The organism is Pseudoalteromonas sp. (assembly GCF_041613455.1).
Lineage (GTDB): Bacteria > Pseudomonadota > Gammaproteobacteria > Enterobacterales > Alteromonadaceae > Pseudoalteromonas.
Window position 1 is genome coordinate 1 of record NZ_JBFJHD010000005.1, and the last position, 51,714, is coordinate 51,714.

At 42.8% G+C, this 51,714-nt stretch carries 49 protein-coding genes; 35 read left to right on the top strand and 14 right to left on the bottom strand.

All coding sequences use genetic code 11. The annotated features are described in order from the left end of the window. Positions 1 to 459 precede the first annotated feature (459 nt). A complete protein-coding gene (gene glsB / locus ABYB02_RS01010; protein ID WP_372760155.1) occupies positions 460 to 1,383 on the top strand; it encodes a glutaminase B in 924 nt (307 codons plus the stop codon). A 7-nt stretch (positions 1,384 to 1,390) separates the two neighbouring features. Here glsB and ABYB02_RS01015 read toward each other — a convergent pair whose 3' ends face one another. Then, complete coding sequence (locus tag ABYB02_RS01015; protein WP_372760157.1) at positions 1,391 to 2,695, bottom strand: inosine/guanosine kinase; 1,305 nt, start codon at positions 2,693 to 2,695, stop codon at positions 1,391 to 1,393. 178 nt (positions 2,696 to 2,873) lie between these two features. On the opposite strand from ABYB02_RS01015, the gene tadA reads away from it, so the two are divergent. Beyond that, positions 2,874 to 3,380 carry a tRNA adenosine(34) deaminase TadA gene (tadA, locus tag ABYB02_RS01020; protein ID WP_372760159.1) on the top strand — a complete coding sequence of 169 codons (507 nt, stop codon included), beginning with the start codon at positions 2,874 to 2,876 and terminating at the stop codon, positions 3,378 to 3,380. Here the strand turns inward: tadA and ABYB02_RS01025 are convergent. Both ABYB02_RS01025 and mltF read right to left on the bottom strand, forming a co-directional pair. Then, positions 3,377 to 3,544, bottom strand: a complete 168-nt coding sequence (locus tag ABYB02_RS01025; RefSeq protein WP_372760161.1) for a hypothetical protein — start codon at positions 3,542 to 3,544, stop codon at positions 3,377 to 3,379. The two genes, tadA and ABYB02_RS01025, sit on opposite strands and share 4 nt — an antisense overlap. A gap of 144 nt (positions 3,545 to 3,688) precedes the next feature. Further along, positions 3,689 to 5,197 (bottom strand): membrane-bound lytic murein transglycosylase MltF, encoded by a 1,509-nt coding sequence (gene mltF / locus ABYB02_RS01030; protein WP_372760163.1) that lies wholly within the window; start codon positions 5,195 to 5,197, stop codon positions 3,689 to 3,691. A 417-nt stretch (positions 5,198 to 5,614) separates the two neighbouring features. Between mltF and purL the strand changes: the two genes are divergently transcribed. From purL to ABYB02_RS01050, 4 genes are all read left to right on the top strand, one after another. Continuing rightward, a complete protein-coding gene (gene purL, locus ABYB02_RS01035; protein WP_372760165.1) occupies positions 5,615 to 9,505 on the top strand; it encodes a phosphoribosylformylglycinamidine synthase in 3,891 nt (1,296 codons plus the stop codon). 114 nt (positions 9,506 to 9,619) lie between these two features. Next, complete coding sequence (locus tag ABYB02_RS01040) at positions 9,620 to 12,073, top strand: YdbH domain-containing protein (RefSeq protein ID WP_372760167.1); 2,454 nt, start codon at positions 9,620 to 9,622, stop codon at positions 12,071 to 12,073. Beyond that, positions 12,073 to 12,270 carry a YnbE family lipoprotein gene (locus tag ABYB02_RS01045; protein ID WP_372760250.1) on the top strand — a complete coding sequence of 66 codons (198 nt, stop codon included), beginning with the start codon at positions 12,073 to 12,075 and terminating at the stop codon, positions 12,268 to 12,270. Before ABYB02_RS01040 ends, ABYB02_RS01045 begins: the two co-directional genes overlap by 1 nt. 10 nt (positions 12,271 to 12,280) lie before the next feature. Then, the gene (locus ABYB02_RS01050; protein WP_372760169.1) at positions 12,281 to 12,610 is read left to right on the top strand and encodes a YdbL family protein; all 330 of its coding nucleotides are present in this window, start codon (positions 12,281 to 12,283) and stop codon (positions 12,608 to 12,610) included. Between the two features lie 46 nt (positions 12,611 to 12,656). On the opposite strand, the gene ABYB02_RS01055 is transcribed toward ABYB02_RS01050, so the two are convergent. Together ABYB02_RS01055 and waaA are read right to left on the bottom strand one after the other, a co-directional pair. Beyond that, positions 12,657 to 13,205 (bottom strand): DUF1415 domain-containing protein, encoded by a 549-nt coding sequence (locus ABYB02_RS01055; protein ID WP_372760171.1) that lies wholly within the window; start codon positions 13,203 to 13,205, stop codon positions 12,657 to 12,659. Further along, the gene (waaA, locus tag ABYB02_RS01060; protein ID WP_372760173.1) at positions 13,195 to 14,484 is read right to left on the bottom strand and encodes a lipid IV(A) 3-deoxy-D-manno-octulosonic acid transferase; all 1,290 of its coding nucleotides are present in this window, start codon (positions 14,482 to 14,484) and stop codon (positions 13,195 to 13,197) included. Before waaA ends, ABYB02_RS01055 begins: the two co-directional genes overlap by 11 nt. Before the next feature lie 228 nt (positions 14,485 to 14,712). Between waaA and ABYB02_RS01065 the strand changes: the two genes are divergently transcribed. Both ABYB02_RS01065 and hldE read left to right on the top strand, forming a co-directional pair. Continuing rightward, complete coding sequence (locus ABYB02_RS01065; RefSeq protein ID WP_372760175.1) at positions 14,713 to 15,303, top strand: SIS domain-containing protein; 591 nt, start codon at positions 14,713 to 14,715, stop codon at positions 15,301 to 15,303. Next, positions 15,303 to 16,742 carry a bifunctional D-glycero-beta-D-manno-heptose-7-phosphate kinase/D-glycero-beta-D-manno-heptose 1-phosphate adenylyltransferase HldE gene (gene hldE, locus ABYB02_RS01070; RefSeq protein ID WP_372760177.1) on the top strand — a complete coding sequence of 480 codons (1,440 nt, stop codon included), beginning with the start codon at positions 15,303 to 15,305 and terminating at the stop codon, positions 16,740 to 16,742. Before ABYB02_RS01065 ends, hldE begins: the two co-directional genes overlap by 1 nt. A 97-nt stretch (positions 16,743 to 16,839) precedes the next feature. On the opposite strand, the gene ABYB02_RS01075 is transcribed toward hldE, so the two are convergent. After that, complete coding sequence (locus ABYB02_RS01075) at positions 16,840 to 18,345, bottom strand: capsule assembly Wzi family protein (protein WP_372760179.1); 1,506 nt, start codon at positions 18,343 to 18,345, stop codon at positions 16,840 to 16,842. A gap of 211 nt (positions 18,346 to 18,556) precedes the next feature. Here ABYB02_RS01075 and ABYB02_RS01080 point away from each other — a divergent pair, with 211 nt between their 5' ends. Next, positions 18,557 to 19,630: a glycosyltransferase family 1 protein gene (locus tag ABYB02_RS01080; RefSeq protein WP_372760181.1), complete on the top strand. Its 1,074-nt coding sequence runs from the start codon at positions 18,557 to 18,559 to the stop codon at positions 19,628 to 19,630. Then, positions 19,627 to 20,709, top strand: a complete 1,083-nt coding sequence (locus ABYB02_RS01085; RefSeq protein ID WP_372760183.1) for a glycosyltransferase — start codon at positions 19,627 to 19,629, stop codon at positions 20,707 to 20,709. The genes ABYB02_RS01080 and ABYB02_RS01085 overlap by 4 nt, the downstream gene beginning before the upstream one ends. Positions 20,710 to 20,711: 2 nt before the next feature. Here ABYB02_RS01085 and ABYB02_RS01090 read toward each other — a convergent pair whose 3' ends face one another. Further along, on the bottom strand, positions 20,712 to 21,434 hold the full coding sequence (locus ABYB02_RS01090) for a 3-deoxy-D-manno-octulosonic acid kinase (protein ID WP_372760185.1): 723 nt from the start codon (positions 21,432 to 21,434) through the stop codon (positions 20,712 to 20,714). Positions 21,435 to 21,556: 122 nt separating this feature from the next. Between ABYB02_RS01090 and ABYB02_RS01095 the strand changes: the two genes are divergently transcribed. From ABYB02_RS01095 to glpG, 6 genes are all read left to right on the top strand, one after another. After that, entirely contained in the window at positions 21,557 to 22,615 is a 1,059-nt protein-coding gene (locus ABYB02_RS01095) for a glycosyltransferase family 9 protein (protein ID WP_372760187.1), read from the top strand. Then, positions 22,615 to 23,178 (top strand): D-glycero-beta-D-manno-heptose 1,7-bisphosphate 7-phosphatase, encoded by a 564-nt coding sequence (gene gmhB, locus ABYB02_RS01100; RefSeq protein WP_372760189.1) that lies wholly within the window; start codon positions 22,615 to 22,617, stop codon positions 23,176 to 23,178. Before ABYB02_RS01095 ends, gmhB begins: the two co-directional genes overlap by 1 nt. 172 nt (positions 23,179 to 23,350) lie before the next feature. Continuing rightward, positions 23,351 to 24,544: a glycine C-acetyltransferase gene (locus tag ABYB02_RS01105; RefSeq protein ID WP_372760191.1), complete on the top strand. Its 1,194-nt coding sequence runs from the start codon at positions 23,351 to 23,353 to the stop codon at positions 24,542 to 24,544. Positions 24,545 to 24,595: 51 nt separating this feature from the next. Next, on the top strand, positions 24,596 to 25,621 hold the full coding sequence (gene tdh / locus ABYB02_RS01110) for an L-threonine 3-dehydrogenase (protein WP_372760193.1): 1,026 nt from the start codon (positions 24,596 to 24,598) through the stop codon (positions 25,619 to 25,621). A 90-nt stretch (positions 25,622 to 25,711) separates the two neighbouring features. Next, positions 25,712 to 26,029, top strand: coding sequence for a thiosulfate sulfurtransferase GlpE (glpE, locus tag ABYB02_RS01115; protein WP_372760195.1), 318 nt, complete (start codon positions 25,712 to 25,714; stop codon positions 26,027 to 26,029). Beyond that, positions 26,026 to 26,850: a rhomboid family intramembrane serine protease GlpG gene (gene glpG, locus ABYB02_RS01120; RefSeq protein ID WP_372760197.1), complete on the top strand. Its 825-nt coding sequence runs from the start codon at positions 26,026 to 26,028 to the stop codon at positions 26,848 to 26,850. The genes glpE and glpG overlap by 4 nt, the downstream gene beginning before the upstream one ends. On the opposite strand, the gene ABYB02_RS01125 is transcribed toward glpG, so the two are convergent. After that, positions 26,847 to 27,245: a flagellar basal body-associated protein FliL gene (locus ABYB02_RS01125; RefSeq protein ID WP_372760198.1), complete on the bottom strand. Its 399-nt coding sequence runs from the start codon at positions 27,243 to 27,245 to the stop codon at positions 26,847 to 26,849. The genes glpG and ABYB02_RS01125 overlap by 4 nt on opposite strands. Positions 27,246 to 27,397: 152 nt before the next feature. Here ABYB02_RS01125 and ABYB02_RS01130 point away from each other — a divergent pair, with 152 nt between their 5' ends. Together ABYB02_RS01130 and ubiA are read left to right on the top strand one after the other, a co-directional pair. Further along, positions 27,398 to 27,943, top strand: a complete 546-nt coding sequence (locus ABYB02_RS01130) for a chorismate lyase (RefSeq protein ID WP_372760200.1) — start codon at positions 27,398 to 27,400, stop codon at positions 27,941 to 27,943. Then, the gene (ubiA, locus tag ABYB02_RS01135) at positions 27,940 to 28,818 is read left to right on the top strand and encodes a 4-hydroxybenzoate octaprenyltransferase (RefSeq protein WP_372760202.1); all 879 of its coding nucleotides are present in this window, start codon (positions 27,940 to 27,942) and stop codon (positions 28,816 to 28,818) included. Before ABYB02_RS01130 ends, ubiA begins: the two co-directional genes overlap by 4 nt. A gap of 6 nt (positions 28,819 to 28,824) precedes the next feature. On the opposite strand, the gene ABYB02_RS01140 is transcribed toward ubiA, so the two are convergent. The 3 genes from ABYB02_RS01140 to ABYB02_RS01150 all read right to left on the bottom strand — a co-directional run bounded on the left by ABYB02_RS01140 (position 28,825) and on the right by ABYB02_RS01150 (position 31,359). After that, positions 28,825 to 29,448, bottom strand: coding sequence for a 2OG-Fe(II) oxygenase (locus ABYB02_RS01140; RefSeq protein WP_372760204.1), 624 nt, complete (start codon positions 29,446 to 29,448; stop codon positions 28,825 to 28,827). Between the two features lie 93 nt (positions 29,449 to 29,541). Beyond that, positions 29,542 to 30,426 (bottom strand): LysR family transcriptional regulator, encoded by an 885-nt coding sequence (locus ABYB02_RS01145; RefSeq protein WP_372760206.1) that lies wholly within the window; start codon positions 30,424 to 30,426, stop codon positions 29,542 to 29,544. A gap of 483 nt (positions 30,427 to 30,909) precedes the next feature. Beyond that, the gene (locus ABYB02_RS01150) at positions 30,910 to 31,359 is read right to left on the bottom strand and encodes a DUF2721 domain-containing protein (RefSeq protein ID WP_372760208.1); all 450 of its coding nucleotides are present in this window, start codon (positions 31,357 to 31,359) and stop codon (positions 30,910 to 30,912) included. 81 nt (positions 31,360 to 31,440) lie between these two features. Here ABYB02_RS01150 and ABYB02_RS01155 point away from each other — a divergent pair, with 81 nt between their 5' ends. Genes ABYB02_RS01155 through tsaD form a run of 3 tightly spaced genes read left to right on the top strand, consistent with a single transcriptional unit; the run spans position 31,441 to position 33,442 of the window. Then, positions 31,441 to 31,803 carry a DUF2007 domain-containing protein gene (locus ABYB02_RS01155; RefSeq protein ID WP_372760210.1) on the top strand — a complete coding sequence of 121 codons (363 nt, stop codon included), beginning with the start codon at positions 31,441 to 31,443 and terminating at the stop codon, positions 31,801 to 31,803. Next, positions 31,787 to 32,377: a YjaG family protein gene (locus ABYB02_RS01160; protein WP_372760212.1), complete on the top strand. Its 591-nt coding sequence runs from the start codon at positions 31,787 to 31,789 to the stop codon at positions 32,375 to 32,377. Before ABYB02_RS01155 ends, ABYB02_RS01160 begins: the two co-directional genes overlap by 17 nt. Before the next feature lie 51 nt (positions 32,378 to 32,428). Further along, entirely contained in the window at positions 32,429 to 33,442 is a 1,014-nt protein-coding gene (tsaD, locus tag ABYB02_RS01165; RefSeq protein ID WP_372760214.1) for a tRNA (adenosine(37)-N6)-threonylcarbamoyltransferase complex transferase subunit TsaD, read from the top strand. Between the two features lie 9 nt (positions 33,443 to 33,451). On the opposite strand, the gene plsY is transcribed toward tsaD, so the two are convergent. Then, entirely contained in the window at positions 33,452 to 34,063 is a 612-nt protein-coding gene (plsY, locus tag ABYB02_RS01170) for a glycerol-3-phosphate 1-O-acyltransferase PlsY (RefSeq protein WP_372760216.1), read from the bottom strand. 208 nt (positions 34,064 to 34,271) lie between these two features. Between plsY and folB the strand changes: the two genes are divergently transcribed. From folB to ABYB02_RS01210, 8 genes are all read left to right on the top strand, one after another. Continuing rightward, positions 34,272 to 34,631 carry a dihydroneopterin aldolase gene (gene folB, locus ABYB02_RS01175; protein WP_372760218.1) on the top strand — a complete coding sequence of 120 codons (360 nt, stop codon included), beginning with the start codon at positions 34,272 to 34,274 and terminating at the stop codon, positions 34,629 to 34,631. Beyond that, complete coding sequence (folK, locus tag ABYB02_RS01180; protein ID WP_372760220.1) at positions 34,632 to 35,120, top strand: 2-amino-4-hydroxy-6-hydroxymethyldihydropteridine diphosphokinase; 489 nt, start codon at positions 34,632 to 34,634, stop codon at positions 35,118 to 35,120. Beyond that, positions 35,117 to 35,917 (top strand): undecaprenyl-diphosphate phosphatase, encoded by an 801-nt coding sequence (locus ABYB02_RS01185; RefSeq protein WP_372760222.1) that lies wholly within the window; start codon positions 35,117 to 35,119, stop codon positions 35,915 to 35,917. The genes folK and ABYB02_RS01185 overlap by 4 nt, the downstream gene beginning before the upstream one ends. A gap of 181 nt (positions 35,918 to 36,098) precedes the next feature. After that, complete coding sequence (gene mpl, locus ABYB02_RS01190; protein WP_372760224.1) at positions 36,099 to 37,454, top strand: UDP-N-acetylmuramate:L-alanyl-gamma-D-glutamyl-meso-diaminopimelate ligase; 1,356 nt, start codon at positions 36,099 to 36,101, stop codon at positions 37,452 to 37,454. Between the two features lies 1 nt (position 37,455). Then, positions 37,456 to 38,076, top strand: coding sequence for a flavin prenyltransferase UbiX (locus ABYB02_RS01195; RefSeq protein WP_372760226.1), 621 nt, complete (start codon positions 37,456 to 37,458; stop codon positions 38,074 to 38,076). Next, positions 38,076 to 39,005: an ABC transporter ATP-binding protein gene (locus tag ABYB02_RS01200; RefSeq protein ID WP_372760228.1), complete on the top strand. Its 930-nt coding sequence runs from the start codon at positions 38,076 to 38,078 to the stop codon at positions 39,003 to 39,005. The genes ABYB02_RS01195 and ABYB02_RS01200 overlap by 1 nt, the downstream gene beginning before the upstream one ends. After that, a complete protein-coding gene (locus ABYB02_RS01205; protein ID WP_372760230.1) occupies positions 39,006 to 39,773 on the top strand; it encodes an ABC transporter permease in 768 nt (255 codons plus the stop codon). After that, positions 39,773 to 40,456 carry a tRNA (guanosine(46)-N(7))-methyltransferase TrmB gene (locus ABYB02_RS01210; protein ID WP_372760232.1) on the top strand — a complete coding sequence of 228 codons (684 nt, stop codon included), beginning with the start codon at positions 39,773 to 39,775 and terminating at the stop codon, positions 40,454 to 40,456. Before ABYB02_RS01205 ends, ABYB02_RS01210 begins: the two co-directional genes overlap by 1 nt. On the opposite strand, the gene ABYB02_RS01215 is transcribed toward ABYB02_RS01210, so the two are convergent. Further along, positions 40,433 to 42,310, bottom strand: coding sequence for a GGDEF domain-containing protein (locus ABYB02_RS01215; protein ID WP_372760234.1), 1,878 nt, complete (start codon positions 42,308 to 42,310; stop codon positions 40,433 to 40,435). The two genes, ABYB02_RS01210 and ABYB02_RS01215, sit on opposite strands and share 24 nt — an antisense overlap. A gap of 271 nt (positions 42,311 to 42,581) precedes the next feature. On the opposite strand from ABYB02_RS01215, the gene panP reads away from it, so the two are divergent. Next, on the top strand, positions 42,582 to 44,207 hold the full coding sequence (gene panP, locus ABYB02_RS01220; RefSeq protein ID WP_372760236.1) for a pyridoxal-dependent aspartate 1-decarboxylase PanP: 1,626 nt from the start codon (positions 42,582 to 42,584) through the stop codon (positions 44,205 to 44,207). A gap of 77 nt (positions 44,208 to 44,284) precedes the next feature. Here the strand turns inward: panP and argE are convergent, their stop codons facing one another. After that, on the bottom strand, positions 44,285 to 45,439 hold the full coding sequence (argE, locus tag ABYB02_RS01225; RefSeq protein WP_372760238.1) for an acetylornithine deacetylase: 1,155 nt from the start codon (positions 45,437 to 45,439) through the stop codon (positions 44,285 to 44,287). Positions 45,440 to 45,659: 220 nt separating this feature from the next. On the opposite strand from argE, the gene argC reads away from it, so the two are divergent. The 5 genes from argC to argH are packed head-to-tail and all read left to right on the top strand — an operon-like array spanning position 45,660 to position 51,492. Continuing rightward, a complete protein-coding gene (gene argC / locus ABYB02_RS01230) occupies positions 45,660 to 46,670 on the top strand; it encodes an N-acetyl-gamma-glutamyl-phosphate reductase (RefSeq protein WP_372760240.1) in 1,011 nt (336 codons plus the stop codon). Continuing rightward, on the top strand, positions 46,670 to 47,437 hold the full coding sequence (gene argB, locus ABYB02_RS01235; RefSeq protein WP_372760242.1) for an acetylglutamate kinase: 768 nt from the start codon (positions 46,670 to 46,672) through the stop codon (positions 47,435 to 47,437). The genes argC and argB overlap by 1 nt, the downstream gene beginning before the upstream one ends. A gap of 7 nt (positions 47,438 to 47,444) precedes the next feature. Further along, the gene (locus ABYB02_RS01240; protein ID WP_372760244.1) at positions 47,445 to 48,377 is read left to right on the top strand and encodes an ornithine carbamoyltransferase; all 933 of its coding nucleotides are present in this window, start codon (positions 47,445 to 47,447) and stop codon (positions 48,375 to 48,377) included. Next, positions 48,374 to 49,576 carry an argininosuccinate synthase gene (locus ABYB02_RS01245; protein WP_372760246.1) on the top strand — a complete coding sequence of 401 codons (1,203 nt, stop codon included), beginning with the start codon at positions 48,374 to 48,376 and terminating at the stop codon, positions 49,574 to 49,576. Before ABYB02_RS01240 ends, ABYB02_RS01245 begins: the two co-directional genes overlap by 4 nt. A gap of 50 nt (positions 49,577 to 49,626) precedes the next feature. After that, positions 49,627 to 51,492: an argininosuccinate lyase gene (gene argH, locus ABYB02_RS01250; RefSeq protein WP_372760248.1), complete on the top strand. Its 1,866-nt coding sequence runs from the start codon at positions 49,627 to 49,629 to the stop codon at positions 51,490 to 51,492. The last annotated feature ends 222 nt before the right edge of the window (positions 51,493 to 51,714 follow it).

The window sequence follows — 51,714 nt, forward strand, 5'->3', positions numbered from 1 at the left end:
CCATGCCGAACTCAGTAGTGAAACGAAACAGCGCCGATGATAGTGTAGCATTTGCTATGTGAAAGTAGGACATTACCAGGATCTAAATAAAGGAAACCCGTTACAGCAATGTAACGGGTTTTTTGCTGTTTGTAGAAAAGTGAAATGCAAGGAACTAGGTGGGAGGCGATAGGTGCTAGGAAACACGCAATAGTCGCGACTCTCAGCGAGTGATAGTGTACTGTGACTCCTTATTGATGGTATCGAATTTGCACTGTGGCTCTCCACCGCTGTGGCACCACGACATTACCAGGATCTAAGTTAAAGAAAGCCCGATTTGAAAGGATCGGGCTTTTTTGCGTGTGCTAGATAATAATAACTAAGCTCGCTTTGTTTATGTAATTTAAGCGTAATACTATGCGCTTAAAGATCTGACGTGTTAAAATTAATGCTCTATACCCGCTTTTATTGAGGTTTCTATTGCCTACTACAGATTACCAACAAGTCTTAAATGAAATTACCGCAGAGGTGGCACCGTTATTATCGCAAGGGGCTGTGGCTGATTATATTCCTGCGCTTGCTGAGGTTGATTTAGAGCAGTTTTCTATTGCTATTTATACCACTGACGGAAAAACATATTGTGCCGGTGATTGTACGCAACGCTTCACGATTCAATCTGTATCTAAAGTGATGACATTAACGTTAGCGTTACAGCGTTATGGTGATGAGTTATGGCATAGGGTGGGAAAAGAGCCCTCAGGTACGGCTTTTAATTCGTTGACTCAGCTTGAGTTTGAAAAAGGTATTCCGCGTAACCCTTTTATTAATGCCGGTGCGATTGTCACCTGTGATGCGTTATATAGCCGTTTATCGGCACCGATGCATTCAATGCTAGAAACCTTTAGAACTTTGTCTGGTAATCGTTGCATCAAGATTGATAAAACAGTCGCTAATTCAGAGTACGAATTTAGACATCGAAATGCCGCAATGGCGTATTTAATGAAGTCGTTTGGTAACTTTGAAAACGAAGTAAATGATGTGCTTTGGGCTTATTTTAATTTTTGCGCCATTGAGCTTAATTGTATTGAGCTGGCTAAAGCGTATAACTTCTTAGCTAACAATGGCGTCGATCACACGTCAGGTAAACGGGTGTTACCGAGTCGCCAAACTAGGCAGCTTAACTCGCTGTTATTTACCAGTGGTTTATATGATGCTGCCGGTGATTTTGGCTATAGAGTAGGCATGCCAGGTAAATCAGGTGTGTCGGGGACAATTTTAGCGGTATTACCAAATAAGTTTACCGTTGCGGTGTTTTCGCCTGGACTGAATTCGTATGGTAATTCGGTGGCGGGAATAGCAGCCTTAGAGCTGCTATCCAAAAAGCTCGATATCTCTATTTTTTAAGGAGCAATTATTGCTCCCAATAGACTTGCTCTAAACAATCTTCACGCTCGGGTAAACCGCGAGATAGGCGAGGAGAGTGTTGTACTAATACTTCAAAACTCGCCCTATTGGCATATTTACTGATCTGTGACAATGATGAATAGGTAATGGCGTTTTGCTTATGCTTAGCGGAATTACTGACGTTGAGCTTATGATAAACATTGGCCGATAAGTCATGGAGCACAGCGGCAAGTGCACAGTCACCAGCCCCATTGGTGTTTTTAATAGAGTCGGGCCCCCCCATAAATGGCGCTGTGTGGCTATAGGCTCTAATAGGGTTATCGCAGTCCACTTTGCGCATAGCGCGGGAAAACTCATAGCGATTAAAATCGGGGATCGCACCGGGTAGTAATGTATATTCAGTTTCGCGTTTTAAGTGCTCGTCAACGTAGCCGGCCATAAATAAGCCTTTTTCGCCAGCGGTACAGATAACTAAATCAACCCAATCCAGTGCTTTATCAGCAGCTAACAGCGGATCTTCAAAGCCGGTGATAGCGAGTCCCTCTTCTTCGTTCATCGCCAGAATATCAACATGGTTTGCGACAAAGTCAGCCCACCAGGCGGGATCTTGTTCGATTAAGAACTTAGTGCCTAGGGTCAGTACTACCGGGACACCTGCATCATTGGCATATTTAACCGCTTGTAAGGTGGCTTCTGTCATTGTTTCAGCCCCTTGCGTGCGCATTAAGTAGGCACTGATCACCAGCGCTGATGAGTTTTCGATAAGCTCTTTATCGATAGACTCAGGGCGCAGGTGATTCATTAAGCCAGCACTAATAGCAAAGGTACGCTCACCGGTTTCATCAATCAAGGTGAAGCAGCGGCCTATCGGCCCGTCTACTGGTTGTAGGTAATCTAAATCGACACGGCTTGAGGTGTTACATAAAAAGCGGTAGGCATAACTACCTATCTTTATGTTTTCACTCATGACCCCTAATAACACTGAGCGATCATCGGCTAATACAGAGTAGTTGTGCATGGTATTACCCACGGTGCCACCTGCATACTCGTAATCAACCATGTCATTTAATTTTAAGCGGTCATATAAGGCATTAGTAATATCACTATCAATGACTTGCGACATGCCTCGTTGGAGTTGAAACTCATCAAGGAAAGCTTGGTCAACCTTGGCTTCGATATCAACAACGATCTGATCGATCCCGGTAATATAACTGCGGTGTAACCGTTCTGTGGCGTTAAGTTGATTAGTTAGTGGATCTTTGGCTTCCACTGGAAAATAATGTTTATGCCTGCGGCGTCCAGGAAATTTCATTTGCTACCCGTGTTGTGAGCTAAATAAAAAAAGCGTGAGATTATAGCGTAAATCCCCCCTAATGAGCCACGACAAACCAGTTAAATTTGTTTTATTTTTACAAAAAAAGCGGCAACAGCGCACTTTAATACGCTAACTTGATATAATTAGTGCATAAAAATTAATTGAAGTCGTAATAATGAAGCAACCACTTGATGATAATTACTGGATGGAGCAGGCGCTTTTGTACGCTAAGCAAGCAGAGCAGCTGAACGAAATTCCGGTGGGGGCCGTTTTGGTGAAAGATAATCAATTAATTGCAGCAGGTTACAATCGTTCCATTACTGATAATGATCCCTCTGCGCATGCTGAAATGATAGCAGTACGTGAGGCGGGTAAAGTACTAAACAATTATCGCTTAATTGATTGCACCCTGTATGTGACTTTAGAGCCGTGCTCTATGTGTGCAGGGTTACTGGTACACAGTAGAATAGCGCGTCTTGTTTATGGTGCTGCTGATGCTAAAACAGGTTCGGCGGGGTCAATAATGAATTTGCTACAAGAGCCTAGATTAAATCATCAGGTCGAGGTGTCAGGTGGAGTGCTAGCAGAGCCGTGTGCGAGTATAATTTCACAGTTTTTTAAACGCAGACGCGCCGAAATAAAGGCAGCCAAAAAGGCTGCACGTCAGCTACTCGAACCTTAACTTGCTTCATTTAATGCTTCCATTTCTGCCATTTTTTGCATCGCAAACATACGACGACGCCAAATTATTTTTTTATGTAATTTGCGTAACATAACACGTCGGCGAGTAGTCGTTGAGTTAATTGCTCTATGTTTGAATCGTGTAGTTCGTCTTCGTTTTAGCATATTTTTCCCTAGTGCAGATTTGTCATGCACGCGTTATATCCATTAAAGCGGATAACTATCATCAATCTATAATTAACACACATTATTGAACATTTGATGACAAGTAAACAGCTTTTTAACTCGCTTAAGCTCGTTTTTTAGCAGTTAAATAGCATGCTGTTGCTCATTTTTTTGCGGCTGCTGACTTTCTTCAGTAGTTGCTGTGCTTGACTTTGCTGCGGGCGAACGCTGTTTTTGTTCGACATTAGTAGAGCGTGCCTCTGTGTTGTTTTCGGTTTCTTTCACGGGTGTGGGTTGTGGCTCTATTGCATTGTTTTCATCAAGCCAGACAAGTGCATCATAATAGCGGCGTATATTGTCAACATAGTTAACGGCCACATCGCCACGTGAGTAACCATAACGGGTTTTTCGGTAATAACGTTTTTTAATTAATAGCGGTAAACGCTTTTTCACATCGGCCCACTTATCAGGGCTACCCCCTTGTTGTTTGGTGATAATACGGGCATCGTTTACATGGCCCCAGCCGATGTTATAAGCCGCAAGTGCCAGCCAAGTTCTGTCGGGTTGTGGAATGCGATCGGGGATGCGCTTTATTAATTGTCTTAAGTACTTAGCGCCGCCACGAATATTTTGCTCTGGCTCTAGGCGGTTAGTGACGCCAACTTGCCGCCCTGTAGCGCGAGTAAGCATCATAATGCCGCGCACACCAGTAGGAGATTTGGCGCGCGGGTTCCACATTGATTCTTGATAACTCAATGCGGCTAATAAGCGCCAATCCAGCTCGCCGGCATATTGTTCAAACCAAGGTTGGTATTTCGGTAAGGTGTCTTTTATTGCCTCAATATAGGCCAACGTATTCACATAATTAAATTGCCTGACATGACCAAAGTATTTTTCTTCAAGCACATACAATTGGTTATTTTGTTTTGCTTCACCAAAAAAAGGCACTAATAACGCATACAGTGAGTCGTCGTTTGATTGACGTAGCATCCAGGCAATGGGGTCGTTATGTGAAACTGAAAAACCAATACTTAAATTAGGGTGGTAGCGACGAAATAACGACAAAGTATGGGTATCGGCTAAGGTATAATCTATATTGCCATCAATTACCGCTTGCAGTAACTCTTCTTCGTCGAATTCTTCGGTTTCGCTCCAGCTTAATTCGGGGTTATTCTTTTGTACTTTTTGTAATGTAAGTGAGTGGCTACTTTTAGCAATTACCATGAAGCTACCCGTTAAGTCGTCAAAATCACGGGGGCGCTCTCGACCTTGTTTATAGACTAATTTTTGGCTAATAGTGCGGTAGGTCGGACCAAAACGGTACTGCTGTGCACGGGTTTTATTGTAGGTCAGGCCTGAGGCGATTAAATCTAAGTCACCGTTATCGAGGCGAGCAAACATGTCGGATAAGTTGAAAAAGGGCACAATTTCAAGCTCTACACCTAAGTAATCAGCAAAGGCTTGCGAAAGCTCATATTCAAAGCCTTGCTCGCCTTGAGCTCCCTGATAATAATTACTGGCGCTGGCAAGCGTACCTACACGTATTTTATTTTGTGCTTTTATTTGCGCTAGCTGAGTTGGCTGTTCTTGAATATCACATGCGCACAACACCATAACCAACGTAATGATTATTATTAGTTTTTCTTTCAACATCAATTGCCCCATAAACGCCTTAAGCTTCCGTTATAACAAATGTTAGCCATTGCGTCACGGCACGTTTAATTATATTGCTTTAAATAGCGACTAAATAAACTACAACGTTATTTAATTCACGGTGTAATAGTAGGTTGTAGCTTAATGGCGAAGGCTATGACAAGGCTAATTAAGTAAAGCAGGCACTCAGGTTATACACAGCAGGCAGCCGTTTATTAATTACAGAATTTAATAGATTGCTTTAAAAGCGATTTATATTAGCTAAGTGATATTTAATAAGGCTAGGGTGATAATTTGCAATGAAGGCCTTGGTTAAATTGTTTTTAATTCCAACTGAAACTTACATTCTGGGCTGGTTTGGGTATATAATGTTGCCCTAAAATATCGTTCAATCCCTAACCCCGGATGAAATTATCTATGTTGATCCTTCGTGGTGCACCAGCACTTTCAGAGTTCAGAGTTAATAAAATTTTAGCGCGTTGCCAACAATTGCAACTTCCTGTCACCAACGTATACGCCGAGTATGCTCACTTTGCCGATTTAACATCACCATTAAGCAGTGCCGAGCAAACCAAGCTTGAAAAACTATTAACTTACGGTCCGACTATTGCTGAACATACCCCAGCGGGTAGTTTAGTCTTAGTGACGCCTCGTCCAGGTACTATTTCACCTTGGGCTTCAAAAGCAACCGATATTGCCCATAACTGTGGCTTAAAACAGGTTCATCGAGTAGAGCGTGGTATTGCTTATTATGTGGAAGGTGAGTTAACTGCCGAGCAATTAGCTGCCGTTACCGCGTTATTACACGACCGCATGACTGAAGCCACTCTTAGTCAGTTTGAAGATGCTGCACAATTATTTCGCAGTGACGCACCGCGTGAAATGTCATCAGTTGATATTATCGGTGGTGGACGAGAAGCGCTGGCAACAGCGAACGTAGAGCAGGGCTTTGCCCTTGCCGATGACGAAATCGATTACTTAGTAGAAAACTTTAAAAAGTTAGGCCGTAACCCTAACGACATCGAATTGTTTATGTTTGCACAAGCAAACTCAGAGCATTGCCGTCATAAAATATTTAATGCAGACTGGACCATCGATGGCATTGAACAGCCAAAATCGCTGTTTAAAATGATTAAAAATACCTTTGAGAAAAACCCTGAAAATGTATTGTCGGCGTACAAAGATAACGCGGCAGTCATGAAAGGCTCAAAAGCGGGTCGCTTCTTTCCAAATAGCGAAGGTGAATACGCGTATCATCAAGAAGACATTGAAATCTTAATGAAAGTTGAAACGCACAATCACCCCACCGCAATTGCCCCATTCTCTGGTGCTGCCACGGGCTCTGGCGGCGAAATCCGCGATGAAGGAGCTACGGGCCGTGGTTCGAAACCAAAAGCCGGTTTAGTGGGCTTTACCGTTTCTAACTTACGTATTCCAGGTTACGAACAACCGTGGGAAAGCGACTTTGGTAAGCCTGGGCGTATTGTAAATGCGCTTGATATTATGACCGAAGGCCCATTAGGTGGCGCGGCATTTAATAATGAGTTTGGTCGCCCTAATTTGTTAGGGTATTTCCGTACTTACGAAGAAAAAGTAACCAGCCATAATGGCGAAGAAGTACGTGGTTATCACAAACCGATTATGCTGGCCGGTGGTTTAGGTAATATTCGCGCCGATCATGTGCAAAAAGGTGAGATCCCTGTTGGCGCTAAACTTATTGCGCTGGGTGGCCCGGCAATGAACATAGGTTTAGGCGGTGGCGCGGCATCAAGCATGGCGTCAGGCCAATCTAATGAAGATTTAGATTTTGCTTCAGTGCAACGCGAAAACCCAGAAATGGAACGTCGCTGCCAAGAAGTTATCGATAAATGTTGGCAGTTAGGCGACGCTAATCCGATTGCGTTTATTCACGATGTAGGGGCAGGTGGATTATCAAATGCATTCCCTGAACTGGTAAACGACGGTGGCCGTGGTGGTAAATTCCAACTACGTGATATCCCTAACGATGAGCCAGGCATGGCACCACACGAAATTTGGTGTAATGAATCGCAAGAGCGTTATGTGCTGGCTGTTGCCGTAGAAGACTTTGCCCGTTTTGAAGCTATTTGTCAGCGCGAACGCGCCCAGTACGCAGTGATAGGCGAAGCCACAGAAGAAGCACATTTGACTGTGGCCGATAGCCACTTTGATAATAAACCCGTTGATTTACCATTAGATGTATTACTCGGAAAAGCGCCTAAAATGCACCGCGAAGTAACATCAGAGCAAGTAATTGGCAAACAGTTGGATGTCAGTGCTATTGATGCAGCAGATGCGGCACAGCGTTTATTACGTTTACCAACGATTGCAGAAAAAACTTTCTTAATCACCATTGGTGACCGCTCGGTAACAGGGTTAGTTGCTCGCGATCAAATGGTTGGCCCTTGGCAAGTGCCGGTGGCAAACTGTGCGGTAACCGCAGCAAGCTACGATACGTACCATGGTGAAGCAATGTCACTGGGTGAACGTACTCCAGCAGCCCTATTGAATTATGGTGCTTCTGCACGTTTGGCTGTGGCTGAAGCCTTAACAAATATTGCCTGTGCAAATATTGGTAACCTTGAAAATATTAAGCTGTCGGCTAACTGGATGGCCGCTGCTGGCCACCCAGGTGAAGATGCGGGTCTTTACGAAGCGGTTAAAGCTGTGGGTGAAGAGTTGTGTCCTGCGCTTGGTTTAACTATTCCGGTAGGTAAAGATTCGATGTCGATGAAAACGACATGGAAAAATGAAGGTGATTCACAAGAACAGGCGGTTACATCGCCGCTGTCATTAATCATTACTGCTTTTGGCCGTGTTGATGATGTACGTAAAACGGTGACTCCACAGCTACGCACCGATAAAGGGGATAGCTCGCTTATTTTAGTTGATTTAGGTGCGGGTAAAAATCGCATGGGTGCATCAAGCCTTGCACAAGTTTACAAGCAATTAGGCGATGTAACCCCAGATGTTGATAGCCCTGAGCTATTAAAAGGCTTTTATAATGCGATGCAAGCACTCGTCGCTGAGAATAAATTACTGGCCTACCATGACCGCTCAGACGGTGGTTTATTTACTACCGTGGCCGAAATGGCGTTTGCAGGTCATACTGGCGTAACGGTTGATCTTGCCGGTTTAACTGGCTCTGATATCGAGGCGCTTTATAACGAAGAGCTAGGTGCTGTAATTCAAGTAGCGAATAGCGATTTAGATGCTGTGAATGCGGTATTCGCAGAGCATGGTGTTGCCGCAATTAGTCATGTTATTGGTACGCTTAATAACGACGATAGCATAGTGTTTAATCGTGGTGAGCAAGCAGTACTTAATCATACACGTACTGAACTGCGTACTATTTGGGCTGAAACCACTTACCAAATGCAAGCGCGCCGTGATAACCCAGAGTGTGCTAAGCAAGAGTTCGATGCTAAATTTGACGCTAAAGATCCGGGTCTTAACGTTAAGCTTAACTTTGACTTAAACGAAGATGTTGCAGCACCGTACATTGCCACTGGCGCTAAGCCACAAATGGCGATATTGCGTGAGCAGGGTGTAAACTCGCACCTTGAAATGGCAGCGGCATTTAACCGTGCAGGCTTTGCGGCAATTGATGTGCACATGAGCGACATTCTTGAAGGACGCTTAACGCTAGAACAGTTTAAAGGCTTAGTGGCGTGTGGTGGCTTCTCTTACGGTGACGTACTAGGTGCAGGTGAAGGCTGGGCTAAGTCGATATTATTTAACGATATGGCGCGTGAGCAATTCCAAAACTTCTTCCACCGTGAAGATAGCTTCAGTTTAGGTGTGTGTAACGGTTGCCAAATGTTATCAACCTTAAAAGAGCTGATCCCCGGTACTGAACATTGGCCACGCTTTGTTACCAATAAGTCAGAGCGTTTTGAAGCACGCTTTAGCTTAGTTGAAATACAAGAGAATCCATCGGTATTCTTTAATGGCATGGCAGGCTCGCGCATGCCAATTGCGGTTTCTCATGGTGAAGGTCATGCAGAGTTTGCAAACGATGCAGCAACACAAGCCGCCCTTGATAGCGGTACTGTGGCAGTTAAGTTTGTTGATAACTACGGCAATCCAACGACACAATACCCGGCCAATCCAAATGGGTCGCCAGCAGGTATTACCGGTATAACCTCAACCGATGGCCGTGCAACGGTAATGATGCCTCATCCAGAGCGCGTGTTCCGCACGGTTGCTAACTCGTGGCACCCAGATGAGTGGCAAGAAGATAGCCCATGGATGCGTATGTTCCGCAATGCCCGCAAAAATGTAGGCTAAACTCGAGTTGTTGAGTTAGCTTTATAATCTAGCGATAAAAGAAAAGGCTGCATTGTGCAGCCTTTTTTGTTTACTATGGGCAAGACAGCAAAGCAACAGGCATGTAAGGATAATATGTTGAAGCGGATGGGATTAAGTGTTGTATTCTTTTTACTAAGTATACTGTTACTTGGTTATATTTTTCGTTTGCCATTAATACAGTGGGCAATAGCGCCGCAGCTAGTTAAGTCAGGCATTACACTCAGTTGCTTAGACGTTTCACTTACTACAAAATTAGATCTACACGCTGAAAAGCTTTGCTTAAGCTATCAAAATCAACATCTAGAACTGCGTGGTATTACCGCAAATACGCAACAGCTCATTATTGAGCAGGCGCAACTAACCAGCAACCCACTGCCAGATACGGGTAGTGAAAACTCTGCAGCGAAGATACTTGATTTAGCTCTTCCCGATAAGCGGCCATTAGTGCGTATAAATCAGTTAACTATAAGCAATGATAATTTACGCAAGCCGATAACTGTTCGCGTAGTTGAAGGGGCGTTAAATCAATTTACTGTGACTGGCGATATTAATGCAAAGCTATCCGTGTCTAATCATCAAATCACAGGGCAATTATTGCTAGATGATAAGCTATTATCGCAGCTGCTTAATACTGCAACTACGCCGTTGAGCGACTTACAATTTAGCAGTAAACATAACGTTAATTTTGATGGCGTAGAGCTCAGTGTAACAAGCGATATAAATGCGCAATTTGTTCAGCAACATCAGCAATGCACGCTTACAGTTAAAAGCGCCGGAGTGGCGAACACATTAGTGAATTTAAATAGCCAAGCTGTTTCGCTTGATTTAAGCCCGTTAGCGAGCGAAATTGAGCTAGCGCCTAGTTGCAGTGAGCTGCTTCCTGAAAGTGAGTATAAGGCGTTTTTAGTTAAACAGATGCCGCTACAAATGCAAGTGAAGTTAACTGAAGTTGTCACTATATTAAATGATCGGCTAAAGGTACCCATGCTGGTGTTTGATACCGCTGCAGATGCGCAGTTTTCGTTAACCCTCACGCAAGCCGAGCTTGATTTGGCAGAGCCCTTAAGCAGTTTTAGTAGCGCGTTAAACGCTCAGTTAGCAAGCGCGAATATTGAGCGTTTAACGCTCAATGCAAGCATTGCAGATAGCCATATAGCGGGTAGCTATTCAATCATACTGGCCTCATTGCCTGAGTTTATTGAGGTAAGTGCCAGTGGCGTACAGGCAAGCGGTGAATTTAATATTGCAAACATAATCAGCACCAAGCCAAGCGGTGCGATAAGTAGTCGCATTACGGCTGACAATGTGGCGCTAGAGCCATTGTATGCTAAAGACTACCAAGGTAATTTAACCGCGAAAATTGACGAAAACTTAAATGCCAAGGTCAGCCTCGACAGTAAGCTTAAAGCGCTTAATTATAATGAGTTCACACTGAGCGAAATAACCAATAAGGTCACGGCAGCAGCCAATTTAGCTGCGGGTGAGTTATTTGCCGATATCACCGCACAAAGTCATATTAAAGCACTTAAAAGCCCTAACATAAAACTTAACAATATTACTGTAGACTCTACCGCGCTGCAGAGTCGTGCGCTTAGCGCCACTCATCATGCAGTCGTGAATAACCTCGAGTTACTGATAACACATAATATGTCAGCGGTAGCACATCCTTTTGAAGTGGTTATTCCACAACAAAGTGCTTTACGCTTAAACCCTGTGATCCATCAGTTTGTACCACTGGGGCAATTAACCGCTGGCGTTTTTGATGGGCGTATTACGGGGGATGTGGGCTTACAAAGTGCTGCGTTTGAGGTCAACATAAAAAATGTCAGTGCACTGTATAATGACTACTTAGCCAGTGATTTAAGCAGCCGCTTTAGTGGTAATTATTATTCAGGGCTGCTTAATGTAAAAGCGACTACCTTTAACTTAAGTGAGCTCAGAGCGGGCGCCGTAGTAAATAATATCAGTGGCGTTTGGCAAGTTAATGATAATAAAGCCAGTGCTAAAGATATTCGAGGGCAGATTTTTGGCGGTCGTTTTAGTGTGGATCAATACGCGTTGCTGAAAGCAGAGCAAGTTGCTAATGTGCATTTTACGGATGTTGATGCCAGTAAACTAATTAGCTTAGATGATAAGTCAGAGATTTTTTTAACCGGTCGAGTAGGTGGAGTGTTACCCGTTCATTTTAATGATACCGGCATTGAAATTGCGAATGGCAGTTTAACTAATCAAGGCGATGGTAAGTTAATTATTAGTAATAATGCAGCGTTCGATGCGGTGATGCAGCAGCAACAAGAGTTGCAGCCAGTGTTAGGGTTGCTGACTAATTTAGAGATTAAAAAGCTCAATAGTAAGGTGGCGTTAAAGAACGATGGTTGGTTAAAGTTAGGGGTTAATTTACAAGGTTATAATGAAAAAGAGCAACAGCAGGTTAATTTTAATTATAACCATGAAGAAAATATATTTACGTTATTGCGGGCACTGCGTTTAAGTGACGAAATTACACAGAAAGTTGAGCAGCAATACTCAAAACGAGGAAACGAATGATGAGAGAGTCGTTAAGCACAAAAATAGTTATTGTCTTTGCTGCCATCACAGCCCTCAGTGCCTGTACGCACCGAGTAGAGGTGGCCGCTAAAGAACCTATTACAATTAATTTAAATGTGAAAGTTGATCACGAAATTCGAGTTAAAGTAGACAAAGAACTTGATAACTTATTTAGTGATGACAGCGAATTATTTTAAGGGGTAAAGTATGAAGGTTATTAATAAATTAAATATCATGACATTAATTAGTGCGCTCTGTATGTCGTTTTCGGTTTGGGCTATTAGTCTTGATGACGCTAAAAGCCAAGGTTTAGTGGGTGAAGATAGCTCTGGCTATTTAGGGTTAGTGGTGCAAAACGCAGAAGCGAAAGCCGTGGTTGATGAAGTGAACGCTAAGCGTAAAGCACAGTATTTAAAGCTGGCGCAGAAGAATAATTTATCGTTAGCACAAGTTGAAGCGTTGGCAGCGGCGAAAACCATTGAGAAAACCCAAGCAGGTCATTATATTGAAGTAAATGGTAGTTGGGTTAAAAAATAAATAGCAGTGCTACTTTATTGCCTGATTAATAGCAAAAGCCGAGCGTTTAGCTGCTCGGCTTTTTACAGTTTTCAAGTAATTGCTGCCAAAAGTCGATCCCTTTACGCCGCGCTAACTTAATATTGTGCTCAGGAATCGATTCAGGCTCGTTGTAGCTCTGCAGTGCATCGCTCATACTCGCCTCCCGAATTAGGTGCAAAGTAGGAAACGGCGAGCGATTGGTATAGTTTGCGGCATCTTGCTCATCGCTGTCGGCAAATACATAGTCGGGGTGAAAGTTCGCAATTTGGTACTTGCCTTCAAACCCTTGCGCCACTAGCAAGGCATTAGCTAAATCTACTAGGTCTAAAAAGTCTGCAAAATCACTAAAACCGTGATCAAACATAATTAGCGTGGTTTCGCGCTCGGGGGTTTGTTCAAGCTGTACGCATTGTTCAAGCATATCCATAACGGCATCATCAACACGTGACGCAGGGCTAACAATATAATGAATACTGTTGGTTTCTACTTCTCTGCGGGCAAATGGGCAAAAGTTATACTTCACTATCACATTTGATACCCACTCACGGGTTTGGCTAATTGCTTTATCTGTCATGCTTTGGCTCTAAATACTGGTTAATAATAGTCACTGTTTTAGCAATGGCCCCTTGGTTATTAGCGACGCATAGTGCGGCTTTATTACCTAACGCCGCACATGCCTTGCTATTTTGACTTAAAGCAATCAGTTGCTGCGCAAGTTCATCACCATTTTCAACAACTTTAGCGCCTTTTAGCTTTATTAATTCAGGATACACGTGATCAAAGTTATAGGTATGAGGTCCGGTTATTACCCCCACCGAAAATGCGGCCGATTCGAGTGGGTTATGCCCGCCACGGCGAATTAAACTGCCGCCAACAAAGCTTATATGGCCGGCGCCATATAAGCACTGCAACTCACCGAGGGTGTCAGCTAATACCACTTGCTCACCTTTATAGTTATTATGGCTACGACGACTAAAGCTCAGCGAACTTTGCTCCAGTAATAGTGCCACTTTATCAAACTGCTCGGGGTGGCGTGGGGCTATAATTAACAGCGCATTAGGCTGTTTAGTTAATAATTGCTGATGCGCTTCGAGGATTCGTTCATGCTCTGTAGGGTGAGTAGAGCCCGCCACCCAAATAAAACGCTCAGTGTTATTATAAAGCTGCTTGAGAGTTGCGACTGTGTTGAGCTGTACTTCATTAGGGGTAATATCAAATTTAATAGAGCCAGTGACGTGGCTTTTTTGCGGGTTAAGACCGAGTTCAATAAAACGTTGGGCATCGGCTTTATTGTGGCTCGCTAAAACGGTGATAGAGCGCATTATAATAGCCGTTAATTGCGCCACTTTTTGATACCCCTGCTGGGATCTTTCGGACAAACGCGCATTTAGTACCAATACCGGAATATTTTTTTTGCTACTAATCGCCATTAAGTTAGGCCACAGCTCAGTTTCTAAAATACACACCGCTTGTGGTTTTACGCGCTTTAAAAAGCGAGTTATTGCAAATGGAAAATCTATCGGTAAATAGCAGCAAGCAACGCTATTATTAAATTGCTTCACAATTTGCTCTCGCCCTGTTGGAGTATTACAGGTGAGCAGAATATTAAGTTTGGGATGAGCTTGCTGTAGGGCTTTTATCAGCGGAGTCGCGGCGAGCACTTCACCGACAGAGGCACAATGCACTACGAGTGGTTTTGCCTTGTTGGTAAATAGCGACTTACTTACAAAGCCAAAGCGTTGTTTAAAGTGCGCCCGATAGCCTGAATTTTTTTTCCCACGTAATACATATAAATAAAACACGATGAGTGGGCTAATAATTATTAATGCCAATGAATAAAAAATGCGTGCCATACTAAGCTTTTAGAAATGATAAGTGGCTCTAGTTTAACGTGAAAGCAACTAATTCAAAACACGGAAAAGACAAAAGATAGTTTGTGTTCAGCTGTTAGGGTATAAAATACCATTAACTCATCACTAATAACCATTTCAGTATTGTGTATATTGAGGTGATTTGGGGGGGGATTTATGGAATAATGAGTTTAATTTTCCCTGCCATTTCAGTTCCTAGAGGAATTTATCATGTCGATTATCGATTCAGTAGCAACGAGTTACCTTGAAAGCTTAAACCGTCATTTAGCATTATTTGAAACGATGGAAGCTTATCATAAAGAGTCTATGCAGTTGCTAGAAGTATGCCATAGTGCATTACAGGCAGGTGGTAAGGTTATTTGGTTTGGCAACGGTGGTAGTGCTGCCGATGCACAGCATTTAGCGGCCGAGTTTGTGGTACGTTATAAGTTAGAGCGTGGACCGCTGGCATCAATGGCACTGACCACTGACACCTCTATTTTAACCGCTCACAGTAACGACTATCACTTTGACACTGTGTTTGAACGCCAAGTGCAAGCTTTATGTAAACCAGAAGACTTAGTGATTGGCTTAACGACCTCAGGTACCAGTGCTAATATTAATTTAGCGTTAGCAGCAGCGAATAAAATAGGCGCATTTACAGTTGCACTCACAGGGCGTGATGGCGGTGACGTAAAAGATATTGCCAAATTACCTATTATTATCAAAAACGATGAAACAGCACGCATTCAAGAGGCGCACATGTTTATTGGTCACTGGCTCTGTGAGGCCATTGACATGGTGGTTGCGGAGCAGCAGTAATGGATTTATCGTTATTAAAAAACTTATCAGCTGCGCGTATTTTAGTGGTTGGCGATGTGATGCTTGATCGTTACTGGTACGGTGATTCGGGACGAATTTCACCTGAAGCCCCGGTACCTGTGGTTAAAGTGAGTAAATTTGAAGACAAAGCGGGTGGCGCTGCTAACGTGGCTAAAAATATTGCCCGTTTAGATGGTAAGGTCGGTTTACTTGGTTTGATTGGCGAAGATGAAAGCGGTCAAATCTTAGAAAATATTCTACAAGGTGAAAAAATTAATTCACAGCTGGTGAGTGTATGTGACTTACCCACCATTTCTAAAATGCGTGTTATTAGTCGCCATCAGCAAGTCGTGCGCCTTGATTTAGAAGAAGCATTTACCGAGCAACACAGCCAGTTACTCTTAAACCGCTTAGAGCTAGTGCTTGATGAATATGACTTTATCGTGTTTTCAGATTATAACAAAGGCTCGTTGAGCCTAATTAAGAGTATGATCGGTTTGGCTAAAAAAGCCGGTAAAACGGTACTAGTTGATCCTAAGTCATCGGATTTACACTTATACCATGGTGCCGATTACATTACGCCCAATTTAAATGAATTTAAATTAGCGGGTGGACAAGTAACGACAGAGGAAGCGCTGGCGAGCAGTGCACGCAAGTTGATAAGTGATGCCGGTATACACGCGATGCTGCTTACTCGCTCAGAGCAGGGAATGTCGTTAATTAGCGCAACAGAAAAGCACGACTTTGCCGCACAAGAGCTTGAAGTTAGTGATGTTACCGGCGCAGGCGACACCGTGATCGCAACACTTGCTGTTATGCTTGGCGCGGGTATGAGCGCAAAAGATGCGGTAGAAATAGCTAACTTAGCCGCCGGTATTGCGGTAAGTAAACTCGGCGCAGCGACCGTGTCGCCAGAAGAGTTGAGTCGTAAACTAGGGCAATATTTACATGCTACGGGTGAGCACTATCAAACACCATTTGATGATGTGTTACAGCACATTGAGTTTGCAAAACAAAATGGTGAAACAATTGTATTTACTAATGGTTGTTTTGATATTTTGCATGCTGGGCACGTTCGTTATCTAGCGCAAGCTAAAGCGCGCGGCGACAGACTCGTGGTGGGCTTAAATAATGATGAGTCTATTGCTCGGCTAAAAGGATCTGACCGCCCGATCAACCCATTAAATGAACGGGCGATGGTACTCAGTGCACTGGCCTCGGTTGATTGGGTGATCCCATTTGGCAGTGCAGATGAACATGACACGCCGGCTAAGTTAATTGAGCAAATCAGCCCTGATATTTTAGTTAAAGGCGGCGATTATAGCGTTGAGCAAATAGCTGGTGCCGATCACGTTTTACGCCATGGTGGTAAAGTAGAAGTGCTTGAGTTTTTAGATGGCTGCTCAACCTCTAAAGTGATCAGTAAAATAAAGCAGTAACTGCGCTGTTAAATGCATTAAAAAAGGGATGAAAAGCTAGTTTTCATCCCTTTTTAGTGTCTAGGTTCATTACATCACAAACGTTAAGCGTTTTAACTTAAAAGTTGTACTCGTACTTAGCAAATGCATACGTATCGTTTTTGGCTTCATCGTTGTGTGAAGCAAAAGCTCCAAACGTTAAACGCCCGCCCATGGCAAGCATTCTATAACGCACTTCAAGTTGCTTACTGTTATACGCCGTTTTGGTAATGCTGTTTCCTAAATCGGGATTATTTGGGTAACGATCTAGGTTATCACTATTGTAATCAACATCGCGTAACTTAACCTGCCAGTCGTTACCATTGGAAAGCTGGCCTAATACAGTTAACACCAATGACTGTGCATCATTGTCAAAAGTGGAGCCAATTGGGCGCCCGTGGTAGCGGTAGCCTGACTTATAATCGCTATGCTCGTAATAACAGTTTTCAGTTGCTGATGTAGCAGAGCATGCAACTCCGGTATCTATATATTCTAGGTTGACTAAAACGTTCTGCTCGTAAATACGATGTGTCGTTTGTACGCCAAATAAATAGGCTCTATCGACGGGTTTGAATTTAGAGCTGGCATCTTCACCAATAGTACTTGCATAAAGTGCATACGGTTGGTCAAATAATGTATCTGACCAACGAATATCAATTCCCGCAAGTTGATTACCTATTTTAGATTTTAATTCGTCATCGCAAGACGTTGTGCCGTCAATACAAGCGGGTTCTCCGGTAACTATATCAAAAAAATCACCCGCAGAGCTTGGTTGACCTTCTCCTGCCCATTGCGCCGACCAACTGAATGCAACCTCTAATTGTTGCAGCGGGCGAAAGTTTAGCCGGCTACTCCATAACAGCGCCTCGGGAATCACTCGAGTCGATTCAAGCTGGGCCATTTGTGCGGTAAAGCTCCACTGCCCAAGCCAGCTTAGCCAAGGTGTTGCAAATGCGCTACTTTGTTCACGGGTTATACTTAACGCAGGGAGTGGCTTAGCATTGCTCGACATAATTAAGCTGTTATCAACCCCAGGGCCCCAAAACTGCTCAACTGCGCCGGCTCTAAAAATCCAGTTGCCTAACCTGTAGGCTAAGTAGCTGTGATCAAACGAGGTATCATCGCAAGCAGTGAGCGCTTGTTCATCTAAAACGATATCGTCAGCGGTTTTACCAGTAACAAAACATTGTTTACCGTCGCTACGATGGTTAATCGCTACTTTTGCTGCAAAGTTTTCACCTAAATAGGCATAAGCCGCTGACAGTTCTAATTCTTGGCTATTGGTGGCACCAAAGCTGGTGGCTACACTGGGAGCTGAACTGGCAAAAGCTGCAAGCTGCATACTGTGAGAGCCGCTGTTTTCTGATTTGTAGCGGTGCTTTACGCGCAATAATGCATCTTGTAATTCTGCTGAAAGTTGCTCAATGCCAGTATTATCAAGTTCATTAATAAAGCTTTTCCACATTAACGGATAAGTGGTTACAGGAGCTGAAATGATACCGGCATCGGCTAAACGCTGAATATCAGCTCTTAGCCCATAGTCATCGGGTTTGACCCATGGTTCAGCGTTAACAGATAGGCTCATAGCACAAAAAAGAGTTGATAATACAAAAATTCTGCTTCGCAAGATTCAGATCCTTATGATTAAAATTATCGGTAAGTTTAGCAATCTAAATGTATTTTTGCAGTAACTAATCCAGTATGTGGAAGAAAATTAGCTGATAAAAGTGTAACCTCTCTATTCTAAATAGAGCGTGGTTGATATAATTAAATTTAAATGAAAAATTAGGAATGTAATGGGCAGTAAACGACTTTTATTTATACCAGTATCATCACCAGCGGGAATTGGTGAGTATATGCGCTCATTATTATTAGCTCAAACGTTATACACTGAATTGGCAGACAAGCTTGATATTCACTTTATATTAAATCAGCACACTGCTTATACTGACACGTGCCCATTTGATACTACTTTACTTGAACATTCTGCAACCAAAGAGAATAAAAAGGTAACAGCTGTAATTGAAAGCCTAAAACCTGATGTGGTGGTGTTTGACTGTGCCGGCCGTGCTGCGCAGATGAAAGCCGCTAAAAAGGTGGGGGCTAAAGTAGTGTTTATTTCTCAGCATGCAAAAAAACGCGCTAAGGGTTTGAAGTTAAATCGCACAGGGCTGATAGACTTACACTGGGTGGTGCAGCCTGAGTACTGTATTGAGCCATTAAGCTGGTTAGAAACGGCAAAGTTAGCGTTATTTCCTTTAGCTCCCCCAATAAATGTAGGGGCATTTGTGGCATTCCCTACCCAAGTACAACAAAAGCATATACTTAATAAGCTTAATTTAAAATCCAAGGGTTATTTTATTGTCAGTGCGGGATCGGGAGGGCATATAATTGAGGGCGCAAATTGCGCAGATATTTATTATGAAGCAGCACTAAAGATTAGCCAACGCACAGGCTTGCAAGGTGTTGTTGTTTTTGGCTCAAATTATAATCGAGAGTTACCAAAAACAGATACTCTATTATGCTTATCGAATCAAACCAGCGGCGACTTTTTGGCATTATTAAGTGAAGCGAAAGTTGCTGTACTCAGTGCTGGAGATACGCTTTTACAGGCGATAGCGTTACACACGCCTACAGTGGCATGTGCGATTTCAAAAGATCAGAACACTCGATTAGAACGATGCGCAATGACGCAAGTAGTTGTGAAATCAGAACTAGCAGTTGATGCTATTGCTGCAACGGTTGAGCAAATAATTGCTGAGCCACTGTATACACAAATAACAAAAAAATATAAAAGTTTAGCCATAGAGGGCAGTTTTGAGGTGATTACTCAAGGGGTGAAATCACTCTTACTAGGCACTAAGCAATGAATATCGTTATTGTCATTGATTCTCTGGTGGGCGGCGGTGCAGAAAAAGTCATGCTCACCTTAGCTGAACAAATGCAAACCTTAGAGCATACGGTGATTATGCTATCGTTAGCGAATAATGTTGAATACGATATTCCCGCTGGCTTACAAGTGGAAAGTTTATTTAGTGATAGAGCGACAAAAGTCGATCGTTTCTGGCAGCGTAAAGCCAGTATCATTAAGTTAGAGGCTTGGTTTAAGCAAAAGCAAAGCGAACTTGGGGAGATTGATTTAGTGCTGTCGAATTTAGACCGCAGTAACAACTTACTCGCCAACAGCAATATTAAAAATGTGCACTATGTAATTCATAACTCGGTAAATGCAGAGCTTGCTCGGCAAAAAAAACTAGGCCCTCTCTCTTACTTATACCTGAAAAAAAGTAAACTAAACCTAAATGGCAAGTCGCTTATCTGTGTCTCTAAAGGGGTTGAAAAAGAAATTACTCAAGGGCAGTTAATTACTCCGCGCGCCATTACTACCATATATAACCCATTTGATTTACAAGCGATAAATCAGCAAGCAACTGCAGATAACGATAACATTCCAGATGAACCGTACCTTATCCATGTAGGGCGTTTGGCCAAACAAAAGCGTCACGATATTTTATTTAGCGCATTTGCCAAGCTTGATAAGAAATACAAGTTAGTTTTATTGTGTAATAAGCCAGCCAAGGCACTAAAGCTTGCAGCCCAATATGGTATTGCAGAGCAGCTCATCGTTCCAGGGTTTGAGCAAAATCCCTATAACTGGATAAAACAGGCTAAAGCGTTAGTGTTAAGTTCAGATTTTGAGGGCTTGCCCACCGTATTAATCGAAGCTTTAGCCGTGGGTACACCGGTAGTCAGTACCAACTGCACCTTTGGCCCCAGTGAAATACTCACCGGTTCACTCAGTAATTATTTAGTGCCAGTACAGCACAGTGAGCAGTTAGCCGCTGCGATTAAGCAAGTGTTGCAGGATGAGCCAGATGTGACGAATGCGGCAATTTTACATCAGGTAGACGCAAAGCAAGTGGCTGAAAAATACTTAGCATTAGTGTAAGGCTAATTGGCTAAGTATTGCTGGTAAACAGTCATTAAGCGCAGCCAATCATCAGTTTGCCAATGAAAGACTTTATTACGGTTTTGCTCTTTTAAAAATGAGCGCTCTAGACGCGTCATATTGCCTTGCTGCCATTGTTTGGCGGGCTTTTTAATTTCACCGCGGTCAAAGTCAATAATGTATACCTCGCCGGCGTCATTAAATAAAATATTATTAATGTTTAAATCGGCGTGATACACGCCATGGCGATGAAATAACGCAATGGTGCTGGCAATAATTTCTAGCTCGGTTGTAGTTAAGGGGCGTTTAATTAGAATGTCGAGTACGCTTTTAGCACCTGTTACCGCCTCGGTAATAATATCACCGCGATAAATTAAGCCGTTGCGAGTCACTTTTGCAGCAATTGGGGTGGGCACATTTAAGCCCAGCTCGATTAACTGCATCATTAATGCAAACTCTTTATAAACCCGAGTTTGCGCCAGTCCCAAATAAAAATATTGGTCACTGAGTAACTTACCCACTAAGCCTCCGCGCCAATAGTGCCTAAGCACTGCGGTCAGCGTATTATTTTTGAAAAACCACGCCGTTGCGCGGCCTTTTTTTGCTCCCACAATTTTATTTTGTTGTTGCCAAAAGTCAGCATTAAACCAGTTAATATCAACCTGGCTTGTGTAGAGTGGGTGGCTCAGTAGTGTGTGATTACCGTGGACTTGTTGTTTAAACATAACTTATGGGAATTGCTTAAATAGGGGAGTATCTTAGCGCGTTTTGAAGCCAAGGATAAGTACTTGCAATAGCGCGAGTATAATTTAAGATCGAGTTTTATTTTTTATGCCTAGGGAAACGCGTGACTTCAGTGCCTAATTACTCTTCTATTTGTATTTTACGACTTTCAGCCATTGGCGATGTGTGCCACGCGGTTAGCGCAGTACAAGCAATTCAACAAGCACACCCTAATGCAAAAATCACCTGGGTAATAGGTAAAATAGAAGCCATGCTATTGGCCAATCTACCCGGTGTAGAGCTGGTTGTATTTGATAAAAAACAAGGCAAAGCGGCGCTTAAACAGCTTAAGCAAACGTTTAAAGGGCAGCAATTTGATGTGTTGTTGAATATGCAAGTTGCACTTAGAGCGGGCTTGGTGGCCCGTTGTATTCCTGCAAAAGTTAAAATAGGCTTTGATTGGGCGCACTCAAAAGAGCTGCACAGTTTATTCATTAATAAACGCATTGCGCCAGCGCCGCAGGCTCATGTGCTCGAAGGCTTTAAAGGCTTTGCTCGCGCCATTGGCGTAGAGGATTATCAGCCTAGTTGGGCTATGCCTTACACCCAGCAAGATCAACATGTTGCGGATGAATTACTCACACCAGAATACCTCGCTAATAAGTTTTTGGTTATTTCGCCCGCCGCCAGTAAAGCGCAGCGCAACTGGTTGCCTGAACGTTACGCGGCGATTGCCGATCACGCCCATCAGCAGGGCTTTAAGGTGGTATTAACCGGTGGCCCCACGGAACTTGAAATAAACCTTGCTAAGAATATTATTCAGCACAGTCAGCAGCCAATTTTAAACCTAGTGGGCAAAACTAAATTAAAAGAATTACTGTGTGTATTAAAACGAGCAAGTTTAGTGCTCGCGCCTGATACCGGCCCCGCACATATGGCGGTAACAGTAGGTACACCGGTGATAGGTTTGTATGCACATTCAAACCCAGCCCGCACTGGCCCTTATTTATACCAGCATTATGTGGTTGAGGTTTATCATAAAAACGTGCTGCAACAAACGGGTAAAACCGCAGCGCAACTGCCTTGGGGTACGCGTATCAAAGGTGATGATTTAATGCGTCAAATTACAGTAGCAGATGTTACTGCTATGTTTGATCACGTAGTTAAAAGTGAGTCGCTCTAATGAAGCCGTCATTAAAAAATAAAGCGCTGTTTTTGGATAGGGATGGCGTCATCAATGTTGACCACGGGTATGTATATCAAAGTGAGCAATTTGAATTCATTGATGGTGTGTTTAGTAGCTGCAAAGCCTTTTATGATGCAGGCTATAAAATTATTATCGTTACTAATCAATCAGGTATTGGTCGCGGTTATTACAGCGAAGCTGATTTTTTACACCTTACCGAGTGGATGAAAGCGCAGTTTAAAGCGCAGCAAATACCCATTACAGCGGTGTATTTTTGCCCCCATCACCCGAACAAGGCGTTACCTGAGTATTTACAGCAATGTGACTGCCGCAAGCCCGCCCCCGGTATGTTATTACAAGGCATACAAGAGCATAATATAGACCCACAGCAAAGCATCATGGTGGGCGACAAACTAAGTGATATGCAAGCGGCTAAACATGCAGGCGTCACAACCCGTGTGTTAGTGCAGTCAGGGCAACCCTTTGATAACAGCACTCAGCAACAAGCTGACGCTGTAATTGCATCAATAAACGATTTACCTATGTTGTTAAATCGCTAGAGTAATCACATAAGCATTTCTACACAAACAACTGGCAGTATTTACTGCCAGTGCAATTTTTGCGATGAACTACAAACAGTGCATTTTATCCGTTAAACTTTTACAATACCTGCCATAATAAACAGTGAGTTTGCATTACTGTTAAATCTGTTCAATCAAATGGAGACTACAGATGAGAGCATCTGCTTTTTTTAGCCAGCTACAACAGCAAATTGAAGACGTAAAGAGCGAAGGTTTGTATAAAAGTGAGCGTATTATTTTATCGCAGCAGCAAGCTCAAATTGAAGTTGCTTCTGGCAAAGTAATTAACTTTTGTGCTAATAACTACCTCGGTTTAGCCAATAGTCCAGAGTTAATTAAAGCAGCGCAAGATGGTTTAGACGCGCATGGTTTTGGTGTTGCTTCAGTGCGCTTTATTTGTGGTACACAAGATATTCATAAAAGCTTAGAGAAAAAAATCAGTGAGTTTTTAGAAACCGAAGACACTATTTTATATTCATCGTGCTTTGATGCTAACACCGGCTTATTTGAAACTATTTTAGGCGCCGAAGACGCAATTATCTCTGACTCACTAAATCACGCGTCAATTATTGATGGTGTGCGTTTATGTAAAGCGAAGCGCTATCGTTATGCTAATAACGATATGGCCGATCTTGAAAAACAACTTATTGCCGCAACCGAAGCGGGTGCTAAAACTAAGCTAATTGCTACCGATGGCGTATTCTCGATGGATGGCGTTATTTGTGATTTAGCCACCGTGTGCGATTTAGCCGATAAATACGACGCGCTAGTAATGGTTGATGACTCGCACGCAGTCGGTTTTGTTGGCGAAAACGGTAAAGGTACACCTGAATACTGTAACGTATTAGATCGTGTTGATATTATTACCGGTACGTTAGGTAAAGCACTTGGTGGTGCATCGGGTGGTTATACTTCGGGTAAAAAAGAAATTGTTGAATGGTTACGTCAGCGTTCACGTCCGTACTTGTTCTCCAATTCATTAGCGCCGGCCATTGTAACAGCCTCTATTAAAGTATTGGAAATGCTGGAAAATGGTGGCGAATTGCGTGCTAAGTTGTGGTCAAATGCTAAGTACTTCCGTGAGCAAATGGAAGCGGCAGGCTTTACCTGTGGTGGTAAAGATCATGCCATTATTCCCGTCATGCTAGGCGACGCTAAAATTGCATCGCAAATGGCTGATAAGCTATTAGCCGAAGGTATTTACGTAACCGGTTTCTCCTTCCCAGTCGTGCCCAAAGGCCAAGCGCGTATTCGTACCCAAATATCTGCCGCGCATAGCATCGAGCAACTTGATACCGCCATTGCCGCCTTTACCCGTATTGGTAAAGAAATGGGTGTTATTTAATTATAATTATAAGCCGCGTAAGCTATCGCGGCTTTTTACTGAGTGTAATTTATGAAAGCATTATCAAAACTAAAAGCAGAGCCGGGCATTTGGATGACAGATGCACCCAAACCAGAAGTGGGTCATAACGATCTACTGATTAAAATTCGCAAAACGGCGATTTGTGGTACCGACGTGCATATTTATAAGTGGGATGAGTGGGCAAAAAACACCATACCTACTCCTATGGTTGTGGGTCATGAGTATGTTGGCGAAGTGGTTGATATGGGCCAAGAAGTACGCGGTTTTAACGTTGGAGATCGCGTATCTGGTGAAGGTCATATTACCTGTGGCCACTGTCGTAACTGTCGTGCGGGGCGAGTACATTTATGTCGAAATACCACTGGTGTGGGGGTAAACCGCGAAGGGGCATTTGCTGAATACTTAGTGATACCGGCATTCAATGCGTTTAAAATTCCAGATAACATCAGTGATGAATTAGCGTCAATTTTTGACCCGTTTGGTAATGCAGTGCATACCGCGTTATCGTTTGACTTAGTCGGTGAAGATGTATTAATTACCGGTGCCGGTCCAATCGGTATTATGGCGGCAGCGGTTGCAAAACACGTAGGCGCACGTCACGTGGTGATCAGCGACGTAAACGAATACCGCCTAGACTTAGCCCGTAAAATGGGGGCAACACGTGCAGTTAACGTGGCCAATGAAAAGCTTGAAGATGTTATTAAAGAGCTTGGTATGACTGAGGGCTTTGATATTGGCCTAGAAATGTCGGGTGTGCCAAGTGCGTTTAATTCGATGCTTGATAATATGAACCACGGTGGCAAAATTGCCATGTTAGGTATTCCACCTTCAGATATGGCGGTCGATTGGAACCAAGTGATTTTTAAAGGCCTAGTGATCAAAGGAATTTATGGCCGTGAAATGTTTGAGACTTGGTATAAAATGGCAAGCCTTATTCAATCAGGGCTAGACTTAAAACCTATCATCACCCATCAATACTCAATAGATGACTTCCAAGCAGGCTTTGATATGATGATTTCAGGGCAATCAGGCAAAGTCATTTTAAACTGGGATTAATTTAGTTTACCACGGTAAAACCCAGTGTATTAATAGGGCGGCTTGAGTCGCCTTTTTTTATTGATTCATAGTAATTTAGAAGAGATCCTCATGGCATTTAAACATATATCAATAGCACAAACGTTTGAATTATTAGATAAAGAAGACGTAGTGATTGCAGATATCCGCGATCCAAATTCATATCAAGCAGGGCATATTCCAGGCTCTGAAGCACTGTCTAATGCAAATATAGCCCAATTTATGATGGAAAAAGAATTTGACCAACCCATTATTATTGTCTGCTATCACGGTATGAGCTCGCAAGGTGCAGCTAGCTACTTAGTGGAGCAGGGGTTTGAAGATGTTTACAGTATGGATGGTGGTTTTACAGCGTGGGAAGCGGCGTATAGTGAGCATGTAGCACGATGATAGAGCTTGGCAGCCTTAATAACCCGCGTGCTGCACAAGGCTTTATTGATTACTTAAAAAGTAAAGGTCTGCATGGGGAGTTACGCTCAGCGGATGGCAGCACGGTAATTATTAGTGTCTTACCTGAACACTTTCATCAAGTACAGCCGCTGTGGAGTGAATTTACGCAAAATCCACATCACCCCCGTTACCAACAAGCCTCATGGGAAGTGGGAAACACGCAATCCCCCCTAAAGTATCAAGGGCAATCGCTTAATTTAATGGCGCGTTTTAAAGCGCTGAGCTGGCTTAACCAAGCCGTGAGCATAGTAAGTATCATTATTTATATTGCTTTTTTATTTGGCGCGTTTGAAGCAATTTACACTAAGCTACAATTTGATCCCACACAGCCACTAACGTGGTTAACACCGGCAATAGTGCATTTTAGTGCCATGCACATAGTGTTTAACTTAATTTGGTGGGTATCGCTGGGTGATAATATTGAAAAGCAATGCGGCAAACTGAGTCTAATAGGCTTGTTTGTGGTGACGGCGCTAATCAGTAACTGGGCACAATATTTAATGGTAGGGCCTAACTTTGGCGGCTTAAGTGGGGTTGTGTATGGGTTGCTCGGCTTTTGCTGGATCCACAGTGCACTGACCCCCAAACAACCGGCATTGGTAAGTACTGCAATTGTTGGTTTTATGCTCATTTGGTTAATACTCGGTTTTGCCGATGTATTATTTATAGGAATGGCCAATTGGGCGCATTTGGGCGGACTACTGAGCGGAATGGCTTATGCTGTTACCAGCTGCATGTTAAGAAGCAAACAACGCGCTTAATGGTATAAATACTTAGTGAACAAGACTTCACGGATGATTTCTTGTCCTGTTTCTTCTTTTAATAGTTTTTTAAGTTTAGCGATACTTTTTACGCGTATTTCTTCACGGCCACTCAGAGACTTGATTTTATCTTCAGGCTCTTTAGATAAAATTTCAACGAGCGCATCACGTAATAAAGGGGTGTGATGCTCTACGGTGGCAATATCGGCCGCGTTATTAAGCATTAAGTCGACAGTAACACGTACATAGCCCATTTTTTTACTCGATCCACCAATATAGTTGGTAATAATATCGGGTTCAAAACCAAAATAGCCAACACTTGAGTTGGCACGAGCGGATAAGCTCATTGTGCAAAGTATCAGTGTTAAAATGGCTGCATAGCGTGTTTTTTTCATATTAAAGGCATTTCCAAAAGCATAGTGTAAATAGTTTATACTTAATATTGTGCAATATACAGTGTGAGTGACTATTTATGAGATTAAATCGCACTTTTTCAAATGCTTTGGCAATGTTATTATGTAGCTGATTTTTCCCAAGTAGAGCTACTGTGATCACTTTTCCTGTATCATTATCTGCCAACTGGCAATGCACTTCACTGATAAGTGACTTATCGCCCTGTGAGCAAGAGTGGTTATTTGAACCGCACTCATTAACCGCTAAACTAAAAAGTCGCGCGCAGCATTTTAGTGTACAAGTACTGAGTGAGCAGCAATTTCAGCTCACCCCAGCGCAACAGCAGTTATTAGCTTGCAAGGAAAACACGGCACTGAATCGAGAAGTATTATTGTTGTGTGATGAGCAACCCGTGGTGTACGCACAAAGCTGGTTACCGAGCACCGTTAGCGGCGTTAAAAATCAACTGCATAATATGGGTGAGCGCCCTTTAGGTGATGTCATCTTTCAACACCCAGATTTAAGCCGTACAGACATAGAAATAGCCCGCTTTGATACGCAACATCCTCTGCAAAAGCTGGTCGCTCATTTAAACTTGCCGCAGCAAACCTTACTTGGCCGCCGTAGTCTATTTTCCCTAAAAAATTATAAATTTTTAGTTTGTGAAGTGTTTTTACCTGGAGCTTATTTGTACTCATGAAACTCGCTCGTCTAACTGCCAAGCACATTCCTTATTACGTTCAGTTAATGCGCATTGATAAACCTATCGGCACTTTGCTGTTGCTGTGGCCCACTTATTGGGCACTGTGGTTAGCAAACGCCGGTATGCCAAGTTTAACTCACTTTATAGTGTTTACGTTGGGCGTGATTGTAATGCGCAGTGCAGGCTGCGTGATTAATGATTTTGCCGATAGAAAAATTGATGGCTCGGTCAAGCGTACTGCACAGCGCCCACTTGCGGCGGGTGTGGTGAGTAGTGGCGAAGCAATAAGTTTATTTATATTACTGGTTAGCATAGCGTTTATATTGGTGTTAATGCTGAGTTTAAATACTATTTTACTGTCGTTTGTTGCGCTGGCGCTGGCGTTTTGTTATCCCTTTATGAAGCGTTATACACAACTGCCGCAAGTGGTTTTAGGTGCCGCATTTGGTTGGGCTATTCCAATGGCGTTTATGGCGTCAACCGATACGTTACCATTTCAAGCGTGGTTATTATTTGTCGCTAATGTGTGCTGGACCGTCGCCTATGACACTATGTACGCTATGGTAGATAGAGATGATGATTTAAAGATAGGCGTTAAATCAAGCGCCATTTTATTTGGTAACTACGATCGCCACATCATTGCTCTGTTAAACTCCGCGTTTATTGCATTGATGGTTATTATTGGGGCGCTCAGTGAGATAGGAATTACATTTTGGCTTGGTATTGTAGTGGCTATCGGGTTATTAATTTATCAACAGCGGCTAATCCATTTACGCACGCGAACAGCATGTTTTAACGCATTTTTAAATAACCACTATGTTGGGTTGGCTATTTTTATCGGTTTGTTGTTCGCTTATCCGCTTAGTTTTTAACGATATTTAGCGTGGTGGATCAATAATACCACTGATAGAAGCATTTTTTCTAAACCAACCCGTTATTGAGTAACGCTCATCAACAGCAGGGAGTACTTCGTGTACAAAGCGCTCGCTTTCAAATAGCACTAAGGTGCCTGCGGTTGGTTTAATGCTCACTGCAATGTCTTTACTTTTGGGTTTATAAATAACGAGTTCACCACCTTGCTCTGGTGAGTTTAAATATAACACAGAGGTGAAAACACGATTCGATCGCCCTTTAAAAGCATCCACATGTTTTTTATAAAAGTCACCTAAAGTGTATTTCGCATAATGGCATTCATAATCAAATAAGCCCAGAAAAAAGCACCTGTTTAATGTCGTTTTTATGCTTTGCATAACTGCTAAATAACTGAGTTGAGCCTGTGAACTACCATCAAACCAATAAGTTTTATCTTTACGAATGCTGCTGTCTATTTGCTGATTATTTAAGCGTCCAATACCCGCTAAACTCAGGTGCGGATTGATACGATAGCAGTCAGCTATTAACTCAGTCATTAACTGCTCATCAATAGCATGCTCAATAATGGCATAACCATGGCTTTCAATGTGGTCTAAGTGTGTTTCAGCGATAATAAAGTTGTGGCTCATTGGTAGTAATCATAAAATAAGGAAGCGATAGTCTAGTTGAAACTATCGCAATAGCTATCATTATTTACCGCCTCACAGCCGTTATTTAGGCTGTTAAGAAACCGTAGTTGCCAGCTTTTTAATCAACGAAAGTAAATGTTCTACATGCTCACCCACTTCAATTTTTTGGCTGGTTTGCACTATCAGTTGTTCACGGCTTAAGTCTTTATTGGTTTTTAATTGGATCAGATTGCTGTTTTCATTAATTGTATTGCTATGTTCAATACCCGCAATCGCAAAATGATCTGACTTTTCAAGACCAGCCATGACTTGCTCGATACTACCAACTTTAATGCTCGATGATTTATTTAGGCCATCGATGGCTTCATTTAACATCATTTGTACGTGCTTAGATTGTGAAAAACAGCCGTACATAGGGTAGCGATCTAAATCGAGTTTACTAATGTCATTTTTATCAGCGAGTGGGTGGTGTTTAGAGACAAACAAAACGAGCTGATCGGGCAAATGAATATCACTGCCAATACTGTTAATCGCTTGCGAATAAACACTAATATCTATTTCACCTTGTTGTAACTTGCGCGAAAGTTCGTGTTTATCTTGCAACTGCATTTCTATTTTTATATGGGGGTACTGGTTTAAGAATTGGCCACAAGAAATAGGCACCACACTGCTGGCTTTGTTGGTATAACCAATAATAAGTTTTTTTTCAACACTGCCATTGATAGCTTGAAAAATACGCTGTTTAGTCAAGGTAAACTCGTTCAGTGTGTTTTTGGCGTAATCTAGAAATAATTCTCCAGCTTCGGTAAGACTGACCGAGCGGGTAGAGCGTTTAACCAATTCGTAACCAACTTCATCCTCAAGTGTTTGAATGCTACGAGTAAGTGCAGAGGTGCTTATTTTGGTTTGTTCGGCGGCTTGTCTAAAGTGGCGTAATACCCCTAATGCAACAAATTGCTCAAGTTGTTCAAATCTCACTTTATAGTCCCTTTTTATAAGTAAGTCGCGTAGTACGCGAACATCAATAATGTTAATTATTCCAGCCTGCAAAACTTTAGCATTCAGGCTAGTAGGCCCCTATGACGAACACACAGGGCAGCGGATATTTAGCTTTTCTGCGTTGTTATCGCCTATTTAGGGATAATAACCACATGACTTAGGCGCTGCTTTGCCTGAAAATCCAACACACTGCTATCAATTTACCCTAGAAAGATATCCAAGTTCTCATCGCTGCAGGTTAATAATTAATATTTAAATGCGATTGTAAATTTATGATAATTTTTATCAGCATATCCCGCTTTTAGTATTAATTAAAGCGCGAAATTGTTAATTAGTATTAACCTTTAGGCTAACTCTAATGATTTATGACGTATGTCTGCATGTTATTTGAGCAAAGAGCCATTTTATCGCCGCTTAAGCACGTGACCCGATACCGTTGATAACCGGTTACTTTTCCAATAGTTACAATTTATCCTCTGGTAGTGTTTTAGATTCCACAAAATTACGACTGACCCGGCTACTTAGCGGTTTGTTTTCGATATTTTGTAACTCTATTTCAATGGCATCGCACGATATATGAATTTCAAAGAGCGAGGTTAATAACGATAAACTTAAACACGCTAAACTGATGCCAAATAACACTACCCCCGTCAAATTAAACTCTACAAATAGCGCAAACATAGATAACGTACATAATAAAAAAGCGCCAACCCCGTATACTTGCATAGTACGTATTAGCTTTATACGTTTACGTAAATTTGTTATTTGTGCCACAACCACAGGGCGAATTGACTCTCCCTCGCGGCCGTTCAGTTCTCTAATTAATTGCGCTAAGACTAAAAATCGGTTGGTATAGGCAAGTAATAACAATGAAATAGCCGGAAAAAGTAACCCAGGTGTTGTAAGTGTCATATGTGTTCCTTAAAGAGTAACTTGCAATTGAGCTAGTAGACTAGCAAAAAGCGTTGTAAGCACAAATAAATGAGGTGTAAATTGCAAAATTCAGCGAACCAAAATATACAAATTAACCCGTTTCAGTGGGTTACTATATATCGTGCAGCAAATAGTCTCGAGGCAAATATTATAAAAGGCCTGATGCAAAGTGAGAATATTGCGTGTCAAATCAAGGGTGACATGTTGCAAGGTGCGGTTGGAGAAATACCTTATGAGCAAACACAAGCTTGTCTACAGGTTTATGCGATAAAAGAGCGCCATGCGCGGCAAATATTGGTAAACTATCAGCAAGTAAAACAATCAGCTCCCGATTGGGTGTGTCCTAATTGTAATGAGCATAATGGATCGGCATTTGAATTTTGTTGGTCATGTGAGACGTTAAGAAATGACAAAAGCAAATAACTTTCAGCGTATTAGAGAACTAAACTATTTACAAAAAGCGGTATTAGCAAGCGCCTTAATAGAACGTATGCTGCCTAATTATGGCTTATTCAGTGAAGCCACTGGCTTTGGTGAGGAAGCGACGTTACGCAGCGCTTTAAATGTTTGTTGGGAAAAAATATTGCTGCCAAAAAGTAAAATTGATCTTGAAAAGCAAATAGAGAAAGTTGAGCCTAATGTACCTGAGTTAGCCGACTTCGATATGTTTGGCACTTATCCCGCAATTGATGCGGCCACGTCGTTATTAAGTTTAATGCATGGCTTAATAGCCCAAGATGAACAAGAGTTTATCAGTGTTAGTAAAATATCGCAGGCGACCGTGGCACGCTTTATTGAGTACCAAATGACGGTTGAAGGTGAAGTTGCCGATAATCAAGCAGTACGCGAACACCCGTTAATGCAATATGAAATAGAGGTGTTAGGTGAGCTGATTGACTTTGTCGAAGGCATGGGGCGTATTACCTCCGACAATGTTAAAGCACTTAAAAAACAGGTGTTAGCCGATGGACAAACGAATATTGGCTTAACCTTATAACAGCGTCATTTTTCAGTTTTAAACACCCAACTAGGTGGTAGGAGATAAACAATGCGAATTTTAGGCATTGAGTCATCGTGTGATGAAACCGGTATTGCTATTTACGATGACGAAAAAGGGCTGTTAGCGCATCAGCTTTACAGCCAAGTAAAAGTGCACGCAGATTACGGTGGCGTCGTACCCGAGCTGGCTTCTAGAGATCATGTGCGCAAAACATTACCGCTGATAGATGAGGCGTTTGCGCAAGCGGGATGTGGCCCTGAAGATTTAGATGGCGTAGCGTATACGGCTGGGCCAGGCTTAGTAGGCGCTTTGTTAGTAGGGACGTCTATTGGGCGTTCACTTGCTTATGGCTGGGATATTCCTGCTGTAGCGGTGCACCATATGGAAGGGCATTTATTAGCGCCGATGCTGGAAGAAAATGTCCCTGAGTTTCCATTTATTGCACTATTAGTCTCGGGCGGCCATACCATGATGGTGAAAGTGTCGGGAATTGGTCAATATCAAGTATTAGGTGAGTCGGTCGATGATGCAGCCGGAGAAGCCTTTGATAAAACAGCAAAGTTACTCGGTTTAGATTACCCTGGTGGCCCGCGTTTGGCGAAAATGGCAGAGCAAGGCGTGGCTAAGCGTTTTATTTTTCCGCGGCCTATGACCGATAAGCCAGGGCTGGATTTTAGCTTTAGTGGTTTAAAAACGGCAGCTTCTATCACGATTCGTGAAAACAGCGACGACGAACAAACTAAAGCCGATATAGCGCATGCATTTCAAACGGCGGTTATCGATACCTTAGTGATTAAGTGTAAGCGCGCGCTTAAACAAACCGGTATTAAGCGCTTAGTGATAGCGGGGGGCGTCAGTGCCAATACCCAGTTACGTTTGCAGTTAGAACGGGTTATGCAAGGGATGAAAGGGCAAGTGTACTATCCGCGTACTGAATTTTGTACCGACAATGGCGCTATGATCGCGTATGCCGGTATGCAGCGCTTAAAAGCAGGGCAATTTGCTACGCTTGATATGAAAACAAAACCGCGCTGGCCAATAGACAGCCTAGCAGCGATTTAGCGATAACATTTAATTATCGCTTTTTTCATCAGTGGGTGCTTTTTTGGCGCCCACTTTTGGTTCGCTGCCGCTAAATAACCGGCCGATATTGGTGCGGTGACGAAAAATAATCAACAAGGTAATAAAGGTAACCGGTATAGTATAAAGGGGCTTAATTAACCAGGTGTAAAGGGGGGCGAGTGACACGGTGACTAATGCCGCCAACGAAGAATAGCGAGTGATTGCAACAATAACCAGCCACGTAGTAATAAGTAACCCACCCAGTGATAAACCAATTGGTAATAATGAACCAAATGCGGTGGCGACTGCTTTTCCGCCATTAAAGCCGAAAAAAACAGGGTACATATGCCCTAAGCAAGCTCCTACCGCGACTAAGCCAAGTTCAAGCGGCGCTAAGTCTAAAAAGTAAGCGCCCCACACTGGAATGGTGCCTTTTAATATATCAAACACCAAGACTAAGCAGGCGGGGAATGTGCCGCCTAAACGATACACATTGGTTGCCCCAGGATTATTTGAGCCATTACTACGCGGATCGGGAAGTTTAAACAACCGCGAAACGAGTATGGCCGACGAAATCGACCCAAGTAAATAGGCTAAAACAAACATAATAGTGGCTAACACGTGCTTCCTTATTTTTTAATTGTACTTTTTCGGCTATTATTGGCGTCGAAATTAATCAACTACTTTAATTGCTAGCTAATTGAGCTAGCTGGTTATTGTAAAAGTAATTTATGTATATTTAAACACTGACTAAAGTATATACAGTATTAATCTGATTGATACATTTATGCAGTTAACTCAGTGGCTTGTTACTGTCATAGGAGTATCAATGGACAAGGTATTTATATCGCAACTACACGTCGACACTATTATTGGAGTGTACGACTTTGAGAAAGAAAGTAAACAAAGCCTTTATTTTGATATTGAAATGTTAAGTGATATTAAGCCTGCTGCGGCCACCGATGATATTAATTTAGCGCTTGATTATGCCAAGGTGAGTGAGCGTATTATTGAACACTGTAGCTTAAAACCGGTTGAGTTGCTGGAAACTTTAGTCGAGCAATTAGCACAACTAATTTTGCATGAATTTAACACCCCGCAAGTCACAATTCGTGTTAGTAAGCCGGCAGCTGTCGCCGCAGCACACACTGTGGGTGTTGAAATTACGCGTACTAAGGCCAACAGCTAAATGGCGAATATATATATCAGCTTAGGTTCAAATATTAATAAAGCGCATCATATACGCTGTGGGCTGATCGCACTGAACTCGCACTTTGATAACCTAGTGCATTCGTCAGTATATGAAAGTGAAGCGGTGGGATTTGCGGGTAATAATTTTTATAATTCGGTGGTTGCAGCCACAACCGATAAACCTTTACCTGAAGTTTGTAGCATATTAAAGCAAATAGAACGCGACAATGGTCGCACTGCCAGTGACAAAAAGTTTAGTCCACGGACACTCGATTTAGACTTGTTGTTTTTTGACGACGTTATTTGCGACACTCCTGCACAATTACCACGTGACGAAATTACTAAAAATGCCTTTGTGTTGCAGCCGCTTGCAGAAGTTGCCCCCGATTTTTATCATCCAGTTGTAAAGCAAACCATTGGCCAACTTTGGCAAGCGTATAACAATCCGCAACAAAAACTATGGAAGGTGGAGTTTTCTAACCCATGAGTATTATAGAAATAATTGTTTTAGCTTTGATCCAAGGATTTACCGAATTTTTACCCATTTCTAGTTCAGCCCATTTAATTTTGCCGTCGCAAATATTAGGCTGGCAAGATCAGGGATTAGCGTTTGATGTCGCAGTACATGTTGGGACGTTAATTGCTGTGGTGATTTATTTTCGCAAAGAAGTCGGTAGCATTCTCGCCCAGTGGTTTAAATCGTTTGGCGCGCAAGGCGCGACCGATGATAGTAAGTTAGGCTGGTGGATAATTTTAGGCACTATCCCGGCAGCCATATTAGGCTTATTGTTAAAAGATGTAGTCGAAATGTATTTGCGCAGCGCGTGGGTGATTGCCGCGACGACAATTTTATTTGGCTTATTATTGTGGTACGCCGATGCAAAAAGTAAACAAGTTAAAACGATTTACCAATTAAATTGGAAAACAGCGCTGCTGATTGGTTTAGCCCAAGCAGTGGCGATTATTCCGGGTACTTCACGCTCCGGTATTACTATTACTGCCGGTTTAATGCTGGGGATGAATAAACAAAGTGCGGCACGTTTTTCGTTTTTACTGGCTATTCCAATTATTTCCATGATGGGCCTGTATTACACCGCCGAGTTGGCATTAGGTGACACTGCGGTAGATTGGAATACGTTAATATTAGGCGTAGTGCTATCATTTATATCGGCTTATACCTGTATTTATATGTTCTTAAAAGTAATAGAGCGCATGGGTATGCTGCCATTTGTACTGTATCGGTTATTATTAGGGTTAGGGTTAATCGTATTTTTAACCCTGTAGCTTAATTTGTAATGCTTGTTAAAGCCTTCCACGTTGGAAGGCTTTTTTGTCATTATAATAGTAGCAATTATGGCACCGGTGAAATGCAGCTGCCTCATGGTAACTGCAGGTAAATTTTGGCATTATAGCGCCATTAACGCTTTGCCACGGTGTAAAGCAAGCGCAGCTTTAAGGAAAGTTAATGCATATACATATTTTAGGCATTTGTGGCACCTTTATGGGGGGCATTGCGGCTATTGCAAAGTCGCTGGGTCATAAAGTCACCGGTTCTGATCAAAACGTTTATCCGCCCATGAGCACGCAATTGCAACAATTGGGTATTGAGCTAACTCAAGGCTACGATGTAGCGCAGTTAACGCCCACGCCTGATATAGTGGTGGTTGGTAATGCCATGAGTCGCGGTAACCCGTGTGTAGAGTATGTGTTGGATAAAGGCCTGCCTTACACATCAGGCCCAGAGTGGTTAAAGCATAACTTATTGCAAAACTCATGGGTGCTCGCCGTTGCCGGTACCCATGGTAAAACCACCACCGCGAGTATGCTTGCCTGGATATTAGAGTATGCGGGCTTAAAGCCGGGGTTTTTAATTGGCGGGGTGGTACAAAATTTTGGTGTGTCGGCAAAAGTTGGCGAAACGCCTTTTTTTGTCATTGAGGCCGATGAATACGACACCGCCTTTTTTGATAAGCGCAGCAAGTTTGTTCACTACTTACCTCGCACGCTTATTTTAAATAACCTTGAATTTGATCATGCGGATATTTTTGACGATTTAAACGCAATTAAAAAACAATTTCATCATTTAATGCGTACCTTACCGAGTAGCGGCAAAGTTATTTGGCCGCAACAAGATGCAGCATTACAAGAGGTGATTAAACAAGGTTGTTGGAGCGAAACAGAAACACTGGGTGGTAACTGGAGTTATCAGCTGTTAAGTGCTGATGGCAGTAAGTTTAATGTGTTGTTAGATGGGCAGCCGCAAGGGTGTGTGAACTGGCAAGCAATGGGATTACATAATGTAAACAATGCGCTTATGGCCATTGCAGCAGCACGCCATGTTGGCATTGCTGTTGAGCATAGCATAGCGGCGCTCGGGGAGTTTATTAGTCCTAAACGGCGTATGGAGCTCAAAGCGGATATCAATAACATTAAAGTGTATGACGACTTTGCCCACCACCCAACGGCAATTAAAACCACCCTTGCAGGACTGCGGGCAAAAGTGGGTGATGAAAAAATTATTGCGATTTTAGAGCCGCGCTCTAACACCATGAAAATGGGCGTGCATCAACATACTTTACTGGCATCGTTAGCGGATGCAGACGAAGTGCTGTTATTTGAACCGGATAACTTAACTTGGTCGTTAAAAGAACAAGCCGCTGCGGCGGGTATGCAATGCTTTACCAATACTCAGTGTATTATCGATAACCTAGTTGAAAACATTGCCCCTAACCAGCATGTATTAATTATGAGTAATGGTGGTTTTAACGGTTTACAGCAACAATTAGTTGATGCGCTGCATAAAACATTCAACGGAGAATAGTGTGCAATTTAAAGATAAAATTACCTTAGCCTTTAGCGGTGCGTCGGGCGCGCCTTATGGCTTACGCTTACTCGAAGTGTTATTAGCGCAACAATTTCAGGTCTATGTGCTTATATCGAGTGCCGCTCGAGTGGTGTTCGATACTGAGTCAAATATTAAGCTGTCTGCCAATGAAGCTAAAGCCAGCGAGCAATTATCCGCGTTATTTAACGCTCAGCCAGAGCAGTTAAAAGTATATGGCAAAGATAACTGGTTTAGCCCCGTTGCTTCGGGCTCTGCTGCTCCGAAAAAAATGGTGGTGTGTCCATGCAGTGCCGGCACTGTGTCGGCGATTGCAGTAGGCGCGTCGGATAACCTATTAGAGCGTGCGGCAGATGTGGTGATCAAAGAGCGCGGGCAGCTCATTTTAGTGCCGCGTGAAACGCCATTTAATCCAATTCATCTTGAGAACATGCTTAAGCTTGCGCGTTTAGGCGTAACGATTATGCCGGCGTCACCGGGGTTTTATCATCAACCGCAAAGTATTGCAGATTTAGTGGATTTTATGGTGGCACGTATTTTAGATCATTTAAATATAAAACATGACCTAACAAAGCGTTGGGGTTATGGTGAGGGTAAGTAATGAATAAGCCAAATATCGCGTTAAATATTGAAGGCCTTACCAAGGTTTATAAAAATGGGTTACAAGCCGTTCAAGGCATAGATTTACAGGTACAACAAGGGGACTTTTTTGCTCTGTTAGGGCCAAATGGTGCCGGCAAATCAACCACAATTGGGGTTATTGCTTCGCTAGTAAATAAAACCCAAGGCAAGGTCGAAGTATTTGGTCATGATATTGACACCGATCTTGAAGCGGCCAAGTCACACCTAGGGCTGGTACCGCAAGAGTTTAACTTTAGTCAATTTGAAACCTTAAGCCAAATCTTAGTCACTCAAGCTGGTTATTATGGTGTGCCACGCGCTGAAGCCCACAAACGCGCCGAAAAGTACTTAGCGCAACTGAGTTTACTAGATAAAAAAGATAAGCCAGCACGTACCCTGTCGGGCGGCATGAAGCGCCGCTTAATGATTGCGCGGGCGTTAATGCACGAGCCTAAGCTGCTTATTTTAGATGAGCCCACAGCAGGTGTTGATATAGAACTGCGTCGCTCGATGTGGGACTTTTTACGGCAAATAAACGAGCAAGGCGTGACGATTATTTTAACTACGCACTACCTCGAAGAGGCTGAGTTATTGTGTAAAAATATCGCCATTATTGATACCGGGCGTATCGTCGAAAACACCACCATAAAAGCCTTGCTTGCTAAGCTAGATAAAGAAACTTTTATTTTAGATTTGAAAACGCCGGCGCAACCAGTCGACCTGCAAGGCTATCGCTTTACCATGACCGACGAGCATACCGTTGAGGTTGAAGTGGCGAAATCACAAGGCTTAAATGCGGTGTTTAGTGCGCTAACCGCACAAGGCAATACGGTACTGAGTATGCGTAACAAGGCGAATCGATTAGAAGAATTGTTTGTTGGATTATTAGAACAAGGGCGGGGCAAGTAGATGTTTAAATATGGCGTAGCCTTAAAAAGTATTTGGATCAAAGAATGTATTCGTTTTTTACGTATTTGGGTGCAAACCTTAGTACCGCCAGCGATCACCATGAGCTTATATTTTGTTATCTTTGGTAACTTAATTGGTTCACGTATAGGTGAAATGGGGGGCTTTAGTTACATGGAATTTATAGTGCCGGGGTTAATTATGATGTCGGTGATCACGAATTCTTATTCAAATGTCGCCTCTAGTTTTTACTCTACAAAGTTTCAAAAAAGCATTGAAGAGTTGTTGGTCGCCCCAGTGCCTAACTATATTATTGTACTCGGTTACATGGGCGGCGGCATGACGCGCGGCATGATGGTGGGTTTCATTGTTACCTGTGTGTCATTATTTTTTGTAGATATTCAAATACATAATATTTTTGTGATTATGGCCACAGTAATATTAACCTCAGCGGTGTTTGCATTAGGTGGCTTAATTAACGCCATTCATGCCAATAGCTTTGATGATATTAGTATTATACCTACCTTTATTTTAACGCCGTTAACCTATTTAGGGGGGGTATTTTACTCCATCACCTTATTACCTGAGTTTTGGCAGGGCGTGTCGCAGGCAAACCCGATTATTTATATGGTAAATGCGTTTCGTTATGGTTTTTTAGGTGTCTCTGATGTGGATTTAAGTGTTGCTCTTGGAGTGATCCTTGTGTTTATTACCGTGTTATTTACATGGGCACTAACATTAATTAAAAAAGGTGTGGGGCTGAGACACTAATGAGTGACGCTAATTCGCGAAGTATTGTATCTAATCAAGCCGGGCTGCATGAAAAGCTGGATGAAATAGTTAATAAACATTTAACGGCAGCGTTTAAAAAGCCGATTGCCGCGCATACCCAAACAGCCTTTGACGAGGTAAATGCAAAAGTACAGGCATTTAACGGCAACATTATTTTAGACTCTTGCTGTGGCGTGGGTGAAAGTACTGCAAATTTAGCTAAACGTCACCCGGATGCGCTCGTGATTGGTATTGATAAGTCGTCACATCGCTTAGAAAAGCATGATGTTGAGTACAAGCAAACCGACAGTGGTCAGTATATTTTGGTGCAAGCTGACTTAAATGACTTTTGGCGTTTAGCGGTGGCGGCAAATTGGCAGCCTAGCCACCATTATTTGCTTTATCCTAACCCGTGGCCTAAAGCTAAGCATATTCAACGGCGCTGGCACGGTGCGGCTATTTTCCCGTTTATTGTAAAACTTGGCGGGAAGTTAGAGCTACGTAGTAATTGGGATATTTACGTGAAGGAGTTTGCCAGAGCGCTTGAGCTCACTGGCAATCCGTGTCAGGTGTCGCTTTATGAATCGAGCGAAGCGATCACACCGTTTGAACGTAAATATTGGGCGAGTGGCCAGCAAAGCCACCGGCTGGTGATTAACTTAATGCCCGCTGTGAGTGCTTAACGGGTTTACATGTGACGTTGTTTGCGCAATATAATTGCCTTGCATCAGCGTCACATTTGCTTTGTGCAACGCATCCGCGATGGCCTTATTTTCTACCATAGTGGCGATTAATTGTATGCCATGTTGCTTCGCGGTAGCCGCTGTGTGGGTGACGAACAACGCGGTGTTTTTATCGTGAACTATTTGCTTTACTAACATCCCATCTAGTTTGATACCGTCAATTTCCAACTTCAAGATATTCAATGTATTCGCAAAGTCATTGCCAAAACTATGGATCATCACTTTAATTCCCTTACTTTTTATCATCGTAATAAAGGCTCTTACGCTTAAGTAATTAGCAATAACGTGCGGCTCTAATAATACCAAGGTGATGTTGGCCGGATGGGGATAACGTTGTAACTCATTGGCAATATATTCATTGATATTTGGGTCTAAAATGTCCTGAATAGAAACCGTTAAGCTCCAGCTAACTTGGGTTTTACGAAAGCGGTTAATGCACTGTGTAAATAAACGATGGGTTAATAGCCCGTCCATTCGTAAGCGTTGCACGGTATGCGTAAAGGCGTCGGGAGTTAAAATCTCACCGTGCGCGGTGACGATACGTGGCGTGCATTCATAATGCAGCGTTTGCTTGGTGTGATTATCTATAACGGCTTGAAAGTAAGGGACAACCCGCTTATTGTCAAATGCTTCACGCACTTCATGCGCTATTTCCAGGTTATACAAGTACAGCGCCTTGGAGTCGTTTACAGCTTCCGAATAATTGACAATATGATGATTACCTTGCTTAGCTTGTAATGCCGCTATATGGGCATTTTTAAGCAGTAATGATTTATTTCCCCGTGCAATGCCGGCACGCAGGGAAATATAAATAAAGGGTTCGACTAAAAATGGAGTGTTAAAATTATACGATAAAATTAAATTAGTGAGCTCATCATACGGGGTATCCTTTGCAGTAAGTAACACTAACTTGTTTGTCGCAATTCGATATACTCGGTAGTTTTTAGCACTATGTTGCTGGAAATAGGTGAGTAACTTTTTCATCACTTTATCACCCACTTTGGTGCCATAAAAACGGTTAATATTTTCAATTTCATGCACCCAAATAATAGCCATTTGCATGTGGTGGACAGAGCTATTGGCAAAGTGTTTTTCAAGTGCTATGTGGTTTTCAAACCCGGTGCCAGAATCACGCATGGCGGCGCGTTTAGCGAGGTATTTATACATCACTACGACGAGTATGCTAATGAGCAAAAAGAAGCCGGCTAACAGCGCAGGTACTAATGCACTTTGAGCTAACATTTGCTTTACCGACTGTTGGCGAATTGCGGCACCGCTTAAGTAACTAATGCCATTTTTATCTATGTGTGGAACATAAACCGCTTTAAAATTGCCCCATTGATTAGTTGCGATTTCGAACACCGGCTCGGTCGATAAAAAAGCGGCGATGTTAGTGGCCGTTGCCTCTGGATATAAATCTAAAAACTGAGTAACTAGGCCATTATTTTGATCTTCTTGGGTGTAACTGGAGGCGCTTAAGTATACTTTGTCGTTTATTAACACCATGGAGTATACATAGGCAATATCGAGAGCCTGAGCCAGCTCGGAGAGTTGCTTTGTTTTTCGTTCGTAATTTGCAAAATTTATGCTTTGCGTTTGATTCACTTGAGCATGATAGTCATCACCTAAAATGTGTTTGGCGCTAATAGCGGCATTAATTAGGCGGTTATCGATGGCTGCAATTGTATCGCGCTGAATAACGCTATAGGTATAATATACACAGCTAATTAAGCTGGCTAAAAACAACATAAAACCACAAGTAACCGTGCTTTTCCTCAACTTTTCCAGCAGCATAATATTCCCTTTTTATTGTTAAAATTAATTATACTGAAAAAAAGTAAATGCCCAACGACTTAATACACTTTTATAAAAAAAGATAAAAAGTAGGCAATTTTTCATTTTTTTGTCATGTCATTTAGCGTTTTTATGGCTTTAAACGAGACATTTTATTTAGATTGCAGTAAAGTTAGCGCAACTTATTAGAAACCCTGTTATTTAAAAAATACGCAAATTTAGCTGTTTAATAGATATGCAGGCGATTTTTAGCCACACACTAGGTATGAAGATGGATCAAAAGCGTTTTGCCGTCGCCTCTAAAGAAAGCCTTAAGCGTATATTTACTGTACCTGAAGCGCCAGACTCTACTTTAAGCAAAATAGAGCTTGAAATATCGAGCAATTTAGCGGGCTTTTTAAACGAAAATATTGCCGCAATTGAAAAACCATTGCATGAAATTGAAAAAGACTTTCAATCGGCGGTGATCCCCGAAAACCCCACATTTGTCTCAGCTTATGCGCAAGATATTATGGAGCAACTTGTGGCCCACTCGGTGCATACTGCTGCACCAAGCTTTATTGGTCATATGACGTCTGCGTTACCGCATTTTTTATTACCATTATCAAAGTTAATGGTGGGGCTAAATCAAAACTTAGTAAAAATAGAAACATCTAAAGCATTTACCCCCCTTGAACGTCAAGTATTAGGCATGATGCATCATTTAGTTTACGCGCAAGACGATGCGTTTTATTCAAAATGGATGCACAGTGCAAAAACCTCATTAGGTGCCTTTTGCTCAGGGGGCACCATTGCCAATATCACAGCGCTTTGGATAGCCCGCAACCGCCTATTAAAACCTGATGGTGATTTTAAAGGTATAGGTGCACAAGGGCTAGTTGCGGGAATGCTGCACTATGGCTACAAAGGGCTGGCTATTTTAATTTCAGAGCGTGGCCATTATTCGCTCGGTAAAGCGGCAGATTTATTAGGTATTGGCCGGGAAAACTTAGTGGGTATTAAAACCTGCGACAACAATAAAGTAGATGTTAATGCGATGCGTAACAAAGCGTTAGAGCTTGAAGCGCAGGGCATTAAGGTGATGGCTATTATTGGCGTGGCGGGTACCACCGAAACCGGTAATATTGACCCCCTTGAAGCAATGGCAGATTTAAGTGAAGAGTTAAATTGTCATTTTCATGTTGATGCTGCGTGGGGGGGCGCTACGCTATTATCTAATACGTACCGCCAGTTACTCAAGGGGGTTGAGCGTGCCGATTCAATTACCATTGATGCACATAAACAAATGTATGTGCCGATGGGAGCCGGGTTGGTATTATTTAAAGATCCCAGTGCGACCGATGCCATTGAACACCATGCCGAATATATTTTACGTAAAGGGTCAAAAGATTTAGGTAGTCATACTCTTGAGGGAAGTCGCCCAGGTATGGCAATGTTAGTGCATGCTTGCTTACGTGTAATCGGGCGTAAAGGCTACGAACTGTTAATTGATCGGGGCATTAAAAAGGCCCGTTACTTTGCGAATTTAATCAACGCCGATGAAGACTTTGAGCTGATCTCCGAACCTGAGCTCTGTTTATTAACGTATCGTTATGTGCCCAAACAAATTAAACAGGCCATCGCAAAAGCCGATCCACATACTCGCTTAGAAATATTTGCCTCGCTGAATCGCTTTACCGCCAGTATGCAAAAACGCCAACGTGAATCAGGGCGCTCATTTGTATCGCGTACACGCTTAACCCCGAGTCAATACGATCATCAACCTACGGTTGTTTTTAGGGTGGTACTTGCTAACCCATTAACGTCGGGAGTGATTTTAAAAGAGATACTCGCCGAGCAAAAAGAGCTGGCAAAAACCGATCCGGTGTTTAAAAAGTATTTAAGTAAATATATGTAACGGTAACAATAACGCTTTACGTGTAAAAAAGGCGCTGTTGAATTCAACAGCGCCTTTTTTGTTGTGAGCAACGGGCTTTAAGTAAGGTTGAAGCAACTCGCTTTAATTATATTGCTGATAATGTGTTGCGAGGGCTTAATTTTTTCCATTGCTAAATACTCATCCGGCTGGTGGGCTTGTTTGATTGAACCTGGCCCCATCACAATGGTTTCGCAACCAAGTTGTTGAATAAATGGCGCTTCGGTACAGTAATTGACCGCAATGGCTTTTTGTCCCGCTATTTTTTCGGCGAGTTTAACGAGTGCGCTGTCGGTGCTGCCGTTAAACGCGGGAATGGGATCATGTAAATCAATCACAGTAACCGCATTGGGGTATTGTTGGTTTATGTCGCGGGTGGCATCAATTACTAACGCTTGCAGCTCTTGCACACTTAAACCCGGCAATGGACGCATATCTATATGCATTTCGCAGCAGCCGCAAATGCGGTTAGCGTTGTCGCCACCATGAATATTCCCCAAATTTAATGTAGGGTAGGGGATTTCAAAGTGCGATATTGAATATTTATTCTTTAATTGCTCTTTTAACAACAGTAACTTTGTGATTACTTTATGCATCACTTCAATGGCGTTAATGCCGCGTTCGGGATCGGAGCTGTGTCCCGAACGGCCCACCACTCTAATAGCCGTACTCATATGCCCTTTGTGGGTAAATACCGGTGTCATATCAGTGGGTTCACCAATAATACAGCGTGCCGGCTTTAAGTTTGGATGCTTACAAATTTGTTGCGCTCCGGCCATGGTTGTTTCTTCATCGGCGGTGGCGAGTATTAAAATTGGCTGCGTCTGCTGTTTTTCATCAAGCTCACTTATTGCTTGTAACACAAAAGCAAAAAAGCCTTTCATATCAATACTACCTAAGCCATACAATTTATTATTATGCTCAGTTAATTTAAAGGGGTTATGATTCCAGCGACTGTCGTCAAATGGCACGGTATCGGTGTGCCCGGCTAGCATTAACCCACCCTCGCCAGTACCGCGTTTTGCTAATAAATTATAACGACCTTTGCCTCCTTCTAATTCTATAATTTCGCAGCTAAATCCTAGGCTTTCGCACCACTGTGCGAGTAGTTCAATGACATTTTTATTACTCATACACAGGCTGTCTTCAATGGCGCTAATTGAAGGGGCGGCAATGAGTTGTTGGTACATAGCAATAAATGAGGGCAAAGACATAAAAAAATCCAAAATAATTATTTAATTTAATTGCATAACAATATAAAAGTATTTATGATGAATATCAATTCACTTTTTAAGCATAAATATATTAAGTAGTGCCATGAAAATACGACGATAATCAACATTCATTAACTAACAGCCTTATTTACTAGCAGTAAGCTAGTGTAAGCGAACCAAGTATAGAAGCAGTAACTAATTTTTAGATAACGAGTAAATAATGAATGTAGTGATTATTGGCGCCAGCGGCTATAGCGGCGCAGAGCTAGCAAGTTTAGTGGCTAAGCACCCTAAGCTTATTTTAACTGGCTGTTATGTATCGGCAGGTAGCTTAGATAAACATAAACTGCTTAGCGACTTATACCCCGAACATTTAGGGCTCCTCGATCAGCCTCTATTGCCGCTTAACGATGCCGCTTTTAACGACATTGAAAAATCAGCCGATTACATCTGCTTATGCACCGATCATAAAGTGAGTGTTGATTTAGCCCCGCAATTTTTAGCTATGGGTAAAAAGGTATTTGATTTGTCAGGCGGTTATCGCCTTGCCAGTAATGACGATTATGTGAACTATTATGGTTTTGAGCACCAGCACCCTGAATTATTACAGCAAGCGGCTTATGGGTTAGCCGAATGGAATAGCGAAGCCATTGCTAAGGCGCAGTTGGTCGCAGTGGCGGGCTGTTACCCGACTGCAGCGCTAAATGCACTTAAGCCCCTGCAACAAGCTGGGTTACTGAGCGAACAAAGCATTATTATTAATGCGGTATCGGGCGTGACAGGTGCGGGGCGTAAAGCCAGCATCGGGACTCATTTTTGTGAGGTATCGTTGGCGGCTTATGGTTTGTTTAATCACCGCCATGGCCCTGAAATAGAGCAGCACCTAGGGCACAGTGTACTATTTACCCCGCATTTAGGTAATTTTCCACGGGGTATTTTAGAAACTATTTACGTGCAGCTAAAACCCGGCGTTACCAGTGAACAAGTAACACACGCCTATCAAGTGTTGGCAGATGAACCGCTGATCCGCTTATTAGGCAATAAAATCCCATCCATTAAAGGGGTTGTAAAGCAACCTTATGTCGATATAGGTTGGCAGCAGCAAGGCAGCCAGCTAATTGTAATGGCCGCCATAGACAACTTATTAAAAGGCGCCGCAGGTCAAGCATTGCAGTGCATTAATTTATCGCTGGGATTAGCACCCACCACAGCCTTAAAAGGAACGCATTAATGAGTAAAAAAACCTGGGTTATTAAGCTTGGCGGTGCGGTGTTAAATAGCGAAAACGCCGCTAACGCATTATTTAATGTATTAAATGAACAACAAAATGCACAGTTTGTGATTGTGCACGGCGGTGGTGCGCTAGTGGATACTTGGCTCAAAGAAGCGGGTTTTGCGACTGCGAAGCACCAAGGTTTACGCATTAGTCCTGCTGAGCAAATGCCATACATAGTGGGTGCGCTTGCGGGCTGTGCCAATAAACAATTGTTGAGCCAAGCTATCAGTGCAGGTCACAAACCCGTGGGGCTTAGCCTCTATGAAGCAGGGGTTAGCGCTACGCAAAAATTAAAAGCGCTGTGTTTAGTTGGCGAATGCAGCAGTAACCAAGACTCGATAGTAAATGAATTGCTAGCACTGGGCCGGTTACCTATTGTCAGCTCGATTGGCTTTGACGAGCAAGGTACTTGGTACAATGTGAATGCCGATGAAGCGGCTGCAGCGATTGCGAATAACTTAAACGCAGAACTTATTTTTATGACAGATGTCGCAGCTGTGCTGGATGCAAACAAGCAGCCGTTACATCAATTAAACACACAACACATTGATAACTTAATAAATGAAGGAGTAATAGTGGGCGGGATGGAGGTCAAAGTTAAGACCAGTCTTCACGCTGCCCAACACTTACGACGTGGTGTGTATATTTCTAGCTGGCAAAAGCCAGAAAACTTAACAGCTTTGCTTGCAGGCGAGCATGTTGGCACTAAAATTACACCATAGGGTTATCATGATAGAACATTTTTTAACGGGTCTTGAGTTAGACCAGCAGGGCGCACTTAATTTACTTAAATTGGCGCAAGATATAAAAGCAAACCCACAAAAATATAACCAGGCACTGGCAGGAAAGTCAGTGGTGACGTTATTTGAAAAGCAAAGCTTACGTACTCGTTTATCGTTTGATATTGGTATAAACCGTTTAGGTGGTCATGCGGTGTATTTAGATCAGCAAAACGGCGCGATGGGTGCCCGTGAGTCAGTACAAGATTTCGCTTTGAATATTTCTACTTGGGCTGATGGCATTGTTGCCCGTGTTAACCAGCACAGCACCTTGACCACCTTAGCAGAATATTCATCGGTGCCTGTGGTGAATAGCTTGTGTGATTTATACCACCCTTGCCAAGCCTTAGCAGACTTTTTAACGCTACAAGAAGTGCATGGAGATGTGAGTGAATTAAAAGTGGCTTACTTAGGCGAAGGTAATAACGTTACTCATTCACTGATGTTACTTGCGGCTACTTTAGGTACTGATTTTGTAGCGGTGACTCCAAAGGGGAGCTCACCGGATTCGCAAATACTGAAAAAAGCAGAGCAAATAGCAGCCATGAACGGCGCTTCAGTGATGGTGAGCGATAGAGTAGAAGCGGCGGTGGGTGCAAACGTCGTCTACGCAGATACCTGGGTATCTATGGGAGACACTAGATCGCTTGCGCAAGTAAAAGAAAAATACATGCCTTATCAGTTAAATAAAGCATTATTAGAGCAAACAGGTGCTAGCACGGTATTACATTGCCAACCGGCTCACCGTGAATTTGAAATTACCTCAGAGGTAATGGACGGTCCAGCATCTAAAATTATTCAACAAGCAGAGAATCGCATGCATGCGCAAAATGCTCTGTTAGTTACATTATTAAATCCAAATTTTGTTAAGGAACACCTATGAGTTCAATTAAAAAAGTCGTTTTAGCCTATTCGGGTGGTCTTGATACGTCGGCTATCGTGCCATGGTTAAAAGAAAACTACGGTTGTGAAGTGGTGGCGTTTGTAGCCGATGTAGGCCAAGGTGCAGAAGAGCTTGAAGGCGTTGAAGCTAAAGCGATTGCATCAGGTGCATCTGAGTGTTACGTAGTTGACTTAAAAGACGAAATGGTCAGTGACTACATTTACCCAACGCTAAAAACGGGCTCTATTTACGAAGGCACATACTTATTAGGCACATCGATGGCGCGCCCAATTATTGCAAAAGCGCAGGTTGAAATTGCCCGTAAAGTTGGTGCAGATGCACTTTCGCATGGTTGTACCGGTAAAGGTAATGATCAAGTACGTTTTGAATCGTGCTTTGCGGCCCTTGCCCCAGATTTAAAAGTAATCGCACCTTGGCGTGAGTGGGACTTATCAAGCCGTGAATCATTGCTTGATTACTTAGCTGAGCGTGATATTCCATGCTCTGCGTCAGCGACTAAAATTTATAGCCGTGATGCCAACGCTTGGCACATATCGCACGAAGGTGGCGAGCTGGAAGATCCTTGGTGCCAACCAACAGAGCAAGTATGGACGTGGACTAACTCACCAGAGCAAGCACCAGACAAAGCCGAGCTGGTAACATTAAAAGTGGTTGCTGGTGAAGTGGTTGCGGTGAATGGCGAAGAGCTAAAACCTTACGATTGCTTAGTGAAACTAAACGATATTGCTGCGCCTCACGGTGTAGGCCGTGTTGATATTGTAGAAAACCGTTTAGTAGGGATGAAATCGCGCGGTTGTTACGAAACCCCAGGCGGTACGGTAATGATGGCGGCACTGCAGGCGATTGACGAGTTAGTACTCGATAAAGCAAGTCGTAAGTGGAAAGAAGTGCTGGGCGGCGAGTTTTCACACCTGGTTTATGATGGTCGCTGGTTTACTCCACTGAAAGACTCTATTTTAGCCGGTGCCGAGGCATTATCTACACTTGCAACCGGTGAAGTGGTGCTTAAGCTATACAAAGGCCAAGTGACTGCGGTACAAAAGCAATCACCAAATAGTTTATACAGTGAAGCGTTTGCCACCTTTGGTGAAGATGATGTGTACGACCAATCACATGCAGAAGGCTTTATTCGTTTATTCTCGCTTTCAAGCAGAATTTCAGCACTAACTAAAAAGTAATTTTTACGGCCCCTTGTAGCAAGGGGCCTTAGCGGGTTTGGAGAGATTTCATGGCATTATGGGGCGGTCGTTTTTCTACAGGGCCAGATGAGGCGTTTAAGCAATTTAACGACTCACTGCCTTTTGATTACCAGTTAGCAGAGCAAGACATTATTGGCTCAGTGGCGTGGGCTGGGGCACTTGAGCAAGTTAATGTACTTTCAAGTGACGAGCACAAAGCATTAGTTACAGCATTATATGAGCTACTTGAAGAGGTAAAAGCCAATCCACAAGCGGTTGCCACTTCGGGTGCTGAAGATATTCATTCACATGTTGAAGCTGCTTTAATAGAAAAAGTAGGTGATTTAGCTAAAAAATTACATACAGGCCGAAGCCGTAATGACCAAGTCGCTACCGATTTTAGGTTGTGGTGTCGTGATACTGCAGATCATATTTTAAAAGCCATTGCGCAATTAAAAGGTGAATTTGTAGCACTCGCAGAACGCGAGCTAGGGACAATTTTGCCAGGTTATACGCATCTACAACGTGCCCAGCCGGTATTATTTAGTCACTGGTGTATGGCGTATGTAGAAATGCTAGAGCGTGATGAAAGCCGCTTACAAGACGCCAAAGCACGGATGAATTTTTGCCCGTTAGGCAGCGGCGCATTAGCTGGCACCGCTTATCCCATTGATCGCCAAGCACTTGCTCAAGGCTTGGGTTTTACTGGCGCAACTAAAAATAGCTTAGATGGTGTGTCAGATCGTGACTTTGTGGTGGAATTATTGAGTTGTGCTTCAATTTCGATGATTCATCTATCACGTATGGCAGAAGATTTAATTTTTTATAACTCGGGTGAAGCGGGCTTTATTGAGCTTGCCGATAATGTGACTTCGGGCTCATCGCTGATGCCGCAGAAAAAGAACCCCGATGCACTTGAACTGATCCGTGGTAAAACAGGACGTGTATTCGGTGCGTTTAGCGCCATGATGATGACCTTAAAAGCGCTACCACTGGCCTACAATAAAGATATGCAAGAAGACAAAGAAGGCATATTTGACGCCATGCCAACCTGGCTTGCGTGTATTCATATGGCCCAAGCGTGTATTAAAGGAATTAAAGTAAAAGGCGATCGTACCCTTGCCGCAGCGAAAGGCGGCCATGCTAATGCGACTGAACTTGCCGATTATTTAGTGGCTAAAGGCGTTCCTTTTAGAGAGGGACATCATATTGTCGGTGTGCTGGTGCAGTTAGCCATTAGCGAAAATAAAACCCTCGAACAGTTGTCGCTGGAACAATATAAGTCGGTAAATGCAGTATTTGAACAAGATGTCTACCCTGTACTTGAAATTGACGCCTGTATTAAGGCACGTCAAGCACTTGGCGGCACATCGCTTGAGCAAGTAACGAGCGCTATAAAAGCGGCGAAAAAAAAACAGCAAATAACGGTTCGTGATGCCAATTTAGACGATGTGGAGTCAATAGCTAAGCTGGTGCAGCACTGGGCCACCGTTGGCGAAAACTTGCCACGTGCTAAAAGTGATATGGTGCATTCGATTAATGAATTTGCGGTCACAGAAATTAATGGCAAAGTGTCGGGCTGTGCTTCGTTGTATATTTACGATACCGGCTTAGCTGAAATCCGCTCTTTAGGCATAGACCCTCAAAGCGTGGTTTCAGGGCAAGGCAGACAATTAGTTGAACACTTGTTAGCAAAAGCCAAAAAATTGGCACTTAATAGAGTAATAGTTTTGACACGTGTGCCAGATTTTTTTGAAAAGCAGCGCTTTACGTTTTGTAGCAAAGACAGCTTACCAGAAAAAGTAATGAAAGATTGCGAGCTGTGTTTACGTAAAGAAAACTGTGACGAAGTGGCAATGGAATATATCTTAAAGCTAAACACTAAAGCGGAGATCCCGTGTAAAAACGTAGCTTAAGCCTCCCTGGATGCAAAAACGCACGATTATCCCGTGCGTTTTTTTATACCTAAAATAGATGCTTTCAGAGCTGTAAATTTTACTGTTTAATGTTTTTTGTATTATTATTTTAAAGTTGGCACAATGGCTGCATTGTTGTAAGTGTCTAAATGGCAATAAGGTTCAAGAGAACACCATTGCTTTAACGCGGTAATACATACCGCACTTATTAAGGTACACTGC

Excerpts from the sequence above, each read along its gene's own strand:
- ABYB02_RS01015 (WP_372760157.1), bottom strand. The coding sequence starts at position 2,695 with ATGAAATTTCCTGGACGCCGCAGGCATAAACATTATTTTCCAGTGGAA.
- tadA (WP_372760159.1), top strand. The coding sequence starts at position 2,874 with ATGAAGCAACCACTTGATGATAATTACTGGATGGAGCAGGCGCTTTTG.
- ABYB02_RS01025 (WP_372760161.1), bottom strand. The coding sequence starts at position 3,544 with ATGCTAAAACGAAGACGAACTACACGATTCAAACATAGAGCAATTAAC.
- mltF (WP_372760163.1), bottom strand. The coding sequence starts at position 5,197 with ATGTTGAAAGAAAAACTAATAATAATCATTACGTTGGTTATGGTGTTG.
- purL (WP_372760165.1), top strand. The coding sequence starts at position 5,615 with ATGTTGATCCTTCGTGGTGCACCAGCACTTTCAGAGTTCAGAGTTAAT.
- ABYB02_RS01040 (WP_372760167.1), top strand. The coding sequence starts at position 9,620 with ATGTTGAAGCGGATGGGATTAAGTGTTGTATTCTTTTTACTAAGTATA.
- ABYB02_RS01045 (WP_372760250.1), top strand. The coding sequence starts at position 12,073 with ATGAGAGAGTCGTTAAGCACAAAAATAGTTATTGTCTTTGCTGCCATC.
- ABYB02_RS01050 (WP_372760169.1), top strand. The coding sequence starts at position 12,281 with ATGAAGGTTATTAATAAATTAAATATCATGACATTAATTAGTGCGCTC.
- ABYB02_RS01055 (WP_372760171.1), bottom strand. The coding sequence starts at position 13,205 with ATGACAGATAAAGCAATTAGCCAAACCCGTGAGTGGGTATCAAATGTG.
- waaA (WP_372760173.1), bottom strand. The coding sequence starts at position 14,484 with ATGGCACGCATTTTTTATTCATTGGCATTAATAATTATTAGCCCACTC.
- ABYB02_RS01065 (WP_372760175.1), top strand. The coding sequence starts at position 14,713 with ATGTCGATTATCGATTCAGTAGCAACGAGTTACCTTGAAAGCTTAAAC.
- hldE (WP_372760177.1), top strand. The coding sequence starts at position 15,303 with ATGGATTTATCGTTATTAAAAAACTTATCAGCTGCGCGTATTTTAGTG.
- ABYB02_RS01075 (WP_372760179.1), bottom strand. The coding sequence starts at position 18,345 with ATGAGCCTATCTGTTAACGCTGAACCATGGGTCAAACCCGATGACTAT.
- ABYB02_RS01080 (WP_372760181.1), top strand. The coding sequence starts at position 18,557 with ATGGGCAGTAAACGACTTTTATTTATACCAGTATCATCACCAGCGGGA.
- ABYB02_RS01085 (WP_372760183.1), top strand. The coding sequence starts at position 19,627 with ATGAATATCGTTATTGTCATTGATTCTCTGGTGGGCGGCGGTGCAGAA.
- ABYB02_RS01090 (WP_372760185.1), bottom strand. The coding sequence starts at position 21,434 with ATGTTTAAACAACAAGTCCACGGTAATCACACACTACTGAGCCACCCA.
- gmhB (WP_372760189.1), top strand. The coding sequence starts at position 22,615 with ATGAAGCCGTCATTAAAAAATAAAGCGCTGTTTTTGGATAGGGATGGC.
- ABYB02_RS01105 (WP_372760191.1), top strand. The coding sequence starts at position 23,351 with ATGAGAGCATCTGCTTTTTTTAGCCAGCTACAACAGCAAATTGAAGAC.
- tdh (WP_372760193.1), top strand. The coding sequence starts at position 24,596 with ATGAAAGCATTATCAAAACTAAAAGCAGAGCCGGGCATTTGGATGACA.
- glpE (WP_372760195.1), top strand. The coding sequence starts at position 25,712 with ATGGCATTTAAACATATATCAATAGCACAAACGTTTGAATTATTAGAT.
- glpG (WP_372760197.1), top strand. The coding sequence starts at position 26,026 with ATGATAGAGCTTGGCAGCCTTAATAACCCGCGTGCTGCACAAGGCTTT.
- ABYB02_RS01125 (WP_372760198.1), bottom strand. The coding sequence starts at position 27,245 with ATGAAAAAAACACGCTATGCAGCCATTTTAACACTGATACTTTGCACA.
- ubiA (WP_372760202.1), top strand. The coding sequence starts at position 27,940 with ATGAAACTCGCTCGTCTAACTGCCAAGCACATTCCTTATTACGTTCAG.
- ABYB02_RS01140 (WP_372760204.1), bottom strand. The coding sequence starts at position 29,448 with ATGAGCCACAACTTTATTATCGCTGAAACACACTTAGACCACATTGAA.
- ABYB02_RS01150 (WP_372760208.1), bottom strand. The coding sequence starts at position 31,359 with ATGACACTTACAACACCTGGGTTACTTTTTCCGGCTATTTCATTGTTA.
- ABYB02_RS01160 (WP_372760212.1), top strand. The coding sequence starts at position 31,787 with ATGACAAAAGCAAATAACTTTCAGCGTATTAGAGAACTAAACTATTTA.
- tsaD (WP_372760214.1), top strand. The coding sequence starts at position 32,429 with ATGCGAATTTTAGGCATTGAGTCATCGTGTGATGAAACCGGTATTGCT.
- folB (WP_372760218.1), top strand. The coding sequence starts at position 34,272 with ATGGACAAGGTATTTATATCGCAACTACACGTCGACACTATTATTGGA.
- folK (WP_372760220.1), top strand. The coding sequence starts at position 34,632 with ATGGCGAATATATATATCAGCTTAGGTTCAAATATTAATAAAGCGCAT.
- ABYB02_RS01185 (WP_372760222.1), top strand. The coding sequence starts at position 35,117 with ATGAGTATTATAGAAATAATTGTTTTAGCTTTGATCCAAGGATTTACC.
- mpl (WP_372760224.1), top strand. The coding sequence starts at position 36,099 with ATGCATATACATATTTTAGGCATTTGTGGCACCTTTATGGGGGGCATT.
- ABYB02_RS01200 (WP_372760228.1), top strand. The coding sequence starts at position 38,076 with ATGAATAAGCCAAATATCGCGTTAAATATTGAAGGCCTTACCAAGGTT.
- ABYB02_RS01205 (WP_372760230.1), top strand. The coding sequence starts at position 39,006 with ATGTTTAAATATGGCGTAGCCTTAAAAAGTATTTGGATCAAAGAATGT.
- ABYB02_RS01210 (WP_372760232.1), top strand. The coding sequence starts at position 39,773 with ATGAGTGACGCTAATTCGCGAAGTATTGTATCTAATCAAGCCGGGCTG.
- ABYB02_RS01215 (WP_372760234.1), bottom strand. The coding sequence starts at position 42,310 with ATGCTGCTGGAAAAGTTGAGGAAAAGCACGGTTACTTGTGGTTTTATG.
- panP (WP_372760236.1), top strand. The coding sequence starts at position 42,582 with ATGGATCAAAAGCGTTTTGCCGTCGCCTCTAAAGAAAGCCTTAAGCGT.
- argE (WP_372760238.1), bottom strand. The coding sequence starts at position 45,439 with ATGTCTTTGCCCTCATTTATTGCTATGTACCAACAACTCATTGCCGCC.
- argC (WP_372760240.1), top strand. The coding sequence starts at position 45,660 with ATGAATGTAGTGATTATTGGCGCCAGCGGCTATAGCGGCGCAGAGCTA.
- argB (WP_372760242.1), top strand. The coding sequence starts at position 46,670 with ATGAGTAAAAAAACCTGGGTTATTAAGCTTGGCGGTGCGGTGTTAAAT.
- ABYB02_RS01240 (WP_372760244.1), top strand. The coding sequence starts at position 47,445 with ATGATAGAACATTTTTTAACGGGTCTTGAGTTAGACCAGCAGGGCGCA.
- ABYB02_RS01245 (WP_372760246.1), top strand. The coding sequence starts at position 48,374 with ATGAGTTCAATTAAAAAAGTCGTTTTAGCCTATTCGGGTGGTCTTGAT.
- argH (WP_372760248.1), top strand. The coding sequence starts at position 49,627 with ATGGCATTATGGGGCGGTCGTTTTTCTACAGGGCCAGATGAGGCGTTT.